Source organism: Sedimentitalea xiamensis, assembly GCF_030164465.1.
Taxonomy (GTDB): domain Bacteria; phylum Pseudomonadota; class Alphaproteobacteria; order Rhodobacterales; family Rhodobacteraceae; genus Sedimentitalea; species Sedimentitalea xiamensis.
This window is the reverse complement of record NZ_JASNJE010000021.1, coordinates 1-57,671: the sequence shown is the minus strand read 5'-3', so window position 1 is coordinate 57,671 and position 57,671 is coordinate 1. Positions and strand designations below refer to the sequence as shown.

The window sequence follows — 57,671 nt, the reverse complement described above, 5'->3', positions numbered from 1 at the left end:
CATCCCCCCGTAAAGAAAACGTTGCCCCGACCACACCGTCGCGGCGGAAAGTTCTGAAACTGCTCGCCAGCACTGCGATCATGTCTGCTCATCCCGGAGTCATGGCTGCCGCACCGCCCGCGCCCCTCCGGCTGGTTTTCGAGGTCGGCGCCGACTGAAATTTCCCCCTGTTCAGACCTCCGGGCCATGATGAGCGTGGTTTCGCCGCGGCAAACCCGCCCTGAATCAAAATGCTGGCCCGCGCTCGGCGGATTTCCGCAGGTTCATAAGAAGTTAACTTTACCTGTAGTTGAAAGGTCTAGACATGTCGCCTCCGACGAGCTGCCAACATAAGAACAAGGAGATGCTAAATGGCGCTGATACAGGTACGGAACACCGCCGAATTCAAGGCCGCGCTCAAACAGATGGCCGCCGGCGACACGATTGCCCTGGCGCCAGGCACCTATGACTGGACCCAGATCTCACCCAAGACGTCCAATCTGATCAATGACCCGGACCGGCCGGTGACCATCACCTCGCAGGATCCGGGCGACCCGGCCGTGGTGATGGGGATTTTCGTCGACTACACCTCGAATCTTATCTTCGACAATCTCGACATCCGGTTCGAGATCGAAAGCTTTGGTCCTCAGGCTCTGGGCCGGACCGATCTGGAGAATATTCCCGATTCGGCTACTTACCCGATCCGGATCGATCACGCCGAGAACATCACGGTTCAGAATTCACGTATCACCGGCGAGATATCCGAGATCGGCGTGGCCTATGATGACGTGTCCACCCCGAGTCCGTCGGGGAAGGTAATCGGGCTACCTTCGGGCGGGCATATCAAGATCGACTACAGCAAGAATGTGACAGTCAAGGACAGTGACATTTCCCTGCTGACCAAGGGAATAAGGGCGAACGGCGTCGATGGATTGACCATCGAGAACAACGAGATTCACGATCTGCGCTCCTCCCCCATCGGCGGCGGTAATGTCGATAACGTCATCATCACCGGTAACAAAATGTATGATATCACCCCTCGCTTCGTCGAAGGGTACGACCTCGATCACGCCGATTTCATCCATTTTTTCCCACGCCCTGGTATCCAGGATGGAGCCCAGGAAAATTATGTCATCACCGACAACGTGATGCTGCAGGGAAGCGGTGCCGCAATCCTGGGCATCTACCTTGACGATAACAGTTACGGCCTCGGCTATAAAAATGTCCTGATCGAGAACAACCTGATCCATAACGGAGACACTCAGGGGATCCGGCTGGAATATGTCACTCATGGCGAGATCAAGAACAACACGCTTGTACCGGCCGACAATGAATTTGGCGGTGTGGCGATCATCGTACGACAGAATTCCCACGACCTTGATATTTCGAACAATGTGGTCAGCGCCCCTACAGACTATATGGGTGAAGGCGGAAATATCGTCGAAAGCGGGACGGTGATCGTCCAAAGGCTGGATTCGAGCCTCGACAATTATCTGGGCGATCTCTTCTCCAACCCTTTCGATTCTCATGTGGATCTGGAAGATCTTCAGGTCATTCCTGGAAGCTCAATCGACATCCCCGGTCTGGGCGCCTCTATCACATGGCTGCCACAGAGCAGCGCCACGGGAATCGGAATAATCGCGGGCCAATCCGGCGACGGACTGGAAAGCCTTACTCATGTTTTCGAAGTTCCGCTGGTGATCGGACCGAACGGTCAGGCAGATCTGACCCGCGCCACCTACCTATGGGACTTCGGCGATGGCACCACTTCACACGATGCGGCCCCCAGCCATGTCTTTGGCACAGTGGGACTGACGGAGGTGACGGTCAAGATCGCATTGACAACCGGCCAGACGGTGGATCTGGCCCGCACCTTTGACGTTCGCAGCCCGATCGCCCTGTCGCTGGACGCGGCCGCCGGGGTTGCGGACGGGAGCGCGGTCGTCAACGCCCATGAGCTCCTGGCCGGCGACCCGCTGACCACGATCTCGGGCCGCGCGGTTTTCGATGCCAGCCGCCCGGTGGAATACCAAGTCGACGACAGCCTGCGCAACAATGACAGCTACAGCGTGACGCTGGACTTCATGCATGGCGACGCCACGGCCGGATCGGCCACCCTGATCAGCCTGGTCGGCGGCTTCCGCCTCGATGTCAGCAGTTCCAGCATCTGGGGCTTCGTCGGCAGTTACGACACCGACACCGGCGAGAAGCGCACCGACTGGATCAAGCTGCCGGGCCAGGATCTCGCCGACACCGACTGGCACAACCTGACCCTGACCTACTCGGCCCCGGACGGCGAGGCGCTTCTCTACCTGGACGGGACCGAGGTCTACCGCACCGAGGGGCTCGACGGGTTCCGGCAATACACCGTCAACGGCCATGACCTGATCCTCGGGAATGCCGGCAACGCCGCGCAATACTACATCGACGACGTCCACATCCTCAACGGCGCCCTCTCCGCAGAACAGGTCGCTGAAATCGCCGGCGGAAAATCCATCGGGGAGGTGTTGTCGGGGGATGCGGTCACCCGGCCCGATCCCGAGCCGACCCCCGACCCGGACGAACCCGACGGATCCGGCGGTGACGGAGGGATCACCCCGCCCGACCCGGTGCCCCTGCCCGCCGCCGAGCTGGCCCTGTCGCTGGACGCGGCCGCCGGGGTTGCGGACGGGAGCGCGGTCGTCAACGCCCATGAGCTCCTGGCCGGCGACCCGCTGACCACCGTCGCCGGCCGCGCGGTCTTCGATGCCAGCCGCCCGGTGGAATACCAAGTCGACGACAGCCTGCGCAACAATGACAGCTACAGCGTGACGCTGGATTTCAAGCATGGCGACGCCACGGCCGGATCGGCCACCCTGATCAGCCTGGTCGGCGGCTTCCGCCTCGATGTCAGCAGTTCCAGCATCTGGGGCTTCGTCGGCAGTTACGACACCGACACCGGCGAGAAGCGCACCGACTGGATCAAGCTGCCGGGCCAGGATCTCGCCGACACCGACTGGCACAACCTGACCCTGACCTACTCGGCCCCGGACGGCGAGGCGCTTCTCTACCTGGACGGGACCGAGGTCTACCGCACCGAGGGGCTCGACGGGTTCCGGCAATACACCGTCAACGGCCATGACCTGATCCTCGGGAATGCCGGCAACGCCGCGCAATACTACATCGACGACGTCCACATCCTCAACGGCGCCCTCTCCGCAGAACAGGTCGCTGAAATCGCAGATGCCGGAGACGGCACACAACTCTCGCTGGACGACGGAACCGTATCCGTCGACTCGATAACCATGTCCTATGCGACGGAGACCCGTGACCTCACGGTCGATCTGGCGGATACGTCAGCCAATACCGGCGCGGCGCAGGGGGATCTGCTGGAGGGTATCGCAAACCTGACCGGTGGCGGCGGTGCTGACACCTTCATCTACGCGGATGGCGGCGCCGACGTGATCACTGATTTCGACAGTCTCGACACGCTTTGGACCAACTCTTCAATCTGGGGCGGCAACAGGCTGAGCACAGCTGAGGTCATGGAATTTGCCCGCGTCGTCTCCGGCGATACGGTCTTTGATTTCGGCATTGGCAACACGCTGACGCTAGAGGATTACATGGATCTCTCCAACCTGACTCCAGCCCTTACCCTGCTCTGAGACGGACTAGCGCGGCGGCTTCCTCCAGCCGCGCTGGCCGGCTGGAGGAAGCCGCGCAACAGCCGGTGCAGAAATCCAATCCTGCCGCCGGAAAGCGCTTTATTTTTTTGCGCCTTATCTTTAGGGAACCCCTTTATCCTGTAAAATTTCCTCATGAGCCCTCCCCTCCCAAACCCGGAAATGGCCCCCTCACTCAAACGCGTGATCCGCGGTAATCTCTGTGCGGGATGCGGCGGCTGTGCCCTTGCTTCTCCGGGAAAGGTCGAGATGGTCCTGGACCCTCCCGGCTACCTTCGGCCGCATCAAACAGGGGCGCTCACGTCCGAGGAGGATGCGCTGATCAGCCGGATCTGTCCCGGACTCGGACAGGCCGTGGAGTCAGGCACCCGCACCGACGATGTTCTCTGGGGCCCCTATCTTTCGCTGCAAACCGGGTTCTCCACCGGAACCGAACTTCGCCATGCAGCATCATCGGGTGGGGCGCTTTCAGCCGTCTTGGTTCACCTCCTGCAAGCCAAGGCCATTGATGCGGTCATTCAGACCGCAGCGTCCAGCCAAGTGCCTGTGGCCAATGCCACCGTCATATCGACAAGTGTGGAGGACGTGACCCGGGCTGCGGGGTCTCGCTATGCGCCTTCGACGCCTCTGGCCGAACTGGCCGACCAGTTGAACGATCACCGCCGGTTCGCCTTTGTCGGAAAACCTTGTGATGTGGCCGCATTGCGGGCGCTCGCCAAGGAAGATCCGCGCGTGAACGACCGGTTCCCGGTCGTCCTGTCTTTTTTCTGCGCGGGAGTTCCCTCCCAGACCGGTGCCGAGGAAATTCTGACAGGGCTCGGAACGGACATGGCGGCCACAACATCCTTCCGTTACCGCGGAAATGGGTGGCCGGGCCGGGCAACCGCACGTCTGAAGGACGGCTCAGAACGGTCCATGACCTATGCCGAAAGTTGGGGCGGCATCCTGAGTAAGCATGTACAACTGCGTTGCAAGATCTGTGCGGATGGAACCGGAACGGCAGCCGACCTTGTGTTCGCCGACGCATGGCACAGCGATGAGAAAGGGTATCCGCTGTTTGAAGAGCACGATGGGATCAGCTTGATCGTTGCGCGGACAGACCGGGGGAGCGCGATTCTGGCGGACGCCGTTGCCACTGGGCACCTGGAAACACAACCTTTCGACCCTTCCGAACTGGCCGCCATCCAACCCGGTCAGTCAGGGCGCCGCCAAGCGCTCCTTGCGCGCCTGCTCGGATTACGCCTGCTCGGACGCCCCATACCCCGTTATCGCGGACTTCATGTCCTGTCAGCCGCCAAAAGGAACACGCTCTCTTCGACATTGAAGAACTTTTTCGGTGTGATCCGGCGCGGATTGACGGGGCGCTTATGACAATATCCATGCGGACCGCGACCTTTCTCTTTTTTCTCCACGGTAAGAAATGCTAGCGAACACCGACGCCGACCCCGATGGAAATTTCAAGGTTACCCCCATGCTCAAGGTTGCCCTTATCGGCCACGATACCCGCAACCCCAATCTGGGTGTCGGGGCCCTGACCGTATCGGATGCCGAAACGATCAGGCGCATTGCCGCGCGTCTGGATATGGACATCCGGATAACCCTGCTGATCGGAAAGGGCGGCCAAGCCTGCTGCGTGACTGGGGAGGATGTGTCCGAGCGTTTCGTCCGCCCCATGCGCCGACCGCTGGATTTCTTTTCGGCGATTCGGGAAAACGACGTGGTGATCGACATTTCCGGCGGTGATAGCTTTGCGGATATCTACGGGGATCGCAGGATCTTCCAGATCCTGCTGCAGAAATACCTGGTCCATCTGGCACGGCGACCGCTGGTCATGGCCCCACAGACCGTTGGCCCCTTTGCAAAACCTCTGTGGCGACGCCTGGCCTCGGGATCGATCCGTCGCTGTGCGATCATTGCGACCCGCGACGACAAATCGGCCGCGTTCCTGCGCGAGATGGGGATCCGACAGGAGATCGTCGAGGCGTCGGACGTGGCTTTGCGCCTGCCCTATGACGCGCCCGCTGCGCCCGAAACCGGGACGGGCCCCAAGGTGGGTCTCAATGTCTCCGGACTGCTGATGGGTGGAGGATATACTGGCAAGAACATGTTCGGCCTCAAGATCGACTACCCTGCCCTGATCCGCGATATTATCAAGCGGTTCCAGGCGCATCCGGAAGGCTGCGAAATGCACCTGGTGGGGCATGTCGTGCCACAAAAGCGCGGCGGCGTGGAGGACGATTACCAGGCCTGTCTCGATCTGGCCAAGGACTTTCCGAGGGTCGTGGTCGCGCCACCCTTCCAGACGCCTTCCGAGGCAAAAAGCTACATCGCAGGGCTGGATTTCTTCATGGGCGCCCGGATGCATGCCTGCATCGCCGCGTTCTCGTCGGGCGTGCCGGTCGTGCCGATGGCCTACAGCCGGAAATTCGAGGGGCTATTCGGATCATTGGGCTATGACTGGACGGTCGATTGCACGACAAACAGCGCCGAAGAGATACTGATGCGGGTTTTCAAAGCCTACGATGCACGAGATTTGCTGACGCAGCAAATGGCGGGGGCGCTCGCAACCGGCCTATCGCGGCTGGACAGGTATGAGATCGCCTTGGAAAAGCTTCTGGTGGGAGTGTACTGAACTTTGTGTATCCGGTCCGGCCCATGCGGTTTGGGATACTCAAGCGTCGAAGCGCTCGCCGAACATTATGGCGAACTGATTGCGGGCTGCAAACCATTCCCGAACATTCCGGCCGTCCTTCTCAAAGTTTCAGATGGCCAGGTAGATCAACTTGGTCGCGGCGTCATCGGTCGGGAAGGAGCCGCGCGTCTTGATCGATTTTCGGATCACGCGGTTCAGGCTCTCGATGGCGTTGGTCGTGTAGATGATCTTGCGGATTTCCAGAACCGGTTCGCCGGAAGGGATTCATACGGGTTGGTCGTCATGTCGGTGCCTCCAGAACGTCTTTCATGAAAGTTCGCTTCGCCTCAATCTTCAGGGATCGCCACAGTTCGTCGCCTAACTTTGTTGTGCATGACGCGCCAGTGTTCCGCCGAAACTCTACCTGTTCGAGGCCAGCATAGAAAGCGTATCCGCTCCACACAGACGGGATTCGCCGAATTCCGGCATCCCCTGGGCAAAAATTTGATAACCTGTGTAGCCTGTGATCCGTCGCCGGCATAACCTTTGGCGGTGCCAACCGTGGATCGCCTCGGACTCCTCTCAGGCCGTTTCTAACATAGGCGGATTTAGACGGGCTGTGCACGGGAGATCAAGATCAGAAAGTCGTTTGAGGTGAAGAGCTTGGTAGGGTCAGGACCCATTGATTTCCGTTTTGCAGGGTGATTCATGGCTCGAAAACAGAGCGGTGAACATGTCTGATCTTTTCTGGCTGACCGATGCGCAGATGGCGCGTCTTGAGCCCTTCTTTCCGAAGTCCCATGGCAAACCCCGAGTTGATGACCGGCGTGTGTTGAGTGGGATTATCTTCATCAATCGTAATGGCTTAAGGTGGCGCGACGCGCCGATTGCATACGGCCCACACAAGACGCTCTACAACCGCTGGAAACGATGGAGCGACAAGGGCGTGTTCGCCCGGATGATGGCCGGCCTGGCCGCCGAGCACGGCGAAAAGACGACTGTGATGATCGACGCAACGTATCTGAAGGTCCACCGAACAGCGACCAGCATGGGCGTGAAAAAGGGGGGCGTGGACGCCTGATCGGCCGCACCAAAGGCGGCATGAACCACTGACCGGCAGGGCATTGCGCAGCAATGTCCCGAGAGGGGCCAAGCTGCATGCCATCTGCGACAGCGAAGGCCGGCCCCTGAACCTGTTCGTCACCGCCGGTCAGGTCAGCGATTACATCGGCGCACGAGCATTGCTGAGCAGCCTGCCGGACGTGGACTGGCTGCTCGGGGATCGCGGCTATGACGCCGATTGGTTCAGGGAAGCATTGAAAGACAAAGGGATACGCGCCTGCATCCCCGGTCGAAAACAGCGCAAGAAGACTGTGAAGTACGACAAGCGCCGATACAAGCGACGCAACAGGATCGAGATCATGTTCGGCAGGCTCAAGGATTGGCGGCGAGTGGCAACCCGATACGACCGCCGTCCGAAGGTGTTCCTATCAGCCATCGCTCTTGCTGCACTCGTCATTTACTGGCTATGAGTCCTGACCCTAGAGCATAGCCACCTTGCCTTTATGCTGCCAGCATCAGGAACACTCACAACCCAAGAGCAGCGCGATTACCTATCCAATTCCTGCACGAATCGACCGCATTACTTTGGTCAGGTTTTCATCGGTGAATGTGATGACGTTCGATCGGGCGTCGCCAAGATCATCCTCATTGTCGAACTCTTGATCTTCGACGACAGGCAGCAAGGAGCGCGGCTTCCAGTAAGCGATTTGAATTTCGTCAATCCGCGCGCGGGCGCTCACGCATGTCTTCGCTCTGAGCGACGTACCCAGCCCGTGGCGCCGGTCTGGCGATGCCCGGTACCTTCGGCACACATCGGGCGGGTTCACTCGTGGCTGACCGGCATTTCCATGCCGTGTTCGCGCAAGAGCGCGTGGCGGCGGGCGGTCCTGAGATCTTCGGCCACCATCTCGGCGCACATCTGTTGCGCGGTGATTTCCGGCACCCAGCCCAGCCGGGCCTTGGCCTTGGCCGGATCGCCCAGCAGGGTTTCGACCTCGGCGGGGCGGAAATAGCGCGGATCGATCCGCAGCACCACGTCGCCGGGTTTCAGCGCCGGTGCGGCATCGCCGGTGACGCTCTCCACGACCGCGACCTCCTCGACCCCCTGCCCTTCAAAGCGCAGCGTCACGCCCAGTTCGGCGGCCGTCCAGGTCACGAAGTCACGCACCGAATACTGCACCCCCGTGGCGATGACGAAATCCTCGGGCGCCTCCTGCTGCAGCATCATCCACTGCATCCGCACATAGTCCTTCGCATGGCCCCAGTCGCGCAGCGCGTCGATATTGCCCATGTAGAGACAGTCCTCGAGCCCCTGGGCGATATTCGCGAGCCCCCGCGTGATCTTGCGGGTGACGAAGGTCTCGCCCCGGCGCGGGCTCTCGTGGTTGAAGAGGATGCCGTTGCAGGCATACATGCCATAGGCCTCGCGGTAGTTCACCGTGATCCAGTAGGCATACATCTTGGCCACCGCGTAGGGGCTGCGCGGGTGGAACGGCGTGGTTTCGGTCTGCGGGATCTCCTGCACGAGGCCGTATAATTCGGATGTCGAGGCCTGGTAGAAGCGCGTGGTCTTCTCCAGCCCGAGGAAGCGGATCGCCTCGAGCAGGCGCAGGGTGCCGATCGCGTCCACGTCGGCGGTATATTCCGGCGCCTCGAAACTCACCGCCACATGGGACTGCGCGCCCAGGTTATAGACCTCGTCCGGGCGCACATCCTGAATGATCCGGGTCAGGTTGGAACTGTCCGTGAGATCGCCGTAATGCAGCTGGAACCTTGCGTGATCCACATGCGGGTCCTGGTAGATGTGATCGATCCGCTGGGTGTTGAACAGCGAGGCGCGGCGCTTGATCCCGTGCACCTCGTAGCCCTTCTCCAGAAGGAACTCCGCCAGGTAGGATCCGTCCTGCCCGGTCACACCGGTGATAAGCGCCTTGCGGGTCATGTCTGCTCCGATCATTTGCGTGCCCGTCTCTTTTCAACGAGAACCGGGCGCACTGCAAGCCGCGCGCCACCGCGAGAGGGCTGGCCATCGGGCAGGCAACTCCGCTAACAAGCATCCGGACACAGCCGCGAGGATCCCCGGAATGAACGACGCCTCCAATCCGCAACCCCCGGCCGGCACAGCCCCGGACAGCTTCCCGCAGGTGACGACGGTCGACGCCGTGATCTCCGCCGACCGGATGGCACAGCGCGTCGCGGCCCTGCGCGCCGGGCTGGCGGGCTACGGATTTCCCCCCGGATCGCGCGTCGTTTTGCAGCTGCGGGACCAGGTCGCGGCGCTGGCGGCATTCTATGGCGCGCTCGGCACCGATCTCGTGCTGGTGCCGGTGCATTCCACCACCCCGGAGCCGGAACTGCGCCATATCCTGGCCGACAGCGGCGCCGTCGCCCTGGTCCGCGACACGCCGTCCGCCGCGGCCGACCTCCCCGGCGGGGTCGCCCTCCTGGACACTGGCGACTGGGCCGAAGCGGCCGCCGGAATCGCCGCCCCGCCCCCCGATCCGGCGGCGCCGGCGGTGATCCTCTATACCTCGGGCACCACCGGCGCCCCCAAGGGCGTGGTGTTCAGCCATGCCGACCTCTTGCGCATCGGCCGGGAGTTTCCCGTGCTGGTGCTGGACCTGACGGCCCGCGACGTGCTGCTGCTGCCCTTGGAACTGAATTCCCCCATCGGCGTCGTGCTGGCGATCTGCGCCCAGGCCAGCGGCGCCGGGCTGGCGGTGGTCGGCCGGGCGGACCCGGCGCGGGTGGTGGCCACACTGCAGAAGGCGCGGGTATCGGTGATGCTGGGGGTGCCGCTGCTGGCGTCGATGATGCTCTCCGCCACCCGCGACACCCCCGATCCGTTCCCGGACCTGCGCCACATGGTGCTGGGCGGCAACCCGGTGATGACCGATCTCGCCGACCGGATCACCACCCGGTTCGGCTGCGCCCTGTCGGTGGTCTTTGCCATGACCGAACTCATTCCGGGGCTGATCCTGCGCGACCGCGCGGGCCAGCCCGACGGGGCGGTCGGCTGGCCCGCGCCCGGCCTCGCCGCCGCGATCCTCGGCCCCGACGGGCAGCCGGCGGCGGAGGGCGAGATCGGCGAACTGGCGGTGGCGGGGCCGCAGGTAACGACCGGGTACTGGCGGCAGGGCAGGATCGAACCGCTGATCGGTCCGGACGGCTGGTATCGCACCGGCGATCTCGGCTATCGCACCCCCGACGGCGGCACGGTGCTGGTGGGCCGCGCCAAGGAGGTCATCCTGACCGGCGGCCACACGATCTACCCGGTCGAGGTGGAACAGGCCCTGGAACGCCACCCCGAGGTGATGCGGGCCGCGCTGGTGGGCCGCCCGCACCGCGACTTCGGGGAAATCCCGGTGGCCTTCGTGGTCCGGACCCCGGACAGCAGCCTGAGCGAAAGCGCGCTGATCCGCTGGGCCAAGACCCAGATCCGGCCCGCCAAATGCCCCCGCGCGGTGCAGTTCATCGACTCCATGCCGATGACCGGATCCGGCAAGATCAGGAAGACCGCCCTGAAGACCCGAACCCCCGATGACCGCGCCTGACCCGACCCCCGATGAGGACCCCGGCGGGATCCGGGCCAGGATCCGGACCCTGCGCGAGGACGGCGATCCGGCGACGGCGCTGGCCCTGCTAGACGGATCGCGCGACCGGCTGCCCGCGGGTTTCGCGCGCCGCGAGAGGGCGCGCCTGCTGCATCGCCTCGACCGCCCCGCCGAGGCGCTGGCGGAACTGGACCGGGGCCGCCCGGCGCCGGGCACCGACGCGCTGCGGCTGCGGCTCCTGATCGCGCTTGGCCGGCGCACCGAGGCCACCGCGCTGGTCGATGCGGCCCCGGCGGACCCGGATGCCGGTATCGACCCGCGGCTGATCCTGACCCTAGCCCGGGACCAGCTGCAGGCCGGGCAGTTCGCCACGGCGGCGCGGCTCGCCGCACGGGTCCCGACCGACGCGGCGCAGGCGCTGGCCCTGCGCGCCCTGCTGCTGGCCGGCGCGGGGGGCGATGAGATCGCCAGGGTCCTGCCCCGGCCGGGAGCGGAGACCGACGCCCTGCTGCTGGCCGCGATCCGGCGCGCCCGCGCCGATCTCGACCCGGCGGACCCGGACAGCCCGGTGCAGGCGCTGCTGGCCGGGGTCGCCGCCGCCCTGCCCCTGTTCAGCGACCCGCAAACGCTCTTCCAGCTGCGCCGGCGGCTCTGCGACATCGCCGACGCGCGGACGGACCGGCTGATCTGGGACCGGACGGGCGTGCTGGAACGGGACCGCGCCCCCGCCTCCTATCGCGATGTTCCCGGAGCGGAGGGACCGCCCGCCGCCGGTGCGGCGGACCGGCTGCGCAGGTTCGCGGCCTGGCTGGACCTGCCGCCGGACCGGGTCGGGGACTGGATCGGACAGGCGCATGACGGGCGGCGCCACCAGCACCGGCTGCGCGACCTCTTCGCCCATTCCAGGGTCCATTTCGACGAATTCGCCGCCGATATCGACCCGCTGGACTGGTCCGCCGTGCGCGCCTGCGCGGAGGCCGGGCAGCCGGTTCTCCTGGCCGCCGCGCATCATTCCTTCATTCCCGCCCTGCTGATCCAGATGCAACGGGCGAAGCTGGACATCCGGGTCATCGCCGGGGGCTGGGCCTGGGGGCCGGAATCGCATCTCGCGCCGCTGTTCATCGACGCGCCCGCGCCGCTGACCGTGACAGGCGCCCTGCCGCAGCCGCCGGCATCGGCCCTGCGGCGCGGGCTGATCGGCCAGCTGCGCGCCGGCGGCGCCGCCCTGGTCGCCATCGACACGCCCGGAGCCGGCGCCCGCCCGGTCGACCTGCCCGCCCACGGGGTCCGCGCCCTGCTGCCGCCGCCGCTCTGGTCGGTGGCGCGCAAGACCGGGGCCGCGGCCTTCGTCCTCGAATGCACCTGGGCGGCGGGCCGGATCCGCTCCGGCCTGACGCCCTGGCCGGTGCCCGCCGAAGACGGGCCGGAGGCGGATGCGCTCTGGTACGAGATGCTGCTGACCCGCGCCCGCGCCGCAGCGCTGCGGGACCCGCGCAACGTCGCCCAGCCGGGCTGGCTGATCGACCTGCTATAGCGGCGCGGCGAAGAAGGCCGGGACCGGCGCCCCCGCCGCGCGGCAGTCCAGAAAGCCGCGCGCGGCGTCCAGCGCCTCGCGGATGGTCACGTCCATGTCGAGATAACGGTAGGTGCCGAGCCGGCCGACGAAGGTGACGCCCTCTGCCGCCCCGGCCAGCCTGACGTAATCGCCCAGCAGCGCCTTTTCCGCCACCTGGCGGATCGGATAATAGGGGATGTCCTCCGCCCCGCAGGCGCGGGAGAACTCGCGGTAGCAGACCGAGCCCCGGTGATCTTCCCAGGGGGCGAAATGTTTGTGTTCGGTGATGCGCGTGAACGGCACGTTTTCCTCGCCATAGTTCATCACCGCACAGCCCTGGTAATCGCCGTCATGGGTGAACCGTTCGAAATCCAGCGTCCGGTACCCGAGCCGCCCCAGTTCGTAATCGAAATACCCGTCCAGCGGGCCGGAATAGAACACGTGGTCGTGGTCCGCGCCCTGGGACCGGTCGAACACCGTGTCCAGATGCACGGCGATGCCGGGGTGATCGAGAATGCGTTCGATCATCGCGGTATAGCCGTGTTCCGGCATTCCCTGGAACCTGTGAAAGAAATAGTTGTCGTCATAGTTGAACCGCACCGGCAGGCGCTTGAGGATGCTGGCCGGCAGCTCGGAGGGGTGACAGCCCCATTGCTTCTGCGTGTAGCCCTTGAAGAAGGCCTCGTAGAGATCCTTGCCGACGAAGCGCAGCGCCTGTTCCTCGAAGGTCTGCGGATCTTCGATCGTGGTGTCGGCCTGTTCCGTCATGATGAAGGCGCGCGCCTCGTCCGGCCGCAGGGTCTTGCCGAAGAACTGGTTGATCGTGTGCAGGTTCACGGGCAGCGAATAGACCGCGCCCCCGGTCGTGGCCTTGACCCGGTTCCTGTAGGGCCGGAAGGTTTCGAACGCGTTCACATAGTCCCAGACCTCGGCATCGTCGGTGTGGAAGATATGCGGCCCGTAGACATGCACCAGAACCCCAGTCTCGGCGTCCCGCTCGGTGTGGCAGTTGCCGCCCACATGGCTGCGGCTGTCGACGATGGTGACGGTCTCGCCCGCCTCCGCCAGGCGCCGCCCGATGACCGCGCCCGACAGGCCCGCCCCGACAAGGAGAATACTCATGACAACCGCTTCCTTCCCTGGATGTGCCGCCGCCAGCTTTAGCCCGCCTCTCGCCGGATCACAAACCACCTTGCAATGCGCGGGAGGGGCACGGCCGGCAAGAAGGGGGCGCTGCCCCCGCCCGCCTGCGGCGGACTCCCCCGGAGTATTTCGGCAAAGATGAAGGGGGGCATGGTCTTCTTTCCAGTGTCGCATACCCCGGAGACCGGCAGTCGATTGCGCGCCCCGTCGATCGGGATGTTCCGCGCGCCGCGAGTCCTGCCCGGCGATTTCACATTCCGAAAGCAGATTGTTTCGCGCGCGAAACAAATTTCTGCAAGCCATTGAAAAACAACGGTCCTGACGCGGCCTGCCGGGGCTCCGCCCGTTCGCGGGCGAAACCGTCCCCCGGACGGTTTCCGGGACGCCCGCTCACCCCATGATCGCCAGGTGGGTCGCGATGGCGTCTTCCAGGTCGTCGAAATACTGCATCTGGCCGTTCTCCAGCACGATCCCGGAATCGCAGAATTCCCGCAGCTGGTTCATGCTGTGACTGACCATGATGGCGCTGGAATACTTCATCCGGTCGACGAAGACCGCCCGGCTCTTGCGGCGGAACACCGCGTCGCCCACGGCGGTGACCTCGTCCACCAGGTAGGTGTCGAAATGGATGCCCATCGAAGCACCGAAGGTCAGGCGCGAGCGCATGCCCGAGGAATAGCTGCGCACCGGCATGTGGAAGGATTTGCCGAGCTCGGCGAAATCCTCGACGAAATCCATCAGCTGCCTTGTGTCGACACCATAGATCCGGGCGATGAAGCGGATGTTCTGCGCCCCGGTGAGCTCGCCGTGAAACGAGCCGCCGAAGCCCACCGGCCAGGACAGGGTGCCGTCGCTGACGATGCGTCCGCTGTCCGGGCGCATGGTGCCGGCGATCATCTGCAAGAGCGTCGATTTCCCCGCCCCGTTGCGCCCCAGCAGCGCCAGCGAACGGCCCGTCGGCAGGGTCAGGTTGAGATTGTCGATCACCACCTTGCGCTCGCCGCGCAACCGGAAGCTCTTGGTGAGGTTCTCGAAACGGATCACGGCGATGACCCTGTCATCGCCGTGATCCGGGGGCGGTAGGGCATTGCACAGCAATGTCCCGAAAGCCCCACCGCGGGATTGATATCCCGGTCCCGAGAGGCCCGCCGTGGATCATATTCGTCCGGCACCAGCCCCACCGCCCGCCGCGAAGGGCAGCGCCCGACCCTGGGTGGGCGCTCCCGCCCGATGAGCGGCGAGGCCGCATCAAAGCATCCACGCCGGTCCGGCTGCACATGACATCGCCATGCGCCCTCCCGGGGGGAGGGTCGGGCGCCGCCCGGCGTGCCGCCGGGCGAAACGGACGAGCCGTGCCCGAGACAGCGCCACCTTCGCGTCTCCCCTGCCCCATCGTGCCTCAGCTCCGGTCGCGGATCGAATAATAGACCAGCGCCAGGATCGACCAGGTCAGGAGCAGGAACAGGCCAGCCAGCGCCGCCAGCACCGGGCGTTGCGGATATTCCGCCTCGCTCGCCAGGGTCGGTTTGATGTAGGTCGCCAGATACCGGCTCTGGCGGGCGGCGTCGTCGCGCGCCACGCTCAGCGCGGTCAGCGCCGCGCGGTAGCTTTCCTCGGCATATTCGCGATCCACCGTCAGGCTTTCGAACTCGGCGATCAGCGTCGGGTAATCCTCGCCCACCGCGCCGGTTTCGGTGCTGTCGCTGGTGAAGGTCTGGCGCTCGATCCGGATCCGGTCGCGGATCACGTCGATGCGCTGCAGCGCCTTGGTCAGGCGCGGATCGTTGTCGTTGGTGGTCCCCAGGAGCAGGTCGTATTCGATCAGCGCCTCGGCGAGCTGCTGCTGCAGGCTGTTCATCACCCCCATGCGGCCCTGGATATCGGCCTCCGGATCGACGATCCGGGTGCGGGTGCGGAACCGGGTCAGCGCCTCGCGCGCCTCCTTCAGCCGCTCCAGCGCCATGTCCAGGTCGTCCTGGGCATAGCGCATCGCATCCGCGCGGGCCTGGTCGTTGAGCGCGTTGATCCGGTCCTGGCTTTCGCGCACGATCTCGCGGGTGATCGCCTGGGCCGTGTCCGCGTCAAAGGCCACCACCTGCACCTCGATCAGCCCGGTGCCGGAATCGTAGGAGATCCCCACCACCCGGTGCCAGAACCAGACGAGATCCTCGAGCGAGGCATCGGGCCAGAGCGAGAACACCCAGTCGGACGGCCAGTTCTGCGCGTAATGGCCGCGCAGGTCGATCCGGCCGTCCAGCACCTCGACCATTTCCTGGCTCTGGATGAATTCATAGAGGATGTCGCTGTCGGACGCGGTGGTGCCGCCGGCGAACTGCGCCAGCCCGCCCAGGAGTTCGCTGGAGCCGCCGCTTTCCTGGCTGCGCACGGTGAAGCCCGCGGTCGAGGCATACTGATCCGCCGCCTGGACCCAGAGATAGAAGATCACCGCCGCCAGCGGCGCCAGCACCAGCAGCACGAAGCTGGCCAGAAGCCCCCAGTGCCGCCGCTGCATCCTGGCGGGTTCGGCGATCGGGCGCACCTGCACCACCGGCGGCGCGGCGGCGGCCGGTCCGGGTTTTGCGGCCGGGTTTTGCGGCCCCGGCGGTCTGCCCGGCGGCTGTCCGGCGGGTTTTCCTCCGGGCCTGCCCGCCCCCGGCCCCGGTCCGGCCGGTTTTCCGGCGCCGGGACCCTGGCCCCGTCCCTGCCCCTGACCCTGCGGACCGCCCGGCCTGGCTTGCGGACCCGGCCTGGCCTGGGCGGCAGGTTGCGGCTTGCCTTGCGGACCCGCCGCGGGGTCTGCGCCGTCGGTTTTCTGGTTCATGCGCCCATCCCGGTCCGAAGCCGTTTGAATGTTTCCCGGATTCCTTACATAGTCGGGCCTGCAAACGCCAGCATCAGACCGCTTTTTCATGCCCCTCCCCCCATCCGCCCGACCCGCGCAGACACCCCGAGGCCAGACGGCGGGCACGGCGCCCGCGCTGTCGCCCGCAGCCCCCCCGCGCCTTGCCGCGCTGCGGGTGATCGTGGCGCTGATGCTGCGCGAGATGTCGACCCGCTATGGCCGCACGCCGGGCGGATACATCTGGGGCATCCTCGAACCCCTGGCGGCGATCCTGTTTCTCAGCGTCGGGTTTTCGCTGGTGCTGCGTACCCCGGCGCTCGGCACCAGTTTCCTGCTCTTCTACACCTCGGGCTACCTGCCCTTCCATCTCTACCAGAGCGTGTCCAACATGGTGGCCGCGTCGGTCCGGTTTTCCAAGCCGCTGCTGAAATACCCCGCCGTCACCTGGCTCGATGCGGTGCTGGCGCGGTTCCTGCTGAACGGTCTGACCGGCATCCTGATCACGGCGATCCTGACCGCCGGCATCCTGACCGTGATCGACAGCCGGACGATGCTGGACCTGCCGCCGATCATCGAGGCGATGAGTCTCGCGCTGCTGCTCGGACTGGGGGTCGGGGTGCTGAACTGCGCCCTCAGCGGGCTCTATCCGCTGTGGGAAGTGATCTGGTCGATCCTGACCCGGCCGCTGTTCCTGGCCTCGGGCATCATCTACCTGTTCGAAAGCCTGCCGCAGCTAGCGCAGGACATCCTGTGGTACAATCCGCTGGTGCATATCGTCGGGCTGATGCGCACCGGGTTCTATCCGACCTATACCGCCGCCCATGTCAGCCCGCTCTACGTGCTGAGCGTCAGCCTGATCCTTCTGACGATGGGGCTGCTGCTGATGGGCCGCTATCACCGCGAGATCCTGAACCGCTGAGCGGCATCCCCGCGAGCGCCAGGATCTCGGCGTGATCGACCCCGGTGCGGCCGGCCAGCCCGTCGCGCATGGCGCGCCGCAGCAGCCGCAGGAACAGCGCCCGGTCGCCGTCGTGATGGCGCACCTTGGACAGCCATTTCGGCAGGACCGCCATCAGCGCCGGCCAGAACAGCCATCCCGCCGCCACCCGGTAGACGATCAGCAGGTTGCGGTAATGGTAATAGCTTTTCCACAGCGGCCGGAACCGGCGGTCGCCGGCGTCGATGGTGGAAAAGTCGTGTTCGAACCTGAGCCCCGGATCGAAGGCGATGCTGCCGCCGGACTGGCGCAGCTTCAGCGTGTAGAGCACGTCGTCGCCATAGACGAAAAGCCGCCCGTCGGGATAGCCGATCCGCGCGATCGCGGCCGCCGAGACGAACAGCCCGACGAAGGAGGCCGCGTCCACCTCGCGCAGGGCCGCGCCCTCGTAATCGGCGGGCATCAGGTGAAAACCTTCGCGCCCGCCGCCGGCGGCGGTGCGCAGAAAGGCGGCGCGGTTCCAGAACGGGTTGATCGAGGGGCGGTTGATGTCGCAGATCCGCCCGTCCGGGTGGCGCACGGCGGCGGCCCAGGCGTCATGGGCGCTGCGGTCCCTGGCGTGAAAGGCGCGCAGGGTGCCCGGATCGGGGCGGGCGTCGTCGTCCATCACCACGATCCAGTCCGGGGCGAACTGCGCCATCGCCCGTTTCATCCCGGCCTCGAACCCGCCGGCGCCGCCCGTATTGGTCGCCAGGCGCAGCACCTGCAGCCGCGCCTCCGCCTGATCCGCCAGCCAGTCGCCGGTGCCATCGGTGCTGGCATTGTCGACCACGAGGACGGCGGAGAGATCCTCCGGGGCGGCGGAGAAAAGCGCCGCCAGCGTGATCCTGAGCTGGTCCAGCCGGTTGTGGGTGACGACCACCGCGACGAGCTGTTGCGCCGCCGCCGGGGGCCGTGTGGTGTTCTGCTGCGTGCTCAAGACCGCGCTTTCTGTCTGTGCCATGCCGGCCTAACTCACAAATCCGGAACCTTGTCAAATCTCAACATCCCCCGCAGCGGAACCCCGCGGGGCCAAGGGGGCGCGCCGGTCCCGGCGTGGCGCCGGAACGGCATGTTTCGCGCCGGTTCGGGTCGTTTGTTTTCAATGACTTGCAGAAATTTGTTTCGCACGCGAAACAATCCGGATTTGGAATACGTCATGATCTTCGCGATTTCAGCCAGTCCTGAACCGCCGCGAACAGCGCCGCGTCGACGCCGCCGCCGCTGAGGGTGATCCGGCCCGCCGCGGCGTCGAACCGGGCCGTCACGCGGGATTCCTCCAGCCGCCGGGCCACCGACTCCGGGTCGGGCCCGGTGATCCGCGGCCGCGGGCCGGGCGCGCCGGACGGGGCGGAACGGCCGGCCGCGTCATCGGTGGGAACCGGCGCCGCGCCGCCTGCCGCCTGTCCGCGCGTCCAGTCGCGCAGCGCGGCGTTGAGAACCGCCAGTTCCTCTTCGGCGGTGGCCGCCGGGTCGGAGCGCAGTTTCATCCGCAGCCCGGAGGCGAAGGCGTGATCCGCCTGCAGCGCCTTCGCCAGCCCCAGCCCCAGCTTTTCGGGGATCATTGCCGGAAAGCGCAGCACCGCGTCCAGGGGCTCCACCAGTTCCAGGAAGCTGCCGATCTTGGACCGGCGCGACCGGCTGACCGATCCGAAAAGCCCGCGCAGGGCGGCGCGCGGCGTCGGATAGACGCCCTCGTGCACCGCGCGCAGGGTGATCCGGCCCTTTTCATAGAGGCTGAGCCCGGCGCGGATCTCGTTTTCCTCGACCATCGCCACATAGGCCGCCTGCGCATCCGGCGGCGCGATCAGCCGCGCCTGGACGGTGGCGAACCGGGGATCTTCGGTGCGCGCGCGCAGGCGCCGCAGCGCGCTCAGCCGGCGGGCGCCCGAGATCAGCCCGTGGGTCTTGCCATTGCGGGGGGCGGGCAGGGCGACGACCTCGATCGGGGTCTGCTGGCCGCGGGTTTCCAGCGAGGCCATCAGCGCCGCCATGTCGTCATCGCCCCCCTGCGCCATCCGGTCCCGCACCAGATGGGTCTCGTCGATGCAATCCAGCGCCAGAACGTCGATCATCCGGCCTTCGGCGCGGGCGTTGCGCAGCGTGTCGGAGAGTTCGGACAGGGCGGCGCTGGCGCTGGCGTCGCCGGCGACCCGCGCGATCGGCGCGCGGGCCGGATCCGCCGCCGGGGCAGGGGAGTCCGCCGCCAGGTAGCCGGGCTGCGCCGGGGTCAGTCGCTTGCGTTTGGCCATGATGAAATCCCCCTGTTCAGGCTGTCGCGTCGCGGTCCCGTTCGGCCCGCCGCCAGATGCCCAGCAGCAGCCGCTTGAACGCGGCATAGGTGGCATCGAAGGTTTCGCGCCCGCGGGCATAGGTCTCGCGGTTGAAGTCGCGGTAATCGGCTTCGTAGATGCCCGCCACCTGTTCGCCGGCCTGCCCGATCAGCGCGGTGAAATCCTGCCGGTGCGGCGACAGGGTCTGCCCCAGATAGGCCTGCATCAGCGCCGAAAGCTCGCCCTGCTGTGCGGCGTCATAGCGGGTGATGACCGCGCGCACCGCATCCCATTCAAAGGCCATCTCGGGCCGCCCCAGCGCGCGGGCGGCCACGTTCTCGCCTTCTTCGATGCTGGCGAAGGTGGAATGCAGCATGTCGAAGAACCGCCCGGTGCTGTCGAATTCCAGGAAGGATGCGCCAAGCGGCACCAGCAGGATATCCGCCGCCGCCAGCCCGTTGATGGTGAGGTAGCCAAGCGCCGGGGGGGTGTCGATGAACACGAGATCGTATTCGGCCAGCACCCCGTCGGCCGCGAGCCGGTCGGTCAGCGCGTCCCACAGTTTCCAGCCGCGCGCCGCCATGCGCCAGACCGGGATCTGGAACTCTGCCCAGTAGAGGTTGAGCTGCGCCCCGATCAGGTCGATGTTGGGCCAGTGGGTCTTCTGGATCACATCCGCCGCCGTCATGGTCATCGCGGCGGAGAGCGCATCGTCCAGCGGCTGCGGCGCCTCGCCCCGGTCGAGACGGCGCTGGTTTTCCGCTTGCAGATGGGCGCCGTAATGCCGCGCCAGCAGCGGAAAGGCGGTCTGCCATTCGTCCTGCACCCGGCCGCCGAAGATCGAGGTCATGGACCCCTGGCTGTCCAGATCCACCACCAGCACCCGGTAGCCGTCGAGCGCCGCGGACATCGCCAGGTGCGCGGCGGTGCTGGTTTTGCCGACGCCGCCCTTGAAATTGGCCACGGCGACGAGTTTCGCGGGCAGGTCCTTCGGCCGATAGGGCAGGTAGTTCTTGGCCTTGGACCCCTGCGCGCCGAAATGCGCCCGCAGGCGCAGCACCTCGTCAAGGGTGAACCATTTCGCGCCGCCCTCGGTTTCCGACCGGCCCTGCGGCAGGCCGGGGTTCTGTTTCAGCACCCGCCGGAAATGCGCCTGGGCCACGGGGATCAGGTAGCGGGTGATCTCCCAGGTGGAAAACAGCCGCAACTGCTTGCGCCCGGCATCGTCCAGCCCGCGGCTGGCCAGGTCGGCCCGACCCTGCGCACAGGCGGCAGCGATGGCGGCGAAGCCCCGGGTATCCGTCGGCGCATCCAGATCGGCCAGCGCGGCATCAGGGTCTATGTTGAAATAGGGAGGCAGTCCCGTGGGTCCGCCGGGGGACCGTGTGCCGTCTTTTGCCATGGCTGCGCCGCTCGATGTAACGTGTTTTCGGCAAGATACCACAAATCGGCGCACATGAAAGGAAAACCATCACAAACAGCGGATTTCCCAAGCAAATCCTGCGTTTGATGCCGGTGTTCTAGCCCATTCCGGAGCGCGGCGCGATTTTTTTTGAGTGTTAGAATCCTGTTATTTATAGTTAAGGGGTTTCTTCCATGCATGAAGAGTCCTGAAAACAAACAGCTTTATCGCGTTTCGGGAGAGCCGGGCGATTCCGAACCCCCGATAGAACGACTCCGAAGCCACGTCGAAGCGATTCCGAACCCCCGTTGCGGGCGGTTGTCCGGGGCTGTGGACAACTCTAGGGTGGGTGTCAGCGAAACCACGATAAACGAGTCGGATACCGACCATGGTCAGGGCAGCGGGCGGAATGGGGCAGGCGGAAGTCGGCGGCGGCGGAAGCCTGTTGCCGGACCGGACCCGGCAGGGCGATTTTTTTCTCTGCGATATCTTCGATGCAATCCCCAAGGACGATCTGGCGTCGATGGAGCATCCGCTGTTCTCGCTGGCGACGCGGCCGGACCGGCGGATCCTGAGCTATGCGCATAACGGCGCGCAGATCACCGTGACCCCGTCGGTCCGGGGGCTGGCGACGATCCACGACAAGGATATCCTGATCTTCTGCATCAGCCAGCTGATGGCGGCGCTGAACGCGGGGCGGGCGGTCAGCCGGACGGTGCAGCTGAAGGCGCATGATCTCCTGGTGGCGACCAACCGGGAAACCAGCGGCGATGCCTACCGGCGGCTGCGCGAAGCCTTCGAACGGCTGGCGGGAACCCGGATCACCACCAATATCGTCACCGGGGAGATGGAGACCACCAGCGGCTTCGGGATGATCGAAAGCTGGGAGATCGTCAGGAAGACGCGGGGCGGGCGGATGGTCAGCGTCAGCGTGACCCTGTCGGACTGGCTTTACCGCGCGGTGCTGAGCAAGTCGGTGCTGACCCTGAGCCGCGACTATTTCCGGCTCAGGAAACCGCTGGAGCGGCGGATCTACGAACTGGCGCGCAAACATTGCGGACGCCAGGCCTTCTGGACCGTCTCGGTGGACACGCTTCTGAAGAAATCCGGCAGCGCCAGCCCGCGCCGGGTGTTCCGCGCCATGCTGCGCGCCATGATCGCGGCGGGTCACCTGCCGGATTACGACATGGCCGAGGAGCAGGGCGACCTGATCCGGTTCGCCTGGCGCGGCCATGTGGTGGACGCGCCGCCGCCGGTTCTGAAGGCCGATACGCTGGATCTCGCGCGGGGGATGATGCCGGGGGCCGACATCCATGCGCTGGAGGCCGAGTGGCGCGGGGTCTGGGTCCGTTCCGGCGGGCCGCGCCTGCGCAACGCGGACGCGGCCTTTGTCGGCTGGATCAGGAAGCGGGCGGGGCCGGGGTAGGGGGCTCTGCCCCCGCCGTGCTGGCGCACGACTCCCCCGGAGTGTTCATGGCAAGAGGAAGGCGGCGGGTCAGAACCAGGTGCCGATCCACAGCTTGTCGCCGTCGATCCTGGTGATCGGGCCGCTGAAATCGGCCGGGGCCGTGGTGATCGGGGCGTTGGCGTTGGTGCAGATCTGGGTGCCGTCGGCGAAGCGCACATAGTCGCCATTGGCCGTGCTGCCGCGTTCGATCACCCCGCCGGTCGGGGTGCCGCCGGACTGGGAGACCGGGGCGAGCAGGGACTGCTGCGTGTAGATCATCCGCCAGTCCTTCCAGCTTCCGGCCCGCTGGTGCCGGATCGCGGTTTCGCCGCCGCCGTTCAGCTTGAAGGCAATCTGGGTGACGTTGTTGGTGTTATTCGCGACGACCGTGTGGATGCTGGCCGGCCCCCCGGTGAACCCCGGCGGGGCGTTCAGGGCCGAGGACAGGTCGGGAACCGTGTAATAGCCGTTGCGCAGCGCGTCGTTGAAATCCGTGATCTCCTGGCTGGACGTGTCGCCGAGGCCGAAGGCGCCGACGGTCATCAGCGCCCCGGTGCGCGCGTCGGTCGGGGCCGCCTGCACGGCGCTGCCTTCGGCAAGGCCGGTGGTGGCGTCAAAGCGCAGCGCCTCGGTCCAGGAGACGCCGTCGAGCGAGATCTTGATGGCGAAATCCGTATCCCCGGCCAGGCCCATTTCGGCATGTCCGGCCCAGTTAGACTGGAACAGGACGGAGGCGGTTTCACCGTCGCCGGCCTTGTTGATCTTGAGCTGGTGGCCACCGCCGTCATGGGTCAGAAGCGTCGCGTCCGCGCTGACCGCCAGCCGGTTCGTCGCATCCGCCGCGGTGCGGATCCCCAGTTCCGTCAGCGGGGCGAGTTCCGCCTGCGGCAGCACCCAGGCCGACCCGGTCCAGACCCGCAGCTGCCGGTCCGCCTTGCTCCAGGCGCGCCAGCCTTCCAGCGGGGTCACGAAATGCCATGTTCCGTCCAGCCAGGCGGCCAGATCACCCGCATGTCCGGCCCAGGCGGCCACGGGGGCCGCGCCCAGGGCATGGACTTCGCCCTCGGCCGGGTCTGCCGGCGGGATGGTCGCATCGAAGGCGACCACGCTCAGCTGCACCACGATGTCCAGACGCCGCAGCGCCTCGTTGTGGGTCACGTGTTTCTGAGCCTGGCTGGGCATCAGAAAGGGCAGGGCGAGGATCGGCGAATTGTCCGGCATCCGGATCTCCTGTGCTGAACGGAACCGGCGCACCCTGCCGCATCCGGGATTGCGCCCGCCTTAACACCGCGCACGGGCGGTTTACCTTTTGCTCACGCATCGGACGGGCCGGCATCGATCGCATTCGATGCAGTTTTCGCGCTTTGGCCGCAATTCCGGCCCGGAACCGGCGGGTCCGGCGGCCAGGATCGCGCCGGGTATCGGGTGAGGGCCGGTTATGGCGGTGCAATGGGTGGGCCGGATCGGATCCGGCGATGAACAGCTCGACAGGGATCTGCGCGACCTGGAGATCGTGACCGGCGATGCCGGGGCCTTCCTCTATGCGACAACCGGTCAGGACGGTGGAATCAGCGTCTACCGGCTGCAGGAAGGCGGGGGGCTGGCGCGCCTGGCGGACAGCGCCCATTACGCTGTCTGGGGCATGGGAGTCGGCGCCTTCGATGCCGTGAGCCTGGACGGTCAGCGGCAGCTGGTCCTGTCCGGGGTCGGCGACGGCAAACTGATCCGGTATCGCCTGGAAGACGATGGCGGCCTGAGCGGATCGGGGAAGATCGATCTGCCGGGGCTGACCACGCAGGATCACAGCGCGTTGATCGCGATACCGCTGAACGGGGACAGGACCGGTCTTTACACGGTGGATGCCGACAGCGGCCTGCTGGCCTGCTGGCTGTCCACGGGCACCGGAGGGCTGAGCGCCGCGATCGCGGGGCCGGGCGTCACGCTCGATCCCGATGGGCCGGTTCTGCTGGAGATGGCGGAGGCCGGGGCACAGCCTTTTCTGCTGGTCGCCGACAAGGGCACGCAGGGGGTGCGCAGTTTCCGCGTGTCGTCCGAGACCGGCACCCTGGCCGCTGTCGACACGGCCGGTGCCGGCGACGGGCTGGGTGTGGCCTTGCCGAGCGCATTGAAAACGGTCACCGCCCATGGCGGGACCTGGGTGGTTCTGGCCGCCGCGGGCAGCAATTCGCTCAGCGTGATGCAGCTGACCCCGGCGGGCCAGCTCATTCCGACCGATCATATCCTGGATACCCGCGCCACCCGGTTCGATGGGGTGAGCGCGCTCGAGGTGATCGAGGTCGATGGCCATGTGTTCGTGCTGGCCGGCGGGGCGGATGACGGGATCAGCCTCTTCACGCTGCTGCCGGACGGGCGCCTGGTGCATATGCAGACCCTTGTCCAGGACACCGGGCTGGGACTGGAGAATGTCACCGGCATCACCGCCACCCGGATCGGCCAGGAGATCCAGATCTTCGTGACATCGGGCCGGGAGGCCGGGATCGCGCAGCTTTCCCTGTCGCTGGCCGGGCTGGGCGCGGTGATCGCGGCAGGCGAGGCGCCTCCGCCGGGCGGCAATCTGCCGCTGTCCGGCACCGGGGCAGGGGACCTGCTGATCGGCCGGAGCGACCAGATCACGCTGCTGGGGCAGGCCGGGGACGACATCCTGGTCGCGGGCGCCGAAGGCGGCGTTCTGACCGGGGGCGCGGGGAACGATCTGTTCGTGCTGGGCCCGACCGACGGGGTGTTGCAGATCACCGATTTTCAGGCCGGGGCGGACCGGTTGGACCTGAGCGGGTTTCCGATGCTGCGCAGCATCGATCAGCTGGTTCTGACCGCGACCGCGGCCGGCGCCACGATCGGTTTCGGGAACACCCGGATCGACATCCGAAGCGATGACGGCAAGCCGCTGACGGCGCAGGACCTGTGGCCGAACGGCTTTCTCACGCCGGACAGGATAGTTGTTTTCCCGGACCGGTCGGAGCTGCCCAGGGATGGCACACCGGGTCCGGATCTGTTGCAGGGCGGAGATGGCGATGACCGGATCCAGGCCTTTGGCGGGAATGACCAGCTTTACGGCGGCGGCGGCGACGACTGGCTGGCGGGTCATGACGGTGATGATCGTTTGTTCGGCGAGGCGGGTCACGACCAGCTTTACGGTGGCGGCGGGAACGACTTTCTGGCGGGCCATGACGGCGATGACCGGATGTTCGGCGGCATCGGCCACGACCAGCTTTACGGCGGCGGGGGCGACGACTTTCTGGCGGGCCTTGACGGCAACGACCGGTTGTTCGGGGGCATCGGCCGCGATCAGCTTTACGGCGGCGGCGGGAACGACTTTCTGGCGGGTCATGACGGTGATGATCGTTTGTTCGGCGAGGCGGGTCACGACCAGCTTTACGGCGGCGGCGGCAACGACTTCCTGGCGGGCCATGACGGCGATGATCGTTTGTTCGGCGGCATCGGTCATGACCAGCTTTACGGCGGCGGGGGCGACGACTTTCTGGCGGGCCTTGACGGCAACGACCGGTTGTTCGGCGGCATCGGCCACGATCAGTTGTACGGCGGCGATGGCAACGACCGCCTGGGCGGCGAGGCGGGCCACGACCGGCTCTATGGCGGTGGTGGCGACGACTGGCTGGCGGGTCATGACGGCGACGATCGTCTCGGCGGCGAGGCGGGCCACGACCAGCTTTACGGCGGCGGCGGGAACGACTTTCTGGCGGGTCATGATGGCGACGACCGGTTGTTCGGCGGCATCGGCCACGACCAGCTTTACGGCGGCGGCGGCGACGACTTTCTGGCGGGTCTTGACGGCAACGACCGGTTGTTCGGCGGCATCGGCCGCGATCAGTTGTACGGCGGCGGCGGCGACGACTTTCTGGCGGGTCTCGATGGCGACGACCAGTTCCTGTTCGACCGAAACCACGGCAACGATACGATTGCCGATTTTGCGCCGGGCGCAGATCGCATCCGCTTTTCCATCGAGGGTCTGGATTTTGCGGATCTGGATATCCGCAACGAGGGGGCGAATGGCCGGATCGATACGGGACACGGATCCATCACGCTGATCGGAGTGAGTGCGGGCGATCTGACGGCTGACGATTTCCTGTTCTTCTGAACCGGATCGCCGTGGTTGCGGGCGAGTCTTGTCTAATATTTAGCATAATCATCATTATTGGGATGATGATCGCGGCGGGGGCGGATTCACAAACGAAGCGCGGATTCTGTATGAAACCAGCAGCTTGCATGGGATCGTGGAACGGGGCGCTGCGACCCTCTTCCGCGATCGGGGGAACGCCGCAAGATCGGCAAATGGCGTGAGGCAAGAAAAACCTTGCCGAAGAAACTGGTTCAGGGATCCCCCGGATTCATGCGCCATCTTCGCCCGGTATCCCGCCTTGCCGAAAAAACAGACGCCCGCGCCGACCTTCTCCGCCCGGCCGAGGCGCGTCCGGCCCAAAGCGATTGCAACCCAGGGATCGAAAAAATATAGAGCAGGTGATCCGGAAGCCATTTGCCTGGGAATTGTTGTGACAGCCACGCTTGATGATCGTCAGATGACCCGCTTCATGCATCCGGTCCCTGGGTTCGACACCGTTCTTCATATCGCCCACAAGGAATGGCACGGCATCCGCCAGTCGGTGGCCTATGCCCCCGGACACAAGTTGCTGATCCCGGCGGAATCGGCGCTGGAGTCCGAACAGGACGAGTTCAAGGTCCGCAAGAGCATCGGCGATGTGATCGAACGCCTCGGCATCACGCATGTGATGTTCCAGGGCTATTCGGACAACGCGGATATGGTGCTGATCTACCTGCGGGCCCGGTTCGGGCCGGGGCTGGGCTGTTTCGCGATCAACCACGTGACCACATCGCAGTTCGACAACTATTTCGAGATGGTGATGCTGGACCGGATGTTCACCCGTGTCCGCCACGGCATGCTGGACGGGATCGCCTCGGTCAAACCCGATTTCGGCAAGGTTTTTCCCGAGATCTGGGAGGGGCTGATCCTGAACTACGCCCCCCACCTGCCGCAGTTCGACCTGCCGCCCGCCTCGGGCAGCACCGATCTTTATGCGCCGCTGGCGGCGGACTGGCGCAAGAACATGTTCACCAACGTGCTCGCCGCCGAACTGGCGGGCAATGTCGACCGCATCAAGGTGACGAACATCCCCTATGGCCTAGAAAACCTGGTGCCGCTGAAAAAGCTGAAATATGTCGGCTTCCTGAAGGATTACGATCTCTTCGCGGAAATGGCCGACAGCGCTGCCGTGCTGCTGGCGACGCTGGCGGAATGCCAGCCGATGACCCAGCTCGAGGCCATGGCGGTCGGCACCCCGGCCCTGACCGGTCCGTTGCGGCTGGCCGAATTCGCGGCGGATCCGCTGACCGGCCTGACCACCACCACCAACCTGGATTCCCCGGCCCTGCTGGCGGCGGACATCGAACGTCTGGTCGGGGCCTGCATCTCGGATCCGGACGCCATGGCCGGAATGATCCGAGATCACCTCGACCGCCGGCACGCGCTGGCCAGCGACCGCTACCGCGAATTCCTGGGGCTGTGATGACTGGGGACCAGCACACGCCCTCGATCTGTTTCGTCACCAACGAACTCTACCCGCTGCGCAAGGGCGGCATCGGGCGGATGCTCTACAATTTCGCGCGCCACAACGCGGCGGCGGGATTCCCGGCCGACATCCATTTTCTGGTGCCGCCCGATCTGATCGCCACCGCAGAGGACGAGGCCCGCCTGCGCGGGGCGCTGGACGGGCTGGCCAGGATCCATGTCGCCACCCCGCTGCACGAGCTGCCCGACACCGAGGCGCATCTGTTCGACCGGGCGTCCTTCCTGCCCTGGTCGCTGGATCTGCTGGTCTCGACTTCCTACCGCTATTACCGCGCCCTGCTGGCGATCCAGCAGCAGCGCGACGCCCCTTTCGATTTCATCGAGTTTCCCGATTTCGGCGGCTGGGGGCTGGCCAGCGTCGAGGCCAAGCGCGCCGGGCTGGCCTTTGCCGAAACCGCGATCACCGCCCGGCTGCATTCCACCCAGGGCATGATCGCACGGGCCGAACGGTTCTTCGAGGCGTCGCAATGGAGCGGCGTCCTGATGGACAGCGAACGCCATCTGCTGGCTCACGCCGACCTGATCGTCGGCCACGTGCAGTCGATCATCGACGCCAATGCCGCGCATTATGGCCTGCAGGACAGATGGCGGGGCCGCACCGTTCTGGAATTTCCGCCGATCATGCTGGAAGATGCCGAAACCCGCCCCGCCGCAGAGGCGGCGGCACCGGAAACGCGGGATTTCATCTTTTCTTCCCGGCTGCAGCCGTTCAAGCGGCCTGACATCTTCATCCGCGCAGCCATCGGGTTCCTGGAAAAGCATCCGGATCACACCGGGGTCTTCCGGCTGGTGTCCTATGGTTGGGACCGGTCCTATATCGACTGGCTGCAACGGCTGGTGCCGGCCTCGCTCGGCGAGCGCATCCTGTTCATCACCGATGCGACCGAATCCGAGCGCAGCGCCTACCTGGCCAGGTCCATCGTCGTGGTGCCGTCCGATTTCGAGAGCCTGTGTCTCTTTGCCTACGAAGCCGGTCAACTGGGCCGCCCGGTGCTGCTCAATGCCCGTTGTGCCGCCTTTGGTGACAACCCGCGCTGGCGCGACGGGGAAAACTGCCTGTTGTTCGATGGGACAGCCGCAGCGCTTGTCGCGGCAATGGAACGGGCGCTGGACTGGCGGCCCACGGACACGGTCAGCGTCGCGACCGATCCGCCCTACTGGCTGTCTCCGGCGCGGCGCGCGCAGGCGGCGTCCGGCCCCGGTCCCGAGACCCGCGCCAGTCTCAGCGTGATGTTCACCGGGATCGCCGATCGCGCCGATTTCCGCACCCATCTGATGCGCGCGGCCTTCCTGGAAAGCGCGCTGGACATCGGCGGGCGCGACGAACTGGTGGTGCTGCTGCCGCATGGCCTGTTCGCCCCGGACGCGCCGGAAATCGCGGCGCTCGGCGCGCGCGGCTGGGGGGTGATGTGGGCCCCCGAAGGCGAAGAATGTCCCGAAGCCTTCGGCGACCGGCTGGCCGCGCTCGGCGGGGATTGCGTCATGGTCTACCCGTTCGGCTACGACATCGATTCGGACTTTGTGCTGGACGCTCTGCGGGCCATGCACCGGCATCCGGACCTGGCCATTTGCGGAGGGCATGTCGCCGTGGACGACGCGGAGTCCGGGCAGGTGGATACCCTGCGCGCCTTTGGCGGGGAAATGCCCTCGCATGCGCTGACCGCAAGCCGGATCGCGCCGATTCCGTCGCTGATGCGGCGGTCGCTTCTGGCCCGGCGGCTGTTCGATCCGCGCGCCGGGAAATTCTGGTTCGACGTGTTCTTCCGCGACTGCGCCATCGACGGCGAAGAAATCCTGATCCTGCCGCGCCTGGCCGCAAACCTGTCCGGCACCGCGGCCCTGACCGGGGGCACCACCGGCAAGGTCACGGCCGGTGTCATGGACCGGGCCGGGTTGCGGGCCGGCCTGTCCGCGCGGCTGCTGGCCTTCGACACCGGCCAAGAGTCGGAGGACTTCCATTCCGACGTCCATGTGATCGCGGGCGGCGCGCTCGCGGCGGCCCGGCGTCTGCGCCCGGCGCATCCGCCCTATGACTGGAATCCGGTGCAGTTTCTGCCCGCGCATGATGGCCTGCTGGTGCACCCGCTGAACGCCGCCCCGCTCACCATCGCCGAACTGCCCGTACCGCAGGGCCGGTTCCGGCAGGCCATGGCCCGGATTCGCAACGTCAGCGACGAAAACAACGGGGTCGAGGCGGCCCTGGCCTGCATCCCGCAGGGCCTGGAGGACGAATGGGTGCTGTCGGTTCTGGAGGGCCGCATCGGTGATCCCCGCCGGTTCCCGATGAGCAACTGGACGTCGCTGGGCATCGGGCAGACCGGTGCGCTGTCCCTGTCCATACAGGGGGTCGGACCGGGCGCGCGGCTGTTCCTGATAAGCCGGCTGCCGGAGGATGCGGGTGAACACATGGCCCAGCTCGTGTTCGAACGTGTGACGCTGAGCTGACCCTGACAACGGAAGCGGACATATGAATGGATAACAAAGACGCCTCTAGCGCGGACCCGGCAGCGGCACCGGAACCGGCTTCGGACCCCCGCGACCCCGGCATCATCGATTTCCGGATCCGGGAGTTTTCCCTGTCGGGCCCCGCCGCGGCGCACAGTCTCACGCCCTATGAATCGCTGTGCCCGGGACTCTGGGTCGGGTTCCAGGAGGGCGCGCGGGTGCGGATGCGGCAGGGAACGGCGGCGGACGGGCGGCGCGGGATGTTCCTGTCGCTGGATCCCGGTCCCTCGGCCTGGCTGTCGATCGAAATGCAACTGGATGCGGAGGGCCTGGTGCGCTCGGGCGTGGCGCTTGCGACCCTCGAGGCGGCGGCGAGCCCGCTGGTCAACATCAACATGGTGCTTCGGATGCCCCGCGCGGGATCGGCCAAGGGGTTCTGGGACACTCGTCCGGAAACCGCGGTGTTCGGCCCGGACGTCAGCCGCAAATCGCTGGCGTTCTTTCCGCAACTGTCCCACATGATACCGCATGACGGCTTTCCCGACCCGCTGCTGATCGCCTTCCTGCCCCTGCGCAAGACCGACCTGTTCCTGTCCGGCATCCGTGTCGGACCCGTCCGTTAGACACACAGATACGAGGTCCGGGATTTCATGAACATTGGTCGGTTTCCCGATCTGAAGGGCACGTTGTTCATCGTCACCTACGGCCGCTCCGGATCGACCCTGCTGCAAAGCCTGCTGCAGACGATCCCGGGGGCGCATATCGCCGGAGAAAACCACAACACCCTGGAAGGTCTGTTCCGCGCCGGACAAAGTGCCCGCCAGACGCTCCGGGACTGGGGGCAACAGGAGCAACCTGCAAATCATCCCTGGCATAATGCGGACAGGATCGATCCGGGCCGGTTCGAAAAGGCGCTGGCGAAGGCCTTCGTCCAGAACGTCCTGAAACCGCCCCAAAATGCCCGCTGGATCGGGTTCAAGGAAATCCGGACCGGGGCGGTCAACGACGAGTTCGCCGCCTTCCTGAACTTCCACAGGCGCAATTTTCCCAACCCGTTTTTCGTTTTCAATTCGCGCAACGCCGAGGACGTGGCGAATTCATCCTGGTGGAAGGACGAACCGCGCGCAGATGTTCTGCACATGATCCGAAAACTGGATGATCGCTATGCGGATTTCGCGGCGAAGAATCCGAACTGTTCTCACCATGTTTTTCACGAGGAAACCGTGAAGAATCCGATTTCGCTGCGGCCGCTGTTCGACAAGTTGGGAGAACCGCTGGACCTGCCTGCCGTCGCGCAGGTGATGGAGCGTCGCCTGACCCATTGATTGTCATCAATATCTACAAAAAGGCTATTGGCCTACGGTTTTTTGTCAAACTTTGAAACTAATTCCGATATAAAAGGAGCAACCAAGCGCGACATGACTACGTCTGTAGACATCGGAAGACAAGGTTTGCCAATCGCACTGCTCTTCGAAGGCAGAGGCTCATCAAAGAGAGTGCTCGAATTAAAATAATTTCTTGCGACGGCTTTATTTCCAGGATCATACTCATCCATTATTTCTCGCCGCTGCTCATGCTGGAGCAGAAGATTTGAACTACCTTCCGCTCGAATAACTGCGTCAACTTTTTCAGCAGCTTCAATAAACTTAAGCCGATAACCCATTCTCGCTTGATCGAAAGGTAGATGACGGACAAATTCCGACATCTCAGGTGTCAGGCTTATATTTCGACCACCAGCGGCATTCCATTTGGAGATAGACTTTATTCCCAGCTTTCGACAAAACTCTGCTACGGGTCCCTCGGGCATCTTCCGAGATTCAAACACATACGGCAATATGCTCTCTTTCCCAAAGACATCTGCTATGTGTTCGAGATACTTATTGTAGTCTATCCAGTGAAATCGACGTCGATCTGCGATGAAATCATCCCATGACCTATGCGACAATACGGGGTCCCATTGCCCTTTTACATTTTGCGCCCACCAACTTTCGAGCCACAAATCTTGGCGGCGCATTCCGAAAACAATTTTTACATCAAAAAATTCCTTAAACGCTCTAAGGGGCGAGAGGTCACGCCTCATGCAAATATCTTCATCGCTCAGAACAATGGAGTGAATTGTTTTATTTTGATTTTCAGATCTTTTTAATAAATCAATGGAGACAGCGCGCACTGAGGCTTTGCCCTTGAAGATATTGTTGAAAACTCCTATATGTCGCTGGACTCCCAAAGGATATAGATACCCTAAATCCAAAAGATTCTTCCAGTTGTGAAACATTGTTGCTTGAATGTTTGTGGTCGCGGTGCGATGAGCGCCAACATGAATATAGAGTTTTTTCATCTTCTGTTCTGCTCTTGTTTTGTTGCCTGTTAATTTTCGATACATAAAGATACGAAAACTCAACTGGGCTTCGTATCATTGCGCGGCATCTCGATCTCGGGTGCAAATCGCAGCCCTTCCCAGATCGCCCTGTAGATGGGGCGGCGCAGCCGTTGGGGCAACCGGGCGTCCCGCATCTGGCCGCGCACCATGTAGACGAAGGCCGCCACCCCCGCCAGCCCCTGTTCGCGCCGCCGGAACGAGGTTTCGTTGCGCGCCCCGTACCGGAACTTCCACAGCGTGTCGTCGGTGATCATGCCGTAATTCACCCCGTGGTTCTGCGCCACGTCATGGATCACCAGGCTGTCGGGCACGAAGATGCCGGGATAGGATTTCGCCAGCCGCTGGGTATATTCGGCGTCGTCATACCAGATGAAATAGTCCCGGATCGGAAAGCCGTGGGCGCGGATTGCCCATCGCGGCACCAGCACCGATACGAAGCTGCAGGACCGCACCAGGAAATAGCGCATGTCGTCGCTGTAGAACCGCGGCCAGTCCCAGACCGTCGCAGGCGTGTTCATCTCGCACCAGCTGCCATCGGTCCAGCGCACCGCGGAACAGGCAAAGGACGGCGCGTGGCCGGTTTCGGCCTGAAACCGCGCCAGCCCGCCGATCAGCAGTTCCAGCGCATCGGGTTCGGGATAGGCGTCGTCGTCGCTGATCCAGATCTGGTCGAACCCGTCGGCAAAGGCCGCCTTGACGCCGGCGTTGAACCCGCCCGCCCCGCCGACGTTCTTGGCCAGGCGCAGGTGGCGCACCGTGTCGCTCTTGCGGCTGTCCATCAGCGCCGCGGTGCCGTCGGTGCTGGCGTTATCCACCACATAGATCCGGTCGGCGGGGCGGGTCTGCGCGGCCAGCGCGTCCAGAACGCGGGCCAGCTTGTCGGCGCGGTTGTAGGTCACGATGACGGCGGCGACAGTCGGAGAAGTTGTCATGTCGCGTCGGCCTTCCGGAGAATATCGCTGTAAAGCGCGGTCAGGACCTCCTGCGCCGTCGGGTCCGCACGCAGGGCGCGGTAGCCCGCGGCCGTGCCCGTCTTGCAGTCCGCAAGGAACGCGGGTTCGGTCATCAGCCGCCGGATCAGCGCTACCGTGTCCTTCACGCAGGCCAGCGGCGGCGGGGCCACCAGCAGGCTCTCGGGCACCAGTTCGTCCTGCCCGCCCACGTCGGTGGAAATCGGCAGCGCCCCGTTCGCGATGGCCTCGTAGCAGACCAGCGCCAGGCCCTCGTTGCTGGAAGGCAGGACCAGGATGTCGGCCTGTCCCAGCAGGGCCGGCACATCGGCATCCGCTGGGTGCAGGGTGATGGTGCCGGATAGGTTCGCCTTGCGGATCATGTGCCGGACGACGTCGAGATAGGCGCCGGTGCCGACCATGTCGACCTGCAGCCCGATGCCCTGCGCCCGCGCCCAGATCTGCAGCCTGCGGGCGATCTCGACCACCAGCGGCGCGCGTTTCTGGTGCACCATGCGTCCGACAAAGGCGATGCGGCAGCTCTTCTGCCCGGCGCTCAGGCGGAATGCCGGCGTCGGTTCGGGCGCGGCCGGATCCACCGGGTCCAGCATCCGGCCCAGAAGGACCTTTTCGGAAACGCCGAACCGGTCGAGGTAAAAGGACACCAGGTCGCGGCTGATGACATGGTGATGGTCGATGTAATTGGTCCAGACCCCCGAGGTGCGGGGAAAGCCGCCGTTCTCGTATTCGACGATATGGGTGCTGTCGATCATGACGAGATCGGGAAAGGCCGCCTTCAGCCGCAGAAGGTTGTCATAGAGCCGGACATTGTGGTGGATGTGGATGGCGCGGATGTTCTCGCTCAGGACCAGCTGTTCGAGAAAGGCGAACCAGTTGCCCGGATGCAGATAGGCGTCGGCGCGGATGAATTCGACATCCGCGTCCTGCGGCAGTTTCGATGCGTGGCGATGGATGTCCGCCCGTTCGGCGACGACCAGCACCCGGAACCCGGCGGCGCGCGCCCATTTCACGCAGTCAAACGCCAGCTTTTCGGCCCCGCCCATCTCCAGCCAGTGAAACCCGATCAGGATGGCGGGGGGTTTGCCGGTGTCGCGGGTTTTCGTTTCCAGCCGGCCAAGGGGCCGCGATGTGGCGCGCGGGATCGGGCTGAAGGAATGCTTCTGCGCGCATTGCGCCTTCTGGCGCATTTCATAATGATACTTGCCCTGCTCAAACAGCACTGGCGCCCGCCACAGAAGCGACCCCAGCACCGCCCGGTGCCGGAAATCCGGCGCGGTCTTGCCGCTGTCCATGTCGCCGGGGCGCACCTGGCGGGGAATGCCGGCGACGATGGTGACGTCGCGCTCCGCATCCGGGGCGGTCCCGGTTCCGGCCCTGGCCGCCGCGTCATCATCCGCGCCGTCGTTTCCGAACTGCACCGTGCCCAGGTAGGATGCGTCGATCATCGACAGGTCCGGCGTGCCGGGCTGCACGACGATCGAATCCGGATCGCCCTGCGGCCGGTCGAGCGCCTTCAGGATGATGTGGATCCGGCGATCGGGATAGACAGGCGCATAGACCCTGTGGATCGCTTCGGCCTGTTGCAGGAAATATCGCTCCTGCGGGGACAGGGGCCTGTCCTGCGCGGCAGGCTTTGTCCGGGACGGTTTCAGGGCGGAGGGAACGGCGGTGGCCATGATCTATTCCTTCGACTGTCTACCCTTGCGAACAGGTCTTTCCTACCGGTTTTCGGCCCCTCCCGGCCTGGGTCCAGCGTTTAGGATGGACCCCCCGGACATGCAATCGCTTTGTGCCCGCCGCCCTCTTGCGCCGTGCCGGGTCCGGCCGCCAGGACATAAGGCGGGGCGTAAGGCCGACAAGTGCTGTTCAATCCGCGCACGGAGTATTAAGACAGGTTCATGCAGGCACAGACACGCCGGACAAGGATCAAAAGACGTCAATGAAACATGCAATTCTGCTGGCCCGCCAACGCTCTGGCACGGGGGCGGTCGGCTCGGTTCTGGATCAGCAACCCGGCCTGAAATATCTGGGCGAAGTGTTCCATCCGGACAATCTGGGACAGCCCACCAACTTCTTCACCTTCTTTCGCGACCGCGTCGCCTCCGATCCCGATGCGGCGCTGCCGGACAACCGGTACCAGGTGTATCTGGACTTCCTCGACAGCCTGTCGGGGCAGTTCCCCGACCAGACCCTGATCGTGGACATCAAGTACCGCAGCGCCCACCATCTGGACGGCGGATGGCGCGGTCTGGTGGCCCGCCCGCGCAGCATCGAGGAAGCCATCGCGAGCAAGCGGCCGATCCTCCACCTGACCCGGCGCAACGCCCTGCATTCCTTTGTCTCCGGCCGCCTGGCCGAAGCCAACAAGGTCTGGCATGCCCGCGAAGAAAGCCAGATCAAGGTCACATCGACGGTCCTGAACATCCGGCAACTGTCCAACTACATCGTGTCCAGCGCGCGGGAAACCGATCTGATCACCCGCTGGACCCGGAACTACCCGCACCTGGTCGCCTTCGACTATGACGAGGCCTTCGACAGCGAGGGCCAGCTGGACAAGGCCATTGCCGGCAAGCTGGCCGACCTTTTCGGCGTGGAGCCCTTCGCCAACCGGGCGCCGGCCTTCGTCAAACAGGCGCCGACCGACATGGAACAGGTGATCGAGAATTACGACCTGGTCCGGCGGGCGCTGATCGGGACCGAATTCAGGTGGATGCTGGACTAGGCTTTCCCTTGTCTTGACCCCGGATCAGCGCAAGGGCAGCGCGTTGTAGAAATCGTATTCCGCCTGCATCTTGGGTATCGCGCGCAGCCGGTCCCAGTCATACTCGATCTCCATCGGCGGCGATTGGTTCTTGACCGGCAGTTTGAGGGTCTTGCCAATCTTTTCAGACAGCACGTCCACGAGAGCCGGCAGTGATTCATAGCGGTAATAGGTAATCGGCGCGACGCTGCCATCCGCGGCACGGTAGAATTCGCTGGGGCGCCTGTAGTGGGAAAAGGCCGGCCCCTTCTTTTCCGACCATCCGGTCACGAATTCGTCAAACGTCCGGTCTTTGGTACTCATCTGCGGGCGGGTCTCGAGCAATTCATCCCGCGCGCGGAAACGATACCAGCTTATCATGGTATCGATGGGATCCCGCATGACGCCGAATATCTCACAGCCCTGGCGTTCGAAATAATCGCCGAAGATCTCCTTGAACTCGCAATAGTTCAGGTGCTTCCAGCGCGGGGTGCCGCCAACCTGGAATTGGGCATGATTGCGCAGGGCGGCCTCAAGCGCGGTGGTGCCGCTTTTGGGTTGCAGCAACATGACAAACTTATGATCAACCGAGGCCAGCATTGGGCACCCTTTTCTGTTGTTTCCGATATGACCGGTGCTGTCTCAGGTGTCCGCCCGCAGCACCCGCAAGACCGCGCTACCATCTGAAAAATCAGCAACCTTGTCGACCATCCGGTAGCCGAATGTGGTGAAATCCTTTTCATAGATCCGGTTGATCAGCGTGATATCGGCATCCGTATAGATCTCCTGCAACCGGGAACCGGCATCTGTGCGGCTCGGGCTCTGGAACCCCAGCGCCGCATCCTCCCTGCCCCAGATGCGCCTGCCGATGATCGCCACGTCCTCGGCCAGCGTCTCGAACGCCCCGACATGATCGTAGGGCACCAGGTCGCTCAAGGTCTGGACGGTTTGCGGAGAGACATGAACATCCATTCCGCGCGGATCTATTTCCGCGATGGCCCGCAGATAGGTGGAAAAGTCGACTTCGGCCTCCAGCGACGCCAGCCAGCCGTTCTGGACGGCGATCCGGTTCACGATCTGCGCCATGCGCGTGGTTTCGGCGGTATGGCCGTTCACATAGGCGGACAGCGCCTTGAGAAGATGGCTGGAAAAATCCAGATCGTCGTCAGGATCCGGAAACCAGCCGTTTGCATTGGCGATGTCCTGTACCGTGCCCCGAAGCGTGGGATGTTCCGCCAGATAGCGCTGCAGGACATCCCTGGAGAACAGGTCTTCCCCGTCGGGCACGGTCAGCCAGCCCTGTCTGACCGCGGTATCGTTTACCGCGCGCCATATGACGCTGCCCTTGTCCCTGTAGCGATCCAGATATCCCGACAGCGCCCTTGCATAGGGATTGCGCACAAAGGTGAAGCGAAAGAACCGGTCGGAAAACAGGGCCCGGTGCAGAATGGGCGATTCATACCCCAGCAGGGCGGGGCGCAGGACAGGGCCGTAATTGCTGTCATGGACCATGTCCTCCCGGATCGGATCCGACCAGGGCATCTTTTCCATGTTGTAGATCAGGTGCTTGAGGCTGCTGTTGGCGACCTTGGGCACACGGGCGAACATGAACCTGTTGCGCAGGGAAATCAGCAGCGCCTCGTTGACCTGCCGGAGCGGCATCCGGTCCTGCAGGGCCTGTTTCATGTCTTGCCGCGCCGTCTTGTCCATCATGCCGGCCCGCAGCCCGCCGTCCGGGACCGGCACAGGGGGCCGCGCGCCCCGGCCAGGATCATGCGGCCCAACCGGGCCGTTCCCCGGCCGGCAGCAAGGCATCCAGATTGGCCAGCATCGGCGCGAAGACCTCGGTCAGGCGGCGCAGGAGATCTTCGGGGCAATCGACATGTTCGCCCACGTTGACGGCCTTGTTCAGCATCTCCTGCTGTTCTTGCGGCACCGGGTCGGCGCCCAGGAAGGCCAGGATGCCGTTCAGCATGGCGACCGGCCGGGCCTGGAGGTCGTCATAATAGGCGACATGCACGCGGTCCCTGCCAAAGGCGGCCTGCCAGTCCGACAGGATCCGGACATAGTTGCTGTGCTCGTAGCAGCGTTCGGACAGGGCGAATTTTTCCATCGCGGCGGCGCGTCGCTGCGGGGGCAGGTCCTTCTTGGGGCCGCGCGTCACCATATGGCGGGCATATGACCATGACCGGCTGACCGGATCGCGCAGCAGGATGACCACGCGGGCGTCCGGCACCAGCCGCGCCGCGCGGGCCACCTCCTCCGTGGTGAGCCGGCTATAGTTCGGCGAGACGTCACCGCTGAGCCTGTCACCCGCGGGCTCGAACAGGCGCGTGTACTTGTCCAGCGACCAGTCCGAGGTGAACAGGCGCCACCAGTCCGCGCGGGCCGCGCCGTTCTTGTTGTCGGGAAACCGCTTGAGCACGTTGGGCAGACGGGCCGCGTATTTCTCGCGGCTTGTCGGGTATTCCGCAAGATAATCGACCTCCTTCTGCGGCGGCATCCAGAATTGCGGATGCCGCCGCAACTGTGCCTGCAGCCAGGTGGTTCCGGATTTCTGGGCGCCGGGACAGATGAAGCTTGGTCCTTGCATGTCCATTTCTCAAAGAGCAGCCGCGGCAGAGGCCGTCAGGCAAATTTCTCCATCGTCCCGCGCCAACGATCCGGCATCGTGTCGGGCCAGTTGCGCGAGACGAAATCATATGTCGGGCGCAGCCTGTCGAACAATTCCCGCTCCGGCACGTCGAAGTCGATCTTCTCGCTGGCATTCTCGTGACGCGAGAAGTCGGGCGCCCGGTATTCGAGCCCCAGAAAGCCATAGAGCCCGCGGAAGAACCCCGGCATGTCGCCGATGAGATCCTCGAAGAACCCGTAGAACACGTCTTTCGGATCGAATACACCGGACAGTCTTTCGATCGTCTCCGCGTATTGCGACCTGTTGATGACCGCGTCGCGCAGAAAGAAGTCCGGAGTGATCTCTTCCTTGCTGAACCGCCCCCGCGTCACTTCGTGCCTTGCGTGAGACAGCGCCCGCCCGAAGGGGTCGCGCATGATGAACAGCAGTTTCGTGTTTGGATACATGTCCCGCATCTCTTCGAACCCGATTTTGGGGACCAAGGCATAGGCGGGCGTGATCTCTCCGAAGCACCGGACCCCCGACAGGTCGAATTCCCTTGCAAACCGTTCCGTATAGGACAGTTTTCCCTCTCCCAGATCCACCCGGAGCCTGAGCGTTTCAAGACGGTGCATCAGGTTCCGGTAGGCCTGCGGATTTCCGGCCTCATCGGGGCGGGGACGGGCAGAGATCTCCTTCAGCCGCCGCGCAAAGCGTTTGCTCAGATAGAAGTCATGCTTGGGAAAATATTTCCCGTCGAAGTAATGCAGTTCCTTGATGGCCGAAAAAGCGAAATCGGGATGCCGCTTCAGTTCCCGCGCCACCGTGGTCGTGCCCGCCTTCTGGGCGCCGATTCCGATGACGCACATGGGCGACTCGGTCATGGATCGGTCTCCTTTCGGTCTCCGGGGGGGCCTTTCGGCTGCGCCTCTGGAAATCGGGCATATCCGCTGAGTCCGGTTTGTTCAAATCGAAACCGCCGCTGGTCGCGCGGGCAGGACGATTCAGGGACAGGGGAAGGATGGAAAAGGCCGCCCCGCACAAAAAAACAGGCCCCGAAAGGCCTGCTCTGCGTTCGGAACCCGACGGCCGTCTAGTTGGTCGTGGTCGTGGTTGCCGTGGTATCGTCGTCGTCGTCGGAGATGATCACGCCGAGGAAGATCGTTGCGGCGACAAGGCCGCCCGCGACTTCCGGTGTCAGGCCGGTGCCCTCAAGGGTCGGAGGCAGATCCTGAGCCTGGGCAAGGATCGGGGCGGACAGGGCCATCGTGCCGAGCGCCAGCGCTGCGAGTGTCTTTTTCATGGTATCGAACCTCTGTTGGCTATGATGTTCACAGGAAACCTCGATCCGGTAAATATCGCATTCCGAACGGCTTTTCAATGACGGCGGCGGGGCTCGGGCGGATTGTAGCTGTTTTTTCGGCCGGATCCGGGAAATCCGGCGCAAACCGCCTAATTCGTGATCTGGCGCAGGCGCAAATACCCGATATGCGGCCCGGCCCACTGCCGCGACTGCCAGATCAGACCCTGACCCGCATCGACCCAGTAGTCGTTCACCACCGTGCCGCCCGCCCCTTCGCAGGTCTCACGCAGATGCCGGGTGGCATGGCGGGCGCCGATGATCTCGATGGTTTCGGAACCCAGGTCGCTGACCTCGCAGGCCAGCGGCAGCACCGCCTGCCGGTTGTCGGCGTTCCGCACATGCAGCACCCGCGCGCCGGAGGCCGGGCCCAGCCCGCCGGGGGCGAGCCGAAGCTCGGTGGACAGCAGGTCGCCCCCCAGCGCGCGGGTGGCGATCAGCACCCCGCCGCGCAGGGCCAGGGTTTCGTTGGTCTCGGTGCGCCAGATCGTGATCGCGCCGGGCGCGGCGTCGCGGGTCTGCCCGCTGACATACAGAAACGCGCTCAGGTCCTCGCGCTCCCGCGTGACTTCGAGAAACGCGCCCTCCAGCGTGTCCAGCACGGCGCGGGTCAGCGGCGGGCGTTCGGGTTTGGGCGCGGTGCGCGCGCTGATCGCTTCCCGCGCCGCGTCGATCACCTGCAATTGCAGGGCCGGGGCATCGACGCCACCGCTGCAGGCGGTCAGCAGCGCCAGCAGCGCGATCCCGGAAGCCAGGCGCGATTTGCCGATCATTCCCAGACCCTCGCCCATTGATCGGTCAGCGCATTGCGATGCGCCTCGCGCACCTGGCCGTACAGCCGGCCCGGCACATGGACCATCTGGCCGCCGTCACGCTGGATCGGACGGATCGTGGTGCCGAAGGCCTGGCGGCTCGGCTTGCCGAGGAACCAGCCGACCGGGATCCGGAACCGGATACCCTTGTCGAACGACCCTTCGCCGAAATCCTCTGACGACACGTCGGTCTTGGTCGCGAAGGCCCCGACCGACCAGCCGTTCTCGAAGAACCGGTCAAGGCTGATCGTGGCCCCGACATCGCCGGCCAGGTATCGCCCGACGGCCAGCTGTCCGAGAAAGCCGCCGCCGAATTCGTAATAGGCCGTGGCGTGGCCGGTGAAGACGTCGTAATCCTGAAACCCGAACAGCTGGTCGAAATCGCGCTTTTTCACGTAATTCGCCTCGACCCCCAGCGCCAGCGGGCTGGAAACCGGTTTCCACAACAGCTCGCCCGACAGCCCGCCATACATGGTTTCCAGATAGCCGGCGGTGGCGCGGGCATAAAGATCCCGGCCCGGCCGCCACTGTTTCGCGACGAACAGGTTGTTCAGCGTGGTGTCATATTGCGCGTATTCCACTTGGTCGGTGCGCACATGCGGCAACACCGAATTCGATTCGCGCCCGTCCTTGACGTTGCCGGCGATGCGCTGGCGGATATTGCCCGAAATGGTCCAGCCCGGCGCCGGCTGCCAGGTGCCGCGCAGCGCCGCCCCGACATCGATCCGGAACGGCCGGTCCGGGTCGAAATAGGACGGGCTGAAATAGGGCGTCAGCGCCCAGCTGAAATTCGGATAGAGATCGCCCGCGGGCACCGCCGCGGCGGCCTGCGGCGGCGCATCCGAAAACGCCGTCACCGCCAGCAGCGCATCCGTTGCGTCGCCGTCGAATTCCAGCGCTTCCAGATCGGACCGGCGGATCGTGGTCGCGGACAGCGCCATGCCGCCCGACAGCGGCACCAGCCGGAAGGTTTCGACCGAGGCCGGCATCGCCCGCGCCATCGCCCGCGCCGCCCGGCCCACCGCATTGGCGTAGGACATGTATTGCAGGTTGCGGAAGCGCAGTTCGGCCGCGTCCGCGCCGACCGTCAGGCTTTCCAGCACCAGGCCGTCGGCGCGCAGGATCGGGTCGAGCACGTCACGCAGTTGCAGCGGCGCGCTCCGGCCCTGGGTCCAGGCGGTGCTCCAGGCTTCGGGGTTGGCGCTGCGGGACGGGCGCTTTGCCACCGGCGCGGGCGCGGGCACCCGCATCAGCGTCGGCGGCTGTTTCGGGTTCAGCTGGACCTGAAGGTTCACCCCCAGTTCGCTGCCATACATGTAGTAGGCGCCGATCCGGGTGCGTTCGCTCGCCTGGTATTCGACCCCGAAGTTGAACGGCGATCTCTTCTCGAAGACCGATGTGATCTGCGTCTCGGTGACATAGTCGTCCGAGGAATATTCCAGTTTCAGCCCCAGCCTGTCGTTGGGCCGCCATTCGATCCCGGCAAAGGGCGCGAAAGGTCCCCGGAACCATTGGTCATAAGAGACCTCGCCGCCGGTATCGCCGGGATTGAACGACGGGCGGTCACCGCCCCCGCCGCTGCCGCCATGGGACCCCAGCCGCCCCCAGCCAAGCCCGCCGGTCAGCTTCAGCGTGCCGCCCTGCCCGGCCCGCGCGCCCCATCCGGGCGTGGCGAAGGTCTTGGTGGCGACGATATATTCCCCGGCATAGACCCCGGTGCCGACGAAATCCTGCAGGCCCAGCGTCACCTCGGGAAAATAGCGCCGTTCCCGAAAGAGCCGGAAACGCACGTCGAAGCTGCGGTCGTAATAGGTCGAGAACCCCCCCAGGTTCCAATCCTGGATCGCGTTGTAGCGAAAGGTCGCCGACATCCACGGCACCGCCTGGAACGTCAGGTTATAGCGGGTCTGGCCGCCGAAATAGGCTATCCCGGTGCTGAACTGCCCGTCCGGCAGCATCTCGGCCGAGGGCATGTCCATGAGACCGGCGTTGCCATAGAAGTTCAGGCTGGGCGGGGGCAGCGGCGTCAGGGTCGGTTCGACCGGCACCGCCGGCGCGGTTTCTCCGCCGGTCTGCGCCAGGCCCGCGCCCACCAGCAGCCCGCCGCCCAGAATCGCCCCGGCCAACCCGGCGCGGAGCGCGCCGAACCGGACGGACTGCTTCCGAATCTGAAGAAACACGCGGGGGTGCAAGATGGATTGCCTTTGCCTGCTCTGCCGGACGACTCTGCGCCCTCTTAGACCACGAAGCTCCGCCGGGCCGCAATCACGCCCCCGTGGTTTGGGCGGAAACGCGGCTTTGCGGTGACAATGCCCCGCCGGATCTCCGCCAAGCCCGTGTCAGGAGCTTTTCCGCCCCGCCTCGCCGGCATGATAGCCTTCGACCCAGCGGGTGATGACGGCGCGCGCGGCATCGTCGTCGCCATCGACCAGCGCCTGCCGCAGCCCCCGGATCACGGCGGCAACCTCGATCTCGCTCAGCGCGCCTTCCCGCGCGCAGAAGATCTTGGGATAGCGCGTGCCGATCAGTTCGGAATTCAGGGTCAGCTCCTCTTCGATCTTCTCGCCGGGCCGCAGCCCGATGATCTCGATCTCGATGTCGCCGTCGGGGGTGTCGGCGTCGCGCACCGTGTAACCCGCGCTTTCGATCACCTGGCGCGCCAGCTTCATGATCTCCACCGGCGCGCCCATGTCGAGGACGAAGACCTCGCCGCCTTTCGCCTCGGACCCGGCCTTCAGAACCAGCTGCACCGCCTCGCGGATGGTCATGAAGAACCGCTTCACCCGCGCATCCGTCACCGTCACCGGCCCTCCGCGGCTGATCTGCTCCTGGAACAGCGGCACCACCGACCCGGAAGACCCCAGCACGTTGCCAAAACGCACCATGGTGAACACCGTGCCCGCATGGCGCGTCGCCAGGTCCTGCACCACCAGTTCGGCCAGCCGCTTGGAGGCGCCCATCACGTTGGTCGGGCGCACCGCCTTGTCCGACGAGATCAGGATGAACCGCTCCACCCCGGTCTCGGCGGCCTCCCGCGCCAGGGTCTGGGTGCCGAAGACGTTGTTGGCCAGCCCCGCCAGCGGGTTCGCCTCGACCAGCGGAACATGCTTGTAGGCGGCGGCATGCAGCACCACCTGCACCCCCTGCGCGGCGAGCACCTTGCGGACCTGGCGCGCGTCGGTGACGGACCCCAGCACCGGCACCAGGTCGATGCCGGTGCCCTCGGTCAGTTGCAGCAGTTCCTGGTGCACCGTGTACAGCGCCAGTTCGCTCAGCTCATAGAGCACCACGCGGGACGGCTGGCAGGCCAGCACCTGGCGGCAGAGTTCCGAGCCGATCGAGCCGCCCGCGCCCGACACCAGCACACAGCGCCCCGCATAGCTGTCGCAGGCCCCGCCCAGCCCCTCGGCGCGAGACTTGCGCCCCAGGAAATTCTGCGGCGCCACCGGGGTCAGCTTGTCGATCAGCGCCTCTTCGCCGATCAGCTGCGCGAAAGACGGCAGCGCCTGCACCTCCAGCCCCATCTTCTGCAGCCGCCGCGCGATCTGCGCCTGTTTCGGCTGGGACAGCGACGGCATCGCCAGCAGCACCCGGTTGATCTGGCGCTGCGTCACCAGTTCGCGGATACGCGCCGGGGGAAACACCGGCAGACCGACCAGCGTCATGCCCTGCAGGGATGTGTTGTCATCGACAAAGGCCACCGGATCGATACCTTCATGCGCGCGCAGGGCCGACGCCAACTGCGTGCCGGTGGTGCCCGCGCCATAGATCAGCACCCGGCAGCGCGGCTGCGCCCGCCGGTAGATCGCGTTCACCACCTGGTAGAGCAGCACGCGGGTGATCACCACCGCCATGAAATAGCTGATTCCGAAGATCACATGCGTGCCCGGCGGCTGAGACAGGCCGGCAAGGACCGACAGCAGCGCCGCGGCGCCCGCCAGCCCGACCGCCAGAATGGCCGTCAACCGCACCGCATGGCCTTCATAGGCCTTGAGCTGGATATAGGGCAGGCCCAGCCAGAGCGACAGCGCCGCCGCGGCCGCCAGCAGATAGGGCAGGATCGGCAGCGTCTGCAGCAGGGTTTCGACCGCCGCGGTCGGCAGCGCCTGCACCGTGTAGGTGAACAGCAGGGCCAGCGGAATCAGCGCGAGGTCGATCGCAAGGAAGACATAGGCCTTCTGTTTGCGCGTCAGGGCACTGATGAAATTCAACATGGTGTCGCTGTCCCCACGACGTTCGTTATCTCTCGCAGCGCATGACCTGCGCCTGCCGCCATCCCGGATTCCGCGGCCGATCCGGGAAATGCGGTTTACCCTGCCGCCCAAAAACGGACTCCGGCATATTACGACACTTATGCTGCAATGCAAAACGACTTTGGCGAAAGCCCGTCAACCGCCGCGCCTTGGAGCGCCCGCTGCGCACGTCTTGGGGCTCCGCCCCAAACCCCGGAGTATTTTTACAAAGATGAAGATATCTTGCGGAGCCAACGTATTTCACCTTTACCAAATACTCCGGGGGAGTCGCCCGGAGGGCGGCGGGGGCAGAGCCCCCGGAACCGGCCGGCTAAGGCGCGCGCCTCGTGAACAGGTTGCCGATCGTCTGGAACACCAGGTCGAAATCGTAGCACATCGACTGGTTGCGCTGATAGATCAGGTCCAGCCGCGCCTTGGCCGGCACGCAGATGCGGCCATAGACGGCATCGGTCTCCTCGGACGTGGCGCAGCGGGCCAGAAGCGCATCCTCGTGCTTGTGGTAGGTGATGCTGGCCAGCCCGGTCACGCCGGGGCGCGATTTCAGCACCTCGGCATAGATCTCCGGATAGGCTTCCACATACTGGCGCAGCGGCGGGCGCGGGCCGACAAAGCTCAGATCGCCCTTCAGGATGTTCCAGAGCTGCGGAAATTCGTCCAGCCGCCGCCGCCGCAGCCAGGCCCCGGCGGGGGTGATCCGCGCCGCCTTGTCCCCGCCCGACACGCCGCTGTCCTCGTCCACCACCGTCATGGTGCGCAGCTTCCACAGCCGGAACGGCTGATCCACCCCCTTCATCCGCTCGGCCACGTAGAACAGCGGCCGGCCTTCCTTCCAGAGCAGCCAGAGCAGAAGCCCCGCCAGCACCGGCGCCAGGATCACCAGCAGCAGGCTGACGAAGAACAGATCGAACACACGCTTGCGCCAGGTCATTCTTGCCCCGTTCGCCCCCCGGTTTTTCCCGTATCAGAGCCTGTTCCGCGCCATTCCGCCACCATCCCCGCCGCCGTGCCGTCGACCAGCGCAAAGGATGTGAACCGTTCCAGCGCCGCGGTGGACAGGCGGACCTCGGGGATCGCGCTATCCGGCGCGGGGCGCGGCGTCCAGCCCAGATCGGCGGCATCCAGCAGATCGCCCATCGCCACCACGCCGGGTGCTGCGACATTCAGCACCCCCGGCAGCCGCGGCGCGGCGAGCAGATCGCCCAGCACCCGCGCCAGCGTGACCGGACCGATATAGCTGCGCCGCGGGGTCCGCCCGTCGGCGAACCGGTCGAGCGCGAACCCCGGCCGCCAGCCCCCCAGGACGGCATCGGATCCCGCCACGTTGCCGATGCGCAGCGATGTGACCGGCACACCCAGGTTTTCTCCCAGCGCTGCACCCTGTTCCTCCATCCGGAGCTTGGCGCGGCCATATTCCGACACCGGCCGCAGGGGCGCATCCTCCTCCAGAACGCCACCCTGCGCACCGTAGACCGCCGCCGAGGAGGCCAGCAGCACCCGCGCGCCCGCCGCCGCGCCCGCGCGCACCGCGGCGCAGGCCAGCGGCGCCGAGGCGCTCACATCGCCACGCCCCGGCACGCCGCCGGCCAGGCACAGCACCACCGCGCAGCCGGACGCCGCCCGCGCCAGTCCTTCCGGGTCGGCCAGCGGATCGAGCACCCGCCAGTCGTCCGCACCCGCCGGCGCCTTTCCCCGGCATTGCCAGACCGGTCCGGCAGGCCAGCATTTGCGCAGGATCCCGCCGATGCGACCTGTTGCACCCAGAACCAAGATCCGTGGAAAGTGCATCCGCCCCCTCGCCCTGTTGACCGGTTTGGCTGTAACAGTATCGTGCCGACCGAAGACCGGCCAAGGGTGTTCAGCGCACAATCGGAAAAGTCAGGACCGCATAGGCATGTTTTTCAAGACCTTCGTGATGATGGGGCTGATTCTGGCCGCCGCCGGTTGCGGCCGTCTGCCCGGCGGCGCGCCCGCCAGCGAAGAAGTCCTGAAGGAAGTGACCGAAGGCACCTCCGATTTCGCGCTCTATTCCGTCTCCCGCGCCTTCCTGCCGACCGTGGCGCAATGGCCCGCCACCGGCAAACAGGAACGGCTGAGCTGGATTTCCGCCTCCACCGGCGCGCGCAACTCGATCATCCAGCCCGGCGACAGCCTGAACATCCGGATCTGGGACAGCTCCGACAACTCGTTGCTGACCACGGCCGAACAGAAGGACATCGAACTGGCCGACATGAAGGTGGCGTCCAACGGCGACATCTTCCTGCCCTATGTCGGCAATGTCAGCGTCATCGGCCTGACTCCGGACCTCGCCCGCGAAGAGGTGCAGACCGCGTTCGAGATGATCGTGCCCTCGGCCCAGGTCCAGCTGGCGATGACCGAGGGGCGCAACAATTCCGTCGACCTGGTCAGCGGCGTGCTGCAGCCCGGCACCTACCCGATGCCCGACCGCAACTATTCGGTGCTGGGGCTCATCTCGGCAGGGGGCGGCATCAGCGCCAACCTGAACAATCCGCAGATCCGGCTGATGCGCGACGGGCGGATCTATGGCACCTCGGTGGACAAGCTGCTGAACAATCCGCAGCTGGATACGCTGCTCAGGGGCGGCGACCGGGTGTTCCTGGAGGAGGACGAACGCTATTTCCTGTCCTTCGGCGCGGCCGGGCGCGAAGACCTGCACATCTTCACCAAGGACGAGATGTCGGCGATGGACGCGGTATCGATCATGGGCGGCATCCAGGATGCCAAGGCCGACCCCAAGGGTCTGCTGATCCTGCGCGAATACCCGGCCTCGGCCACCCGCGCCGGCGTGCGCGGCCCGCAACAGACCCGCGTCGTGTTCAGCGTCGACCTGACCACCGCGGACGGGCTGTTTTCCGCCCGCAGGTTCCAGATCAACCCGGACGACCTGATCATGGCCACCGAATCCCCGATCAACGACGCGCTGACCGTATCCAACATCATCGGCAACTTCTTCGGCGTGTTCAGCCGGGCCGGCGCCATCTAGGCCGATCGCCAGATGGTCCCCGCCGGGCCGGGCGTCAGCCCAGCAACCCGGCCAGATAGGCTCCGTATCCGTTCTTGGCGAACATCTCGGCGCGCGCGGCCAGCTCTTCGCGGCTGATCCAGCCCTGTTGCCAGGCGATCTCCTCGGGGCAGCCGGTCTGCAACCCCTGGCGTTCCTCCAGTGTGCGCACGAAATTCCCGGCATCCAGCAAGCTGCCATGGGTGCCGGTATCCAGCCACGCATAGCCCCGTCCCATGGTTTCGACCCGAAGCAGCCCATCGGCCAGATACATGCCCAGCAGAGAGGTGATCTCCAGCTCGCCCCGCGCCGAGGGCACCACCGCCCGCGCCCGCTCGGGTGCGCTGCCGTCGAGGAAATAGAGCCCCGTCACCGCGTAGTTGCTGGGCGGAACCGGGGGTTTCTCGATGATCTCGCGCACCGCGCCGCCGTCGTCGAAGGCGACCACGCCATAGCGTTCCGGATCGGCCACGTGATAGCCGAACACCGTGCCGCCCGCCACTTGCTCATCCGCCCGCGCCATCAGCTTGGGCAGGCCGTGGCCGAAGAAGATGTTGTCGCCCAGCACCATCGCCGAAGGGCTGCCCGCGAGGAAATCCTCGGCCAGGATATAGGCCTGCGCCAGCCCGTCGGGGCTCGACTGGACCACGTAGGACAGCGAGACGCCCCATTGGCCGCCATCCCCCAAGGTGCGCCGGAACTGCTCGGAATCCTGCGGCGTGGTGATGATCAGGATGTCGCGGATGCCCGCCAGCATCAGCACCGACAGCGGGTAATAGATCATCGGCTTGTCATAGATCGGCAGGAGCTGCTTTGAGACCCCCATGGTGATCGGATAGAGCCGGGTGCCGCTGCCCCCCGCCAGAATGATGCCCTTGCGTGTCGTCATGATTTCAACCCTCTTCCAGGTCCTTCAAAATCCGCGCCAGCCCGACGCGCCAGTCGGGCCGCCTTATCCCGAAAACCGTTTCCAGGCCGGAACAGTCCAGGCGGGAATTTCCGGGCCGCGCCGCCGGGGTCGGATACTCCCGGCTCGGAATATCGGCAATGGCGCAGGCCAGCCCCGCCTGCGCCATGATCTCGCGCGCGAAATCGGCCCAGCTGACGTCCGGCGCACCGGAGAAATGATATGTGCCGCGCTTGTCCGGCTCCGCCACGAGAGTTTCCGCCATCCGCAGGCAGGCCGCCGCGATGTCGCGCGCCGGGGTCGGCCCGCCGATCTGGTCGGCCACCACGGTCAGCCTGTCCCGTTCCGCCCCCAGCCGCAGCATGGCCCTGACGAAATTGGACCCGTGCGCCGACACCACCCAGGAGGTGCGCAGGATGGCATGGACCCCGCCCGCCGCCGCCACCGCCTGCTCGCCGGCCAGCTTGCTGCGCCCATAGGCCCCGAGCGGGCCGGTGGGATCGCCGGGTTTCCACGGCGCGCTGCCGGTGCCGTCGAACACGTAATCGGTCGAGATCTGAACAAGCGGAATGCCCCGTTCCGCGCAGGCCGCCGCCATCGCGCCGGGCGCATCGGCATTGATCGCATGCGCCAGCGCCTCCTCGGTTTCGGCCCGGTCCACCGCCGTATAGGCCGCCGCGTTGATCACCGCCCGGGGCGCATGGGCGCGGATCTGCGCCGCGCAGCCCGCCGGATCGGTGAGATCCGCCGCAGCGCGGCTCAGGCAGGCCACGCCCCCGAGCCGGGCCAGTTCCCGGGCCACCTGCCCGGTGGCGCCAAAGACCAGGATCACGTGCGCCGCTCCTGCCGGTCCGGACGGCGGACCAGCGCCAGGGCCGGTTTCTCGATCAGGTGCCAGGACAGCATCGCCAGCGCCAGCGTCGCCGGGAAGGCCAGCGCCATGTTCGCCAGTGGCAGGGTCACGCCCCAGAACGCCATAAGTTGCTGCATCGGAAAGGCATAGATGTAGGTGCCATAGGAATAATCTCCCAGCCGGTTATAGGCCAGCAGGCGTGGCGCCCGGGCCAGCCCGATCAGGAATACCCAATAGGTCAGCGCCAGCGCGAAGACCATGTGAAACAGCGGCGTCGGATGGGACAACGCGGCCAGCGCGGCGAGACCGAGCGCCAGGGACAGCCGCAGCGGCACCCGGTCGCGCCAGACATAGAAGGCGGTGCCGATGGCGAAGGGGAAGGCCAGGTCCAGGAACGCCAGCAGTTTTCCCGGCAGGGGCAGGGACGGCGCCAGATATCGCAGGATCACGAAACCGGCCAGCAGCAGCGCCAGGGGCCGTTTCGCCCGCAACAGCCCGAGGACCCCGGCCAGGAAGACGCCCGCATAGCACATCGCCTCGTGGATCAGGGTCCAGAGCGAGCCGTTGATCGGCGGGCCGTAGGGGTTGGTCTCGAACACGCCGGGCAGATCGTATTGCAGGCGAAACAGCGACAGGTTGCGCAGCATGTAGTCCGGCACCGCCGCCCGGAACGTCGCCGCGGGTGCCGTGGTCAGGAACAGGCCGGCCACCAACACGGTCAGTGCAAGCACCACCGCCAGCGCCGGATAGAGCCGCAGCACCCGCGCCCGCAGGAACCGCCCCAGGCTGGGGCTGCGGTCGAAGCTTTTGGCGATGAAGAAGCCCGAGATGGCGAAGAACACGTAGACGCAGACCGTACCCAGGGCGATGCCTTGCAACCAGATCTGCAGCGGCTGAACGGCATCGGGTCCCAGCGCGATCGGATAGGCATGCGACACCAGCACCCCGCTGGCTGCAACCATCCGGATCAGGTTGAAATGATTGTCCCGCCCCGCGGCGCGGTCACCGATGAACACGCCCTGACGTCCCATCCGCCTCAGCCCGTCCCCAGCCGCTGACCCACCCCGTCGCGTCTTTGCAGGGGGCGCCACCAGTCCTCGTTGTCGAGATACCATTGAACCGTCCGTTCCAGCCCTTCCTGCAGGGTCACGCTCGGCCGCCAGCCCAGTTCCGTCGCGATGCGGGCCGGGTCGATGGCATAGCGCGCGTCGTGGCCGGGCCGGTCCGTGACAAAGGCGATCTGGCCGGCATAGGGCGCGGCACCCGGACGCTTCTCGTCGAGGATGGCGCAGATTATCCGCACCAGGTCGATGTTCCTGGCCTCGTTCTCGCCGCCGATATTGTAGGACCGCCCCACCCGGCCCTGCTCCAGCACCAGCAACAGCGCATCGGCATGGTCCTCGACATAAAGCCAGTCGCGCACGTTCTCGCCGGCGCCGTAGACCGGGATCGGCTTCCCGGCCAGCGCGTTCAGGATCACCACCGGAATCAGTTTCTCGGGGAAATGGTAGGGGCCGTAATTGTTGGAACAATTGGTCAGCACCACCGGCAGCCCGTAGGTTTCGTGCCAGGCCCGCACCAGGTGATCGCTGGCCGCCTTGCTGGCCGAATAGGGGCTGCGCGGGTCGTAAGGCGTGTCCTCGGTGAACTGCCCGGTCGCGCCCAGGGACCCGAACACCTCGTCGGTGGAAATATGATGAAACCGGAACGCGTCCGGCCTGCCCCGGCCCAGCCAGTAGGCGCGTGCGGCCTCGAGCAGCGTATAGGTGCCGGTGATGTTAGTGTCGATGAAGGTGCCGGGGCCGTCGATCGACCGGTCCACATGGCTTTCCGCGGCCAGGTGCATCACCGCATCCGGGCGATGGCTGTCAAACACCCGGTCGAGCGCGGCGCGGTCGCGGATATCGGCCTGCACGAAGGCATAGTCCGGGCTGCCGGCCACCTCGGCCACGTTGGCGAGACAGGCCGCATAGGTCAGCGCGTCCAGGTTGACGACCTGATGCCCCCGTTTCACGGCCAGCCGCACCACCGCGGACCCGATGAACCCCGCGCCGCCTGTCACGAGAATTTTCACTGCGCTATCCTTCCCAAGAAAACGGGCCGGTCCATTCGAACGGGCTGTCGAACCCGGCCAGCGGCACCGCGGCGGCATCCTTGCCGCTCAGCACCGGATCGCCCGTCAGTCCCCAGTCGATGCCACAGCTCGACCAAAGCACCGCACCATCGGCCTCGGGCGCGTAATAGTCGGTGCATTTGTAGATGATCTCCGTCATCGGGGCACGCGTGGCAAAGCCATGCAGGAACCCCCTGGGCACCAGCAGCTGCCTGCCGTTCTCCGCGGTCAGATCGACCCCGACCCATTGCCCGTAGCTGGGCGATCCCCTGCGAATATCCACCGCCACGTCGAACAGGGCGCCCTGTCCGCACCGCACCAGCTTGTCCTGGGCATGAGGCGGCGCCTGGAAATGCAGCCCGCGGACGGTGTTCACGGCTTCGGACACCGAATGGTTGTCCTGGACGAAATCCAGATCGATTCCATGCTCTGCCAGAACCCGCCGGTTCCAGCTTTCCGAAAAGAACCCGCGCGCATCGCCGAACCGCGCCGGTGTCAGGATCAGCACCCCCGGCAAAACCGTATGTTCAATCCGCATGATCGCCCTGCCCTTTCAAACCCGTGCCGTCCGTTTAGCAATGACACGCTCCGGCGTCACTCGCTCTCTGCACCGGCGCTGCCGTCCGGCCCGGACCACAGCCTGTCCGGGGGCTCTGCCCCCGCCATGCGTCCGCATGGCTCCCCCGGAGTATTTCCGGCAAGAGGAAAAAGGGGGACGCCCGAGGCATCCCCCAAGGAGACCTATCCGTCTTCCCCTTGCACGGTCATCGGCGCTCCCGCCTGTACCGCGGGGCCAGACTGGCAGGACAAGGTTAACAAACGCCTACCTCCTCTTGCCGGAAATACTCCGGGGATGAGCGGGCATCCGGGAAACAGGCCCTAATCGCGGGAATAGACATCCTCGTAGCGGATGATGTCGTCCTCGCCCAGATAGGACCCGGTCTGCACCTCGATCAGCACCATCGGCACCTTGCCGGGATTCTCCATCCGGTGCACCGCGCCGAGCGGGATGTAGACCGATTGGTTCTCGCTCACCAGTTTCACCTCGTCATCCACCGTGACCCTGGCGGTGCCTTCCACCACGATCCAGTGTTCCGAGCGGTGATGATGGCTTTGCAGGGACAGGGACGCGCCGGGATGCACCACGATGCGCTTGACCTGGAAGCGCTGGCCGATCACCAGGCTCTCGAACCAGCCCCAGGGGCGGTGATCCTTGGGAAAGCTTTCCGCCTGCTTGGCGGCCTTCGCCTTCAGCGCGGCGACCGCCTGTTTCACGTCCTGCGCGCGGGCGGCATCGGCGACCAGCACCGCGTCGGGCATCGCCACCGCGATGATGTTCCTGAGGCCGATGCCGACCACTTCCAGCGCCTCGTCCTCGCTGCGCAGCAAGGTGTCGTCGCAGTCGATGGCGGTGGCATGGCCCGTCGCCACCACCCCGCGCGCGTCCGGCCCGCTTTCGCGCCAGACCGCGTCCCAGCCGCCCAAGTCCGACCAGCCGGCGGCAAAGGGCACGACGGAGAGGTTCCCGGCCCGCTCCATCACCGCATAGTCGATCGAGATGTCGCCGGCTTGCGCCCAGGGTCCGGGCGCCAGCCGCAGGAAGCCGAGATCGGGCCTGCCCTCGTCGACCGCCGCCGTGACCGGTGCCACCAGCTCCGGCGCGTGATCCCGGAAGGCGGCGAGGATCGCCTGCACCGAGAACAGGAAGATGCCGGCGTTCCACAGGTAAGTGCCCGCCGCCAGCATCTCTTCGGCGCGGCCCGCATCGGGTTTCTCGACAAACCGCTTCAGATCCAGCGGGCGGGCGGCGAAATCGCCCGGATCCCCGGCCAGTTCGAGATAGCCGTATCCGGTCTCCGCATGGGTCGGCTTGATCCCGAAGGTGACGAGCTGCCCGTCCCGCGCCGCCGGCACCCCGGCCCGCACCGCTTCCCGGAACGCCGCCCCGTCCGGCACCACATGATCGGAGGGCGCCACCAGCATCAGCGCCGCGGGGTCGGTCTTTTCCAGCCACAGGGCCGCCGCCAGCACCGCGGGCGCGGTATTGCGCCCCTCGGGTTCGATCAGGATCGCCGCCGGATCCACCCCCACCTCGGCCAACTGCTCGGTGACGATGAAGCGGAAATCGGCATTGGTCAGCACCATCGGCGCCGCAAACTCCGGCCCCGACAGGCGGCGGGCAGAGGCCTGAAACAAGGTGCTGTCCCCGATCAGCGCCGCGAACTGCTTGGGATAACTCTTGCGGCTGAGCGGCCACAACCGGGTGCCGGAACCGCCACAGAGCAGAACGGGGGTAATCATGCGGATCAGCCTCCTGCGGCCTTTGGAAAGGGTCCCCTGCATATCCCCCGAACGGGACGCGCAATGCAAGCGGGGAAACCCGGTGACCCTGCCCCGGCGGCTTCGTCTCCGATCCGCTGGAGCAGATCGCGCACCAATGCCCGGTTCGCGGGACAGGAACGCAGACCCTCGTTTCACTCGGCCCATGTCCACTTTTTCAGGGATGGCGAGGCGGACCTGCCAAGAGAAGCGCGCGGGCCCTACCCGAGTGAGGCCGGCAAAACGTCATCTGATTTCGTCAAGGTTCTGACACTGCCCCGGAAGCGGAGAGGTCAGCGTGCCCGCAAAGCTTCCGGGTTCTGGGCCAGGAACCAGTCGTAGGTCTCGGCGATCCCCTGTTCCAGCGGGATCGTCGCCTGCCAGCCCAGCCGGGCCAGGCGGCTGACATCCATTAGCTTGCGCGGCGCGCCGTCGGGCTTGTCCGCATCGAACACCAGCCGCCCGGCGAACCCGGTCACGCGGGCCACGGTTTCGGCCAGCGCGCGGATGGTCACGTCACTCCCCGTGCCGACGTTGATATGGCTCAGCATCGGCCGGGTTTCACGGGCATAGGTTTCGCCGTCCAGGTCCATCACGAAGAGGCTCGCCGCCGCCATGTCGTCCACATGCAGGAACTCGCGCTTCGGCGTGCCCGAGCCCCAGATCGTCACCTCTTCCGCCCCGTCCCGCACGGCGGCATGAAAGCGCCGGATCAGGGCGGGCAGAACATGCGAATTCTCCGGATGGAAATTGTCGCCCGGCCCATAGAGGTTCGTCGGCATCACGCTGCGGTAATCGGTGCCGTATTGCCGGTTGTAGCTCTCGCAGAGCTTGATCCCGGCGATCTTGGCGATGGCATAGGGTTCGTTCGTCGGCTCCAGCACCCCGGTCAGCAGGGCGTCCTCGGCCATCGGCTGTTCGGCCAGCCTGGGGTAGATGCAGGAACTGCCCAGCTGCAGAAGCCTGCGCACCCCCGCCGCATGGGCCTGATGGATCACGTTGCATTCGATCATCAGGTTTTCATAGATGAACTGGGCCGGATAGGTATTGTTGGCGACGATGCCGCCGACCCGCGCCGCCGCCAGGATCACCTGGTCGGGACGTTCGGCCTGCATGAAATCCGCGACCGCCGCCTGATCGGTCAGGTCGAGTTCGGCGCTGGTCCGGGTAATCAGGGTCAGGTCCTCCCCCGCCGCGGCCCGCGCCTTAAGCCGGCGGGCAATCGCCCCCCCGACCATCCCCCGATGCCCGGCGATATAGATTTTCATGGCCCGTCTCCCGGCTGCATGCCCACCCCCGCCCATAAAGCAGTTTGCCCGCAAGCTGAAGCCTCGCGCGACCGGTCAAGACACTCCCGCCCCGAAACGGGACAGAAGCAAACCGGGTTTTGCCATGGGTTTACGGCACAGGATTTTCCAGTACTTTCAGCGACCAGTCGCATCGCGCCAAAAACGACATAGTGTGATTGCGGCGGTCGCTCTCCGGGGGCGATCGAGGTCCGGTATGTTGGCCTCATGGATAAATGCCGTGAGGAGAACGACCTATGGAACACTATGCCGGTTTGGATGTGTCGCTGATGTGCCAAAGGATGGCTTGCTAGTGTTTCCCACCTGACAGTTGATTCCCATCAACGCTCTTGTGTGCCAGTGTTGGGCGATGAGACGTGATCACCTTTGCCTGTATCTGAGGCCCGGATGATAATAGGGTTCGTGATCAGGGACTAGCCAGGGGATTTTTCATGCAAACATATGACGATCTAATTTTTGATGTGGGCGCTCATATTGGGAACGATACAGATTTCTATCTGCGCAAAGGTTATCGAGTTGTTGCCGTCGAGGCCGTACCTGGCCTCGTGCAACAATGCAAAACACGATTTGCCAATGAAATCGCCTCCGGCCAGCTGATTTTGGAGGAGGTAGCAATCTCCGATGCAGCAGAGAAAGGCGAAATCAGCTTCTTTATCAACCCAGAATACTCGGAATGGGGAACAACGGATAAGGAGAGGGTGAAGCGAAACACGCGGTTTGGCAGCGATCAGGTCGAGAAGATTCGGGTCCCAGCGATTGAGGCTACGGAGCTATTCCGCAGACACGGCGTTCCTCACTATATGAAGGTTGATATCGAGGGCGCGGATCGGTCCTGTCTTCATGCGGTCGTGGCACTCGATACACCTCCGCGCTTTTTCTCCATCGAATCTGACAAGCTTGAATATGACGCCGTTTGCGAAGATCTGCGCCTGTTGCAAAAGGCGGGGTATAGGCGTTTTGCAGTCGTCCAACAAGCCGGCTACGGGTTTAGCACCATAAATACTAGGACCAGGCATGGTGAGGACCTTTCATACCAGTTCCAACCCAGTGTATCGGGGCCATTTGGAGATGATCTACCATCGGAGAAATGGGTGACGCTAGAGGAAGCGGAACGTGAGTACCGTAGGGTTTTTCGGGAATATCGTTGGTTCGGTGACAATCAGCCGCGATTGATCCGCCAGATTGGCATTGTGCTTGGAAGATTGCGAAACGCAGCCCTACCGGGATGGTATGACACTCATGCGCGGCTTGACTGAACCTTCCGACCGCCAGGATAGACTGCATCTACGAGATCTAGCAGGGCGCCTCTAAAGCATTTCGGGGAAACCCTGAGTCGCTGGGGATTCCCTTGAGGGGTCGATTGTGATTCATCCTTTTCAGGAGGATGTTTCATGTCAGCACCACTGCCAGGCGCGCTTCGGACGCGGT

Annotated in this window: 45 protein-coding genes and 2 pseudogenes (1 of these 47 running past the window's edge); 17 read left to right on the top strand and 30 right to left on the bottom strand. The window is 65.1% G+C overall.

The window, feature by feature from the left end; all coding sequences use genetic code 11:
- From QO034_RS15795 to QO034_RS15780, 4 genes are all read left to right on the top strand, one after another.
- On the top strand, positions 1–158 hold the 3' portion of the coding sequence (locus QO034_RS15795) for a hypothetical protein (RefSeq protein WP_284486494.1). 40 nt of this gene lie to the left of the window's left edge; the window shows 158 of its 198 coding nt (coding positions 41–198); the start codon falls outside the window, past its left edge; the stop codon is at positions 156–158.
- Positions 159–350: 192 nt separating this feature from the next.
- Positions 351–3,623 (top strand): LamG-like jellyroll fold domain-containing protein, encoded by a 3,273-nt coding sequence (locus QO034_RS15790; protein ID WP_284486493.1) that lies wholly within the window; start codon positions 351–353, stop codon positions 3,621–3,623.
- Between the two features lie 267 nt (positions 3,624–3,890).
- The gene (locus tag QO034_RS15785) at positions 3,891–5,012 is read left to right on the top strand and encodes a Coenzyme F420 hydrogenase/dehydrogenase, beta subunit C-terminal domain (RefSeq protein ID WP_284486492.1); all 1,122 of its coding nucleotides are present in this window, start codon (positions 3,891–3,893) and stop codon (positions 5,010–5,012) included.
- 100 nt (positions 5,013–5,112) lie between these two features.
- Positions 5,113–6,273 carry a polysaccharide pyruvyl transferase family protein gene (locus QO034_RS15780; protein WP_284486491.1) on the top strand — a complete coding sequence of 387 codons (1,161 nt, stop codon included), beginning with the start codon at positions 5,113–5,115 and terminating at the stop codon, positions 6,271–6,273.
- Between the two features lie 39 nt (positions 6,274–6,312).
- Here the strand turns inward: QO034_RS15780 and QO034_RS15775 are convergent.
- A pseudogene (locus QO034_RS15775) lies at positions 6,313–6,531 on the bottom strand (transposase); the annotation flags it as partial.
- A gap of 475 nt (positions 6,532–7,006) precedes the next feature.
- Between QO034_RS15775 and QO034_RS15770 the strand changes: the two are divergent.
- Positions 7,007–7,805: pseudogene (locus tag QO034_RS15770) on the top strand (IS5 family transposase).
- Between the two features lie 81 nt (positions 7,806–7,886).
- On the opposite strand, the gene QO034_RS15765 reads toward QO034_RS15770, so the two are convergent.
- Positions 7,887–8,075, bottom strand: coding sequence for a hypothetical protein (locus QO034_RS15765; protein WP_284486490.1), 189 nt, complete (start codon positions 8,073–8,075; stop codon positions 7,887–7,889).
- Between the two features lie 83 nt (positions 8,076–8,158).
- Positions 8,159–9,277, bottom strand: coding sequence for a GDP-mannose 4,6-dehydratase (gene gmd / locus QO034_RS15760; RefSeq protein ID WP_284486513.1), 1,119 nt, complete (start codon positions 9,275–9,277; stop codon positions 8,159–8,161).
- Positions 9,278–9,419: 142 nt separating this feature from the next.
- Between gmd and QO034_RS15755 the strand changes: the two genes are divergently transcribed.
- Both QO034_RS15755 and QO034_RS15750 read left to right on the top strand, forming a co-directional pair.
- Entirely contained in the window at positions 9,420–10,889 is a 1,470-nt protein-coding gene (locus tag QO034_RS15755; protein ID WP_284486489.1) for a class I adenylate-forming enzyme family protein, read from the top strand.
- Positions 10,876–12,423, top strand: coding sequence for a hypothetical protein (locus QO034_RS15750; RefSeq protein ID WP_284486488.1), 1,548 nt, complete (start codon positions 10,876–10,878; stop codon positions 12,421–12,423). Before QO034_RS15755 ends, QO034_RS15750 begins: the two co-directional genes overlap by 14 nt.
- Here the strand turns inward: QO034_RS15750 and glf are convergent.
- The 3 genes from glf to QO034_RS15735 all read right to left on the bottom strand — a co-directional run bounded on the left by glf (position 12,418) and on the right by QO034_RS15735 (position 16,408).
- A complete protein-coding gene (glf, locus tag QO034_RS15745; RefSeq protein WP_284486487.1) occupies positions 12,418–13,566 on the bottom strand; it encodes a UDP-galactopyranose mutase in 1,149 nt (382 codons plus the stop codon). The two genes, QO034_RS15750 and glf, sit on opposite strands and share 6 nt — an antisense overlap.
- Before the next feature lie 411 nt (positions 13,567–13,977).
- Entirely contained in the window at positions 13,978–14,631 is a 654-nt protein-coding gene (locus tag QO034_RS15740) for an ABC transporter ATP-binding protein (RefSeq protein ID WP_284486486.1), read from the bottom strand.
- Between the two features lie 355 nt (positions 14,632–14,986).
- The gene (locus tag QO034_RS15735) at positions 14,987–16,408 is read right to left on the bottom strand and encodes a sugar transporter (protein ID WP_284486485.1); all 1,422 of its coding nucleotides are present in this window, start codon (positions 16,406–16,408) and stop codon (positions 14,987–14,989) included.
- Positions 16,409–16,496: 88 nt separating this feature from the next.
- Here QO034_RS15735 and QO034_RS15730 point away from each other — a divergent pair, with 88 nt between their 5' ends.
- Positions 16,497–17,348: an ABC transporter permease gene (locus tag QO034_RS15730; protein WP_407696775.1), complete on the top strand. Its 852-nt coding sequence runs from the start codon at positions 16,497–16,499 to the stop codon at positions 17,346–17,348.
- On the opposite strand, the gene QO034_RS15725 is transcribed toward QO034_RS15730, so the two are convergent.
- The 3 genes from QO034_RS15725 to QO034_RS15715 form a co-directional block, all read right to left on the bottom strand.
- A complete protein-coding gene (locus tag QO034_RS15725) occupies positions 17,278–18,369 on the bottom strand; it encodes a glycosyltransferase (RefSeq protein ID WP_284486484.1) in 1,092 nt (363 codons plus the stop codon). The genes QO034_RS15730 and QO034_RS15725 overlap by 71 nt on opposite strands.
- A gap of 193 nt (positions 18,370–18,562) precedes the next feature.
- Positions 18,563–19,657, bottom strand: a complete 1,095-nt coding sequence (locus tag QO034_RS15720) for a ParB N-terminal domain-containing protein (RefSeq protein WP_284486483.1) — start codon at positions 19,655–19,657, stop codon at positions 18,563–18,565.
- Between the two features lie 16 nt (positions 19,658–19,673).
- The gene (locus QO034_RS15715) at positions 19,674–21,080 is read right to left on the bottom strand and encodes an AAA family ATPase (RefSeq protein ID WP_284486482.1); all 1,407 of its coding nucleotides are present in this window, start codon (positions 21,078–21,080) and stop codon (positions 19,674–19,676) included.
- 409 nt (positions 21,081–21,489) lie between these two features.
- On the opposite strand from QO034_RS15715, the gene QO034_RS15710 reads away from it, so the two are divergent.
- Positions 21,490–22,506, top strand: a complete 1,017-nt coding sequence (locus QO034_RS15710; RefSeq protein ID WP_284486511.1) for a replication initiator protein A — start codon at positions 21,490–21,492, stop codon at positions 22,504–22,506.
- Between the two features lie 69 nt (positions 22,507–22,575).
- Here the strand turns inward: QO034_RS15710 and QO034_RS15705 are convergent, their stop codons facing one another.
- Positions 22,576–23,748, bottom strand: a complete 1,173-nt coding sequence (locus tag QO034_RS15705) for a DUF2793 domain-containing protein (RefSeq protein ID WP_284486481.1) — start codon at positions 23,746–23,748, stop codon at positions 22,576–22,578.
- A 217-nt stretch (positions 23,749–23,965) separates the two neighbouring features.
- On the opposite strand from QO034_RS15705, the gene QO034_RS15700 reads away from it, so the two are divergent.
- The 5 genes from QO034_RS15700 to QO034_RS15680 all read left to right on the top strand — a co-directional run bounded on the left by QO034_RS15700 (position 23,966) and on the right by QO034_RS15680 (position 31,920).
- The gene (locus tag QO034_RS15700; RefSeq protein ID WP_284486480.1) at positions 23,966–26,644 is read left to right on the top strand and encodes a calcium-binding protein; all 2,679 of its coding nucleotides are present in this window, start codon (positions 23,966–23,968) and stop codon (positions 26,642–26,644) included.
- A 439-nt stretch (positions 26,645–27,083) separates the two neighbouring features.
- On the top strand, positions 27,084–28,088 hold the full coding sequence (locus tag QO034_RS15695; RefSeq protein ID WP_284486479.1) for a glycosyltransferase: 1,005 nt from the start codon (positions 27,084–27,086) through the stop codon (positions 28,086–28,088).
- The gene (locus QO034_RS15690) at positions 28,088–30,595 is read left to right on the top strand and encodes a glycosyltransferase (RefSeq protein ID WP_284486478.1); all 2,508 of its coding nucleotides are present in this window, start codon (positions 28,088–28,090) and stop codon (positions 30,593–30,595) included. The genes QO034_RS15695 and QO034_RS15690 overlap by 1 nt, the downstream gene beginning before the upstream one ends.
- Before the next feature lie 26 nt (positions 30,596–30,621).
- On the top strand, positions 30,622–31,218 hold the full coding sequence (locus QO034_RS15685) for a hypothetical protein (RefSeq protein WP_284486477.1): 597 nt from the start codon (positions 30,622–30,624) through the stop codon (positions 31,216–31,218).
- Positions 31,219–31,245: 27 nt separating this feature from the next.
- A complete protein-coding gene (locus QO034_RS15680) occupies positions 31,246–31,920 on the top strand; it encodes a sulfotransferase (protein WP_284486476.1) in 675 nt (224 codons plus the stop codon).
- Positions 31,921–31,952: 32 nt separating this feature from the next.
- On the opposite strand, the gene QO034_RS15675 is transcribed toward QO034_RS15680, so the two are convergent.
- The 3 genes from QO034_RS15675 to QO034_RS15665 are packed head-to-tail and all read right to left on the bottom strand — an operon-like array spanning position 31,953 to position 35,622.
- The gene (locus QO034_RS15675) at positions 31,953–32,933 is read right to left on the bottom strand and encodes a hypothetical protein (protein WP_284486475.1); all 981 of its coding nucleotides are present in this window, start codon (positions 32,931–32,933) and stop codon (positions 31,953–31,955) included.
- Between the two features lie 59 nt (positions 32,934–32,992).
- Entirely contained in the window at positions 32,993–33,907 is a 915-nt protein-coding gene (locus QO034_RS15670; protein WP_284486474.1) for a glycosyltransferase family 2 protein, read from the bottom strand.
- Entirely contained in the window at positions 33,904–35,622 is a 1,719-nt protein-coding gene (locus QO034_RS15665; RefSeq protein WP_284486473.1) for a glycosyltransferase, read from the bottom strand. Before QO034_RS15665 ends, QO034_RS15670 begins: the two co-directional genes overlap by 4 nt.
- A gap of 263 nt (positions 35,623–35,885) precedes the next feature.
- Between QO034_RS15665 and QO034_RS15660 the strand changes: the two genes are divergently transcribed.
- Complete coding sequence (locus QO034_RS15660) at positions 35,886–36,668, top strand: hypothetical protein (RefSeq protein WP_284486472.1); 783 nt, start codon at positions 35,886–35,888, stop codon at positions 36,666–36,668.
- A gap of 24 nt (positions 36,669–36,692) precedes the next feature.
- On the opposite strand, the gene QO034_RS15655 is transcribed toward QO034_RS15660, so the two are convergent.
- From QO034_RS15655 to QO034_RS15610, 10 genes are all read right to left on the bottom strand, one after another.
- Positions 36,693–37,256, bottom strand: a complete 564-nt coding sequence (locus QO034_RS15655) for a hypothetical protein (protein WP_284486471.1) — start codon at positions 37,254–37,256, stop codon at positions 36,693–36,695.
- 72 nt (positions 37,257–37,328) lie between these two features.
- Positions 37,329–38,399: a sulfotransferase family 2 domain-containing protein gene (locus QO034_RS15650; protein ID WP_284486470.1), complete on the bottom strand. Its 1,071-nt coding sequence runs from the start codon at positions 38,397–38,399 to the stop codon at positions 37,329–37,331.
- Positions 38,400–38,457: 58 nt separating this feature from the next.
- On the bottom strand, positions 38,458–39,279 hold the full coding sequence (locus QO034_RS15645) for a sulfotransferase family protein (RefSeq protein WP_284486469.1): 822 nt from the start codon (positions 39,277–39,279) through the stop codon (positions 38,458–38,460).
- A 35-nt stretch (positions 39,280–39,314) separates the two neighbouring features.
- The gene (locus QO034_RS15640; protein ID WP_284486468.1) at positions 39,315–40,184 is read right to left on the bottom strand and encodes a sulfotransferase; all 870 of its coding nucleotides are present in this window, start codon (positions 40,182–40,184) and stop codon (positions 39,315–39,317) included.
- A gap of 209 nt (positions 40,185–40,393) precedes the next feature.
- The gene (locus tag QO034_RS15635; protein WP_284486467.1) at positions 40,394–40,603 is read right to left on the bottom strand and encodes a hypothetical protein; all 210 of its coding nucleotides are present in this window, start codon (positions 40,601–40,603) and stop codon (positions 40,394–40,396) included.
- A gap of 149 nt (positions 40,604–40,752) precedes the next feature.
- Entirely contained in the window at positions 40,753–41,433 is a 681-nt protein-coding gene (locus tag QO034_RS15630; RefSeq protein WP_284486466.1) for a YjbF family lipoprotein, read from the bottom strand.
- Positions 41,430–43,565 carry a YjbH domain-containing protein gene (locus QO034_RS15625; RefSeq protein ID WP_407696776.1) on the bottom strand — a complete coding sequence of 712 codons (2,136 nt, stop codon included), beginning with the start codon at positions 43,563–43,565 and terminating at the stop codon, positions 41,430–41,432. The genes QO034_RS15630 and QO034_RS15625 overlap by 4 nt, the downstream gene beginning before the upstream one ends.
- A 246-nt stretch (positions 43,566–43,811) precedes the next feature.
- Positions 43,812–45,686 carry a polysaccharide biosynthesis protein gene (locus QO034_RS15620; protein ID WP_284486464.1) on the bottom strand — a complete coding sequence of 625 codons (1,875 nt, stop codon included), beginning with the start codon at positions 45,684–45,686 and terminating at the stop codon, positions 43,812–43,814.
- Between the two features lie 349 nt (positions 45,687–46,035).
- Positions 46,036–46,653: a sugar transferase gene (locus QO034_RS15615; RefSeq protein ID WP_284486463.1), complete on the bottom strand. Its 618-nt coding sequence runs from the start codon at positions 46,651–46,653 to the stop codon at positions 46,036–46,038.
- Entirely contained in the window at positions 46,650–47,510 is an 861-nt protein-coding gene (locus QO034_RS15610; protein ID WP_284486462.1) for an NAD-dependent epimerase/dehydratase family protein, read from the bottom strand. Before QO034_RS15610 ends, QO034_RS15615 begins: the two co-directional genes overlap by 4 nt.
- A 106-nt stretch (positions 47,511–47,616) precedes the next feature.
- On the opposite strand from QO034_RS15610, the gene QO034_RS15605 reads away from it, so the two are divergent.
- Positions 47,617–48,726 (top strand): polysaccharide biosynthesis/export family protein, encoded by a 1,110-nt coding sequence (locus QO034_RS15605; protein ID WP_284486461.1) that lies wholly within the window; start codon positions 47,617–47,619, stop codon positions 48,724–48,726.
- Positions 48,727–48,760: 34 nt separating this feature from the next.
- On the opposite strand, the gene rfbA is transcribed toward QO034_RS15605, so the two are convergent.
- The 7 genes from rfbA to fcl all read right to left on the bottom strand — a co-directional run bounded on the left by rfbA (position 48,761) and on the right by fcl (position 56,204).
- The gene (gene rfbA, locus QO034_RS15600; protein ID WP_284486460.1) at positions 48,761–49,633 is read right to left on the bottom strand and encodes a glucose-1-phosphate thymidylyltransferase RfbA; all 873 of its coding nucleotides are present in this window, start codon (positions 49,631–49,633) and stop codon (positions 48,761–48,763) included.
- 4 nt (positions 49,634–49,637) lie between these two features.
- Positions 49,638–50,483: a dTDP-4-dehydrorhamnose reductase gene (gene rfbD / locus QO034_RS15595; RefSeq protein ID WP_284486459.1), complete on the bottom strand. Its 846-nt coding sequence runs from the start codon at positions 50,481–50,483 to the stop codon at positions 49,638–49,640.
- Positions 50,480–51,535 (bottom strand): acyltransferase family protein, encoded by a 1,056-nt coding sequence (locus tag QO034_RS15590; RefSeq protein WP_284486458.1) that lies wholly within the window; start codon positions 51,533–51,535, stop codon positions 50,480–50,482. Before QO034_RS15590 ends, rfbD begins: the two co-directional genes overlap by 4 nt.
- Before the next feature lie 5 nt (positions 51,536–51,540).
- Positions 51,541–52,578 carry a dTDP-glucose 4,6-dehydratase gene (rfbB, locus tag QO034_RS15585; RefSeq protein WP_284486457.1) on the bottom strand — a complete coding sequence of 346 codons (1,038 nt, stop codon included), beginning with the start codon at positions 52,576–52,578 and terminating at the stop codon, positions 51,541–51,543.
- Between the two features lie 4 nt (positions 52,579–52,582).
- Entirely contained in the window at positions 52,583–53,155 is a 573-nt protein-coding gene (gene rfbC, locus QO034_RS15580) for a dTDP-4-dehydrorhamnose 3,5-epimerase (RefSeq protein ID WP_284486456.1), read from the bottom strand.
- A gap of 341 nt (positions 53,156–53,496) precedes the next feature.
- Positions 53,497–54,918, bottom strand: a complete 1,422-nt coding sequence (locus QO034_RS15575; protein WP_284486455.1) for a mannose-1-phosphate guanylyltransferase/mannose-6-phosphate isomerase — start codon at positions 54,916–54,918, stop codon at positions 53,497–53,499.
- A gap of 311 nt (positions 54,919–55,229) precedes the next feature.
- The gene (fcl, locus tag QO034_RS15570) at positions 55,230–56,204 is read right to left on the bottom strand and encodes a GDP-L-fucose synthase (protein WP_284486454.1); all 975 of its coding nucleotides are present in this window, start codon (positions 56,202–56,204) and stop codon (positions 55,230–55,232) included.
- 470 nt (positions 56,205–56,674) lie between these two features.
- Here fcl and QO034_RS15565 point away from each other — a divergent pair, with 470 nt between their 5' ends.
- A complete protein-coding gene (locus QO034_RS15565; RefSeq protein ID WP_284486453.1) occupies positions 56,675–57,499 on the top strand; it encodes an FkbM family methyltransferase in 825 nt (274 codons plus the stop codon).
- Positions 57,500–57,671: the final 172 nt, after the last annotated feature.

Bases quoted from the DNA above. Each gene is read 5' to 3' on its own strand.
- QO034_RS15700 (WP_284486480.1), top strand. From the start codon at position 23,966: ATGGCGGTGCAATGGGTGGGCCGGATCGGATCCGGCGATGAACAGCTC.
- QO034_RS15610 (WP_284486462.1), bottom strand. From the start codon at position 47,510: ATGCACTTTCCACGGATCTTGGTTCTGGGTGCAACAGGTCGCATCGGC.
- QO034_RS15645 (WP_284486469.1), bottom strand. From the start codon at position 39,279: ATGCAAGGACCAAGCTTCATCTGTCCCGGCGCCCAGAAATCCGGAACC.
- QO034_RS15575 (WP_284486455.1), bottom strand. From the start codon at position 54,918: ATGATTACCCCCGTTCTGCTCTGTGGCGGTTCCGGCACCCGGTTGTGG.
- QO034_RS15715 (WP_284486482.1), bottom strand. From the start codon at position 21,080: ATGGCAAAAGACGGCACACGGTCCCCCGGCGGACCCACGGGACTGCCT.
- QO034_RS15785 (WP_284486492.1), top strand. From the start codon at position 3,891: ATGGTCCTGGACCCTCCCGGCTACCTTCGGCCGCATCAAACAGGGGCG.
- QO034_RS15650 (WP_284486470.1), bottom strand. From the start codon at position 38,399: ATGATGGACAAGACGGCGCGGCAAGACATGAAACAGGCCCTGCAGGAC.
- QO034_RS15655 (WP_284486471.1), bottom strand. From the start codon at position 37,256: ATGTTGCTGCAACCCAAAAGCGGCACCACCGCGCTTGAGGCCGCCCTG.
- QO034_RS15630 (WP_284486466.1), bottom strand. From the start codon at position 41,433: ATGATCGGCAAATCGCGCCTGGCTTCCGGGATCGCGCTGCTGGCGCTG.
- QO034_RS15790 (WP_284486493.1), top strand. From the start codon at position 351: ATGGCGCTGATACAGGTACGGAACACCGCCGAATTCAAGGCCGCGCTC.
- QO034_RS15640 (WP_284486468.1), bottom strand. From the start codon at position 40,184: ATGACCGAGTCGCCCATGTGCGTCATCGGAATCGGCGCCCAGAAGGCG.
- rfbC (WP_284486456.1), bottom strand. From the start codon at position 53,155: ATGCGGATTGAACATACGGTTTTGCCGGGGGTGCTGATCCTGACACCG.
- QO034_RS15665 (WP_284486473.1), bottom strand. From the start codon at position 35,622: ATGGCCACCGCCGTTCCCTCCGCCCTGAAACCGTCCCGGACAAAGCCT.
- QO034_RS15755 (WP_284486489.1), top strand. From the start codon at position 9,420: ATGAACGACGCCTCCAATCCGCAACCCCCGGCCGGCACAGCCCCGGAC.
- QO034_RS15695 (WP_284486479.1), top strand. From the start codon at position 27,084: ATGACCCGCTTCATGCATCCGGTCCCTGGGTTCGACACCGTTCTTCAT.
- QO034_RS15565 (WP_284486453.1), top strand. From the start codon at position 56,675: ATGCAAACATATGACGATCTAATTTTTGATGTGGGCGCTCATATTGGG.
- QO034_RS15615 (WP_284486463.1), bottom strand. From the start codon at position 46,653: ATGACCTGGCGCAAGCGTGTGTTCGATCTGTTCTTCGTCAGCCTGCTG.
- QO034_RS15590 (WP_284486458.1), bottom strand. From the start codon at position 51,535: ATGGGACGTCAGGGCGTGTTCATCGGTGACCGCGCCGCGGGGCGGGAC.
- QO034_RS15690 (WP_284486478.1), top strand. From the start codon at position 28,088: ATGACTGGGGACCAGCACACGCCCTCGATCTGTTTCGTCACCAACGAA.
- QO034_RS15735 (WP_284486485.1), bottom strand. From the start codon at position 16,408: ATGAACCAGAAAACCGACGGCGCAGACCCCGCGGCGGGTCCGCAAGGC.
- gmd (WP_284486513.1), bottom strand. From the start codon at position 9,277: ATGACCCGCAAGGCGCTTATCACCGGTGTGACCGGGCAGGACGGATCC.
- QO034_RS15660 (WP_284486472.1), top strand. From the start codon at position 35,886: ATGAAACATGCAATTCTGCTGGCCCGCCAACGCTCTGGCACGGGGGCG.
- QO034_RS15685 (WP_284486477.1), top strand. From the start codon at position 30,622: ATGGATAACAAAGACGCCTCTAGCGCGGACCCGGCAGCGGCACCGGAA.
- QO034_RS15710 (WP_284486511.1), top strand. From the start codon at position 21,490: ATGGGGCAGGCGGAAGTCGGCGGCGGCGGAAGCCTGTTGCCGGACCGG.
- QO034_RS15670 (WP_284486474.1), bottom strand. From the start codon at position 33,907: ATGACAACTTCTCCGACTGTCGCCGCCGTCATCGTGACCTACAACCGC.
- QO034_RS15635 (WP_284486467.1), bottom strand. From the start codon at position 40,603: ATGAAAAAGACACTCGCAGCGCTGGCGCTCGGCACGATGGCCCTGTCC.
- QO034_RS15720 (WP_284486483.1), bottom strand. From the start codon at position 19,657: ATGGCCAAACGCAAGCGACTGACCCCGGCGCAGCCCGGCTACCTGGCG.
- QO034_RS15750 (WP_284486488.1), top strand. From the start codon at position 10,876: ATGACCGCGCCTGACCCGACCCCCGATGAGGACCCCGGCGGGATCCGG.
- QO034_RS15705 (WP_284486481.1), bottom strand. From the start codon at position 23,748: ATGCCGGACAATTCGCCGATCCTCGCCCTGCCCTTTCTGATGCCCAGC.
- QO034_RS15725 (WP_284486484.1), bottom strand. From the start codon at position 18,369: ATGGCACAGACAGAAAGCGCGGTCTTGAGCACGCAGCAGAACACCACA.
- QO034_RS15730 (WP_407696775.1), top strand. From the start codon at position 16,497: ATGCCCCTCCCCCCATCCGCCCGACCCGCGCAGACACCCCGAGGCCAG.
- fcl (WP_284486454.1), bottom strand. From the start codon at position 56,204: ATGAAAATCTATATCGCCGGGCATCGGGGGATGGTCGGGGGGGCGATT.
- QO034_RS15605 (WP_284486461.1), top strand. From the start codon at position 47,617: ATGTTTTTCAAGACCTTCGTGATGATGGGGCTGATTCTGGCCGCCGCC.
- glf (WP_284486487.1), bottom strand. From the start codon at position 13,566: ATGAGTATTCTCCTTGTCGGGGCGGGCCTGTCGGGCGCGGTCATCGGG.
- QO034_RS15780 (WP_284486491.1), top strand. From the start codon at position 5,113: ATGCTCAAGGTTGCCCTTATCGGCCACGATACCCGCAACCCCAATCTG.
- QO034_RS15620 (WP_284486464.1), bottom strand. From the start codon at position 45,686: ATGTTGAATTTCATCAGTGCCCTGACGCGCAAACAGAAGGCCTATGTC.
- QO034_RS15680 (WP_284486476.1), top strand. From the start codon at position 31,246: ATGAACATTGGTCGGTTTCCCGATCTGAAGGGCACGTTGTTCATCGTC.
- rfbA (WP_284486460.1), bottom strand. From the start codon at position 49,633: ATGACGACACGCAAGGGCATCATTCTGGCGGGGGGCAGCGGCACCCGG.
- QO034_RS15675 (WP_284486475.1), bottom strand. From the start codon at position 32,933: ATGAAAAAACTCTATATTCATGTTGGCGCTCATCGCACCGCGACCACA.